This is a genomic window from Flexivirga sp. (assembly GCF_035551235.1).
Classification (GTDB): domain Bacteria; phylum Actinomycetota; class Actinomycetes; order Actinomycetales; family Dermatophilaceae; genus Flexivirga.
Map to the genome: position 1 here is coordinate 1 of NZ_DASZNO010000040.1, position 56,184 is coordinate 56,184.

Annotated in this window: 54 protein-coding genes and 4 tRNA genes (1 of these 58 only partly in view); 40 read left to right on the top strand and 18 right to left on the bottom strand. The window is 68.2% G+C overall.

Going from position 1 to position 56,184, the window contains the following annotated elements; translation table 11 throughout:
• Positions 1–336: 336 nt before the first annotated feature.
• Genes VG502_RS14405 through ilvD form a run of 3 tightly spaced genes read left to right on the top strand, consistent with a single transcriptional unit; the run spans position 337 to position 3,694 of the window.
• Positions 337–1,257: a 2-hydroxyacid dehydrogenase gene (locus tag VG502_RS14405; protein WP_325550765.1), complete on the top strand. Its 921-nt coding sequence runs from the start codon at positions 337–339 to the stop codon at positions 1,255–1,257.
• A gap of 12 nt (positions 1,258–1,269) precedes the next feature.
• Positions 1,270–1,794: a SixA phosphatase family protein gene (locus VG502_RS14410; RefSeq protein ID WP_325550766.1), complete on the top strand. Its 525-nt coding sequence runs from the start codon at positions 1,270–1,272 to the stop codon at positions 1,792–1,794.
• 46 nt (positions 1,795–1,840) lie between these two features.
• Positions 1,841–3,694 carry a dihydroxy-acid dehydratase gene (gene ilvD / locus VG502_RS14415; RefSeq protein ID WP_325550767.1) on the top strand — a complete coding sequence of 618 codons (1,854 nt, stop codon included), beginning with the start codon at positions 1,841–1,843 and terminating at the stop codon, positions 3,692–3,694.
• A gap of 16 nt (positions 3,695–3,710) precedes the next feature.
• On the opposite strand, the gene VG502_RS14420 is transcribed toward ilvD, so the two are convergent.
• Together VG502_RS14420 and VG502_RS14425 are read right to left on the bottom strand one after the other, a co-directional pair.
• Positions 3,711–4,484 carry an SDR family NAD(P)-dependent oxidoreductase gene (locus VG502_RS14420; RefSeq protein WP_325550768.1) on the bottom strand — a complete coding sequence of 258 codons (774 nt, stop codon included), beginning with the start codon at positions 4,482–4,484 and terminating at the stop codon, positions 3,711–3,713.
• A gap of 33 nt (positions 4,485–4,517) precedes the next feature.
• Positions 4,518–4,979, bottom strand: coding sequence for a GNAT family N-acetyltransferase (locus VG502_RS14425; protein WP_325550769.1), 462 nt, complete (start codon positions 4,977–4,979; stop codon positions 4,518–4,520).
• A 325-nt stretch (positions 4,980–5,304) separates the two neighbouring features.
• Between VG502_RS14425 and VG502_RS14430 the strand changes: the two genes are divergently transcribed.
• From VG502_RS14430 to VG502_RS14470, 9 genes are all read left to right on the top strand, one after another.
• Positions 5,305–6,210, top strand: coding sequence for a transporter substrate-binding domain-containing protein (locus VG502_RS14430; RefSeq protein ID WP_325550770.1), 906 nt, complete (start codon positions 5,305–5,307; stop codon positions 6,208–6,210).
• A 28-nt stretch (positions 6,211–6,238) separates the two neighbouring features.
• A complete protein-coding gene (locus tag VG502_RS14435; protein ID WP_325550771.1) occupies positions 6,239–7,000 on the top strand; it encodes an amino acid ABC transporter permease in 762 nt (253 codons plus the stop codon).
• Between the two features lies 1 nt (position 7,001).
• Positions 7,002–7,688, top strand: coding sequence for an amino acid ABC transporter permease (locus tag VG502_RS14440; RefSeq protein WP_325550772.1), 687 nt, complete (start codon positions 7,002–7,004; stop codon positions 7,686–7,688).
• A gap of 109 nt (positions 7,689–7,797) precedes the next feature.
• Complete coding sequence (ehuA, locus tag VG502_RS14445; protein ID WP_325550830.1) at positions 7,798–8,538, top strand: ectoine/hydroxyectoine ABC transporter ATP-binding protein EhuA; 741 nt, start codon at positions 7,798–7,800, stop codon at positions 8,536–8,538.
• A gap of 279 nt (positions 8,539–8,817) precedes the next feature.
• Positions 8,818–10,686, top strand: coding sequence for an acetolactate synthase large subunit (locus tag VG502_RS14450; protein ID WP_414655746.1), 1,869 nt, complete (start codon positions 8,818–8,820; stop codon positions 10,684–10,686).
• On the top strand, positions 10,686–11,198 hold the full coding sequence (gene ilvN / locus VG502_RS14455) for an acetolactate synthase small subunit (protein ID WP_325550773.1): 513 nt from the start codon (positions 10,686–10,688) through the stop codon (positions 11,196–11,198). Before VG502_RS14450 ends, ilvN begins: the two co-directional genes overlap by 1 nt.
• 59 nt (positions 11,199–11,257) lie before the next feature.
• On the top strand, positions 11,258–12,292 hold the full coding sequence (gene ilvC / locus VG502_RS14460) for a ketol-acid reductoisomerase (RefSeq protein WP_325550774.1): 1,035 nt from the start codon (positions 11,258–11,260) through the stop codon (positions 12,290–12,292).
• Between the two features lie 152 nt (positions 12,293–12,444).
• Entirely contained in the window at positions 12,445–13,473 is a 1,029-nt protein-coding gene (locus VG502_RS14465) for an ATP-binding cassette domain-containing protein (RefSeq protein ID WP_325550775.1), read from the top strand.
• Positions 13,470–14,288, top strand: coding sequence for an ABC transporter permease (locus VG502_RS14470; RefSeq protein ID WP_325550776.1), 819 nt, complete (start codon positions 13,470–13,472; stop codon positions 14,286–14,288). The genes VG502_RS14465 and VG502_RS14470 overlap by 4 nt, the downstream gene beginning before the upstream one ends.
• Here the strand turns inward: VG502_RS14470 and VG502_RS14475 are convergent.
• Complete coding sequence (locus VG502_RS14475; RefSeq protein ID WP_325550777.1) at positions 14,279–17,503, bottom strand: ATP-binding protein; 3,225 nt, start codon at positions 17,501–17,503, stop codon at positions 14,279–14,281. The genes VG502_RS14470 and VG502_RS14475 overlap by 10 nt on opposite strands.
• A gap of 576 nt (positions 17,504–18,079) precedes the next feature.
• Here VG502_RS14475 and VG502_RS14480 point away from each other — a divergent pair.
• The gene (locus tag VG502_RS14480; RefSeq protein WP_325550778.1) at positions 18,080–19,135 is read left to right on the top strand and encodes a 3-isopropylmalate dehydrogenase; all 1,056 of its coding nucleotides are present in this window, start codon (positions 18,080–18,082) and stop codon (positions 19,133–19,135) included.
• Positions 19,136–19,263: 128 nt separating this feature from the next.
• The gene (locus tag VG502_RS14485; RefSeq protein ID WP_325550779.1) at positions 19,264–20,364 is read left to right on the top strand and encodes a branched-chain amino acid aminotransferase; all 1,101 of its coding nucleotides are present in this window, start codon (positions 19,264–19,266) and stop codon (positions 20,362–20,364) included.
• Positions 20,365–20,551: 187 nt separating this feature from the next.
• On the opposite strand, the gene VG502_RS14490 is transcribed toward VG502_RS14485, so the two are convergent.
• Positions 20,552–20,809 carry a hypothetical protein gene (locus VG502_RS14490; RefSeq protein ID WP_325550780.1) on the bottom strand — a complete coding sequence of 86 codons (258 nt, stop codon included), beginning with the start codon at positions 20,807–20,809 and terminating at the stop codon, positions 20,552–20,554.
• 184 nt (positions 20,810–20,993) lie between these two features.
• On the opposite strand from VG502_RS14490, the gene VG502_RS14495 reads away from it, so the two are divergent.
• A complete protein-coding gene (locus tag VG502_RS14495; RefSeq protein WP_325550781.1) occupies positions 20,994–22,427 on the top strand; it encodes an RNA polymerase sigma factor in 1,434 nt (477 codons plus the stop codon).
• Positions 22,428–22,771: 344 nt separating this feature from the next.
• Positions 22,772–24,358 (top strand): citramalate synthase, encoded by a 1,587-nt coding sequence (gene cimA / locus VG502_RS14500; protein ID WP_325550782.1) that lies wholly within the window; start codon positions 22,772–22,774, stop codon positions 24,356–24,358.
• Here cimA and VG502_RS14505 read toward each other — a convergent pair.
• Entirely contained in the window at positions 24,348–25,220 is an 873-nt protein-coding gene (locus VG502_RS14505; RefSeq protein ID WP_325550783.1) for a 3-methyladenine DNA glycosylase, read from the bottom strand. The genes cimA and VG502_RS14505 overlap by 11 nt on opposite strands.
• Before the next feature lie 93 nt (positions 25,221–25,313).
• On the opposite strand from VG502_RS14505, the gene VG502_RS14510 reads away from it, so the two are divergent.
• The 4 genes from VG502_RS14510 (at position 25,314) to VG502_RS14525 (ending at position 28,850) form a co-directional block, all read left to right on the top strand.
• The gene (locus tag VG502_RS14510; RefSeq protein ID WP_325550784.1) at positions 25,314–26,198 is read left to right on the top strand and encodes an SGNH/GDSL hydrolase family protein; all 885 of its coding nucleotides are present in this window, start codon (positions 25,314–25,316) and stop codon (positions 26,196–26,198) included.
• A 28-nt stretch (positions 26,199–26,226) separates the two neighbouring features.
• On the top strand, positions 26,227–27,009 hold the full coding sequence (locus tag VG502_RS14515) for a fumarylacetoacetate hydrolase family protein (protein ID WP_325550785.1): 783 nt from the start codon (positions 26,227–26,229) through the stop codon (positions 27,007–27,009).
• Positions 27,010–27,115: 106 nt separating this feature from the next.
• Positions 27,116–27,988, top strand: a complete 873-nt coding sequence (gene murI / locus VG502_RS14520; RefSeq protein WP_325550832.1) for a glutamate racemase — start codon at positions 27,116–27,118, stop codon at positions 27,986–27,988.
• Positions 27,989–28,067: 79 nt separating this feature from the next.
• Entirely contained in the window at positions 28,068–28,850 is a 783-nt protein-coding gene (locus VG502_RS14525; protein ID WP_325550786.1) for an MBL fold metallo-hydrolase, read from the top strand.
• Positions 28,851–28,864: 14 nt separating this feature from the next.
• Here VG502_RS14525 and VG502_RS14530 read toward each other — a convergent pair whose 3' ends face one another.
• The 3 genes from VG502_RS14530 to VG502_RS14540 are packed head-to-tail and all read right to left on the bottom strand — an operon-like array spanning position 28,865 to position 32,511.
• Positions 28,865–30,082, bottom strand: a complete 1,218-nt coding sequence (locus VG502_RS14530; RefSeq protein WP_325550787.1) for a TFIIB-type zinc ribbon-containing protein — start codon at positions 30,080–30,082, stop codon at positions 28,865–28,867.
• Positions 30,083–30,086: 4 nt separating this feature from the next.
• Entirely contained in the window at positions 30,087–31,244 is a 1,158-nt protein-coding gene (locus VG502_RS14535; protein ID WP_325550788.1) for an SPFH domain-containing protein, read from the bottom strand.
• A gap of 10 nt (positions 31,245–31,254) precedes the next feature.
• Complete coding sequence (locus VG502_RS14540; protein WP_325550789.1) at positions 31,255–32,511, bottom strand: MFS transporter; 1,257 nt, start codon at positions 32,509–32,511, stop codon at positions 31,255–31,257.
• A gap of 69 nt (positions 32,512–32,580) precedes the next feature.
• Here VG502_RS14540 and VG502_RS14545 point away from each other — a divergent pair, with 69 nt between their 5' ends.
• The 6 genes from VG502_RS14545 (at position 32,581) to VG502_RS14570 (ending at position 37,414) form a co-directional block, all read left to right on the top strand.
• Positions 32,581–33,084, top strand: coding sequence for a MarR family winged helix-turn-helix transcriptional regulator (locus tag VG502_RS14545; RefSeq protein WP_325550790.1), 504 nt, complete (start codon positions 32,581–32,583; stop codon positions 33,082–33,084).
• Positions 33,085–33,148: 64 nt separating this feature from the next.
• Positions 33,149–33,904: a ribonuclease PH gene (gene rph, locus VG502_RS14550; RefSeq protein WP_325550791.1), complete on the top strand. Its 756-nt coding sequence runs from the start codon at positions 33,149–33,151 to the stop codon at positions 33,902–33,904.
• A complete protein-coding gene (gene rdgB / locus VG502_RS14555; RefSeq protein WP_325550792.1) occupies positions 33,904–34,524 on the top strand; it encodes an RdgB/HAM1 family non-canonical purine NTP pyrophosphatase in 621 nt (206 codons plus the stop codon). The genes rph and rdgB overlap by 1 nt, the downstream gene beginning before the upstream one ends.
• 32 nt (positions 34,525–34,556) lie before the next feature.
• The gene (locus tag VG502_RS14560; protein ID WP_325550793.1) at positions 34,557–36,137 is read left to right on the top strand and encodes a molybdopterin-dependent oxidoreductase; all 1,581 of its coding nucleotides are present in this window, start codon (positions 34,557–34,559) and stop codon (positions 36,135–36,137) included.
• Positions 36,138–36,149: 12 nt separating this feature from the next.
• Positions 36,150–36,668, top strand: a complete 519-nt coding sequence (locus VG502_RS14565; RefSeq protein WP_325550794.1) for a GNAT family N-acetyltransferase — start codon at positions 36,150–36,152, stop codon at positions 36,666–36,668.
• A 50-nt stretch (positions 36,669–36,718) separates the two neighbouring features.
• Entirely contained in the window at positions 36,719–37,414 is a 696-nt protein-coding gene (locus VG502_RS14570) for a VOC family protein (protein WP_325550795.1), read from the top strand.
• Between the two features lie 138 nt (positions 37,415–37,552).
• Here the strand turns inward: VG502_RS14570 and VG502_RS14575 are convergent, their stop codons facing one another.
• Complete coding sequence (locus VG502_RS14575; RefSeq protein WP_325550796.1) at positions 37,553–37,885, bottom strand: antibiotic biosynthesis monooxygenase family protein; 333 nt, start codon at positions 37,883–37,885, stop codon at positions 37,553–37,555.
• A 62-nt stretch (positions 37,886–37,947) separates the two neighbouring features.
• Here VG502_RS14575 and VG502_RS14580 point away from each other — a divergent pair, with 62 nt between their 5' ends.
• Positions 37,948–38,817: an alpha/beta fold hydrolase gene (locus tag VG502_RS14580; RefSeq protein WP_325550797.1), complete on the top strand. Its 870-nt coding sequence runs from the start codon at positions 37,948–37,950 to the stop codon at positions 38,815–38,817.
• A gap of 81 nt (positions 38,818–38,898) precedes the next feature.
• Here VG502_RS14580 and VG502_RS14585 read toward each other — a convergent pair.
• From VG502_RS14585 to bcp, 3 genes are all read right to left on the bottom strand, one after another.
• Positions 38,899–38,980, bottom strand: a tRNA-Leu gene (locus VG502_RS14585).
• Between the two features lie 33 nt (positions 38,981–39,013).
• Positions 39,014–39,625 (bottom strand): class I SAM-dependent methyltransferase, encoded by a 612-nt coding sequence (locus VG502_RS14590; protein WP_325550798.1) that lies wholly within the window; start codon positions 39,623–39,625, stop codon positions 39,014–39,016.
• Positions 39,626–39,633: 8 nt separating this feature from the next.
• Complete coding sequence (gene bcp, locus VG502_RS14595) at positions 39,634–40,101, bottom strand: thioredoxin-dependent thiol peroxidase (protein WP_325550799.1); 468 nt, start codon at positions 40,099–40,101, stop codon at positions 39,634–39,636.
• A gap of 155 nt (positions 40,102–40,256) precedes the next feature.
• Between bcp and VG502_RS14600 the strand changes: the two genes are divergently transcribed.
• Both VG502_RS14600 and VG502_RS14605 read left to right on the top strand, forming a co-directional pair.
• Positions 40,257–40,541, top strand: coding sequence for a DUF3618 domain-containing protein (locus VG502_RS14600; RefSeq protein WP_325550800.1), 285 nt, complete (start codon positions 40,257–40,259; stop codon positions 40,539–40,541).
• Between the two features lie 46 nt (positions 40,542–40,587).
• A complete protein-coding gene (locus VG502_RS14605; protein WP_325550833.1) occupies positions 40,588–40,884 on the top strand; it encodes a GroES family chaperonin in 297 nt (98 codons plus the stop codon).
• Here the strand turns inward: VG502_RS14605 and VG502_RS14610 are convergent.
• Together VG502_RS14610 and tdh are read right to left on the bottom strand one after the other, a co-directional pair.
• Positions 40,881–42,074 (bottom strand): glycine C-acetyltransferase, encoded by a 1,194-nt coding sequence (locus VG502_RS14610; RefSeq protein ID WP_325550834.1) that lies wholly within the window; start codon positions 42,072–42,074, stop codon positions 40,881–40,883. The genes VG502_RS14605 and VG502_RS14610 overlap by 4 nt on opposite strands.
• An 8-nt stretch (positions 42,075–42,082) precedes the next feature.
• Positions 42,083–43,120 (bottom strand): L-threonine 3-dehydrogenase, encoded by a 1,038-nt coding sequence (tdh, locus tag VG502_RS14615; protein WP_325550801.1) that lies wholly within the window; start codon positions 43,118–43,120, stop codon positions 42,083–42,085.
• A gap of 117 nt (positions 43,121–43,237) precedes the next feature.
• Here tdh and VG502_RS14620 point away from each other — a divergent pair, with 117 nt between their 5' ends.
• Complete coding sequence (locus tag VG502_RS14620; protein ID WP_325550802.1) at positions 43,238–43,795, top strand: hypothetical protein; 558 nt, start codon at positions 43,238–43,240, stop codon at positions 43,793–43,795.
• Between the two features lie 85 nt (positions 43,796–43,880).
• On the opposite strand, the gene VG502_RS14625 is transcribed toward VG502_RS14620, so the two are convergent.
• A tRNA-Lys gene (locus VG502_RS14625) sits at positions 43,881–43,956 on the bottom strand.
• A gap of 162 nt (positions 43,957–44,118) precedes the next feature.
• Here VG502_RS14625 and VG502_RS14630 point away from each other — a divergent pair.
• From VG502_RS14630 to VG502_RS14645, 4 genes are all read left to right on the top strand, one after another.
• Complete coding sequence (locus tag VG502_RS14630; RefSeq protein WP_325550803.1) at positions 44,119–45,840, top strand: YihY/virulence factor BrkB family protein; 1,722 nt, start codon at positions 44,119–44,121, stop codon at positions 45,838–45,840.
• Between the two features lie 133 nt (positions 45,841–45,973).
• Positions 45,974–46,312, top strand: a complete 339-nt coding sequence (locus VG502_RS14635) for a hypothetical protein (RefSeq protein WP_325550804.1) — start codon at positions 45,974–45,976, stop codon at positions 46,310–46,312.
• A complete protein-coding gene (locus VG502_RS14640) occupies positions 46,309–47,514 on the top strand; it encodes a cupin domain-containing protein (protein WP_325550805.1) in 1,206 nt (401 codons plus the stop codon). Before VG502_RS14635 ends, VG502_RS14640 begins: the two co-directional genes overlap by 4 nt.
• Positions 47,511–48,422 carry a sucrase ferredoxin gene (locus VG502_RS14645; protein ID WP_325550806.1) on the top strand — a complete coding sequence of 304 codons (912 nt, stop codon included), beginning with the start codon at positions 47,511–47,513 and terminating at the stop codon, positions 48,420–48,422. The genes VG502_RS14640 and VG502_RS14645 overlap by 4 nt, the downstream gene beginning before the upstream one ends.
• Before the next feature lie 19 nt (positions 48,423–48,441).
• Here the strand turns inward: VG502_RS14645 and VG502_RS14650 are convergent, their stop codons facing one another.
• From VG502_RS14650 to orn, 3 genes are all read right to left on the bottom strand, one after another.
• Positions 48,442–49,128: a potassium channel family protein gene (locus VG502_RS14650; RefSeq protein WP_325550807.1), complete on the bottom strand. Its 687-nt coding sequence runs from the start codon at positions 49,126–49,128 to the stop codon at positions 48,442–48,444.
• Between the two features lie 121 nt (positions 49,129–49,249).
• Positions 49,250–49,325 (bottom strand) — tRNA-His (locus VG502_RS14655).
• A 146-nt stretch (positions 49,326–49,471) separates the two neighbouring features.
• The gene (orn, locus tag VG502_RS14660) at positions 49,472–50,089 is read right to left on the bottom strand and encodes an oligoribonuclease (protein WP_325550808.1); all 618 of its coding nucleotides are present in this window, start codon (positions 50,087–50,089) and stop codon (positions 49,472–49,474) included.
• 47 nt (positions 50,090–50,136) lie between these two features.
• Between orn and VG502_RS14665 the strand changes: the two genes are divergently transcribed.
• From VG502_RS14665 to VG502_RS14690, 6 genes are all read left to right on the top strand, one after another.
• Positions 50,137–51,327: a PrsW family intramembrane metalloprotease gene (locus VG502_RS14665; protein ID WP_325550809.1), complete on the top strand. Its 1,191-nt coding sequence runs from the start codon at positions 50,137–50,139 to the stop codon at positions 51,325–51,327.
• A gap of 13 nt (positions 51,328–51,340) precedes the next feature.
• Positions 51,341–52,027: a phosphoribosyltransferase gene (locus tag VG502_RS14670; RefSeq protein ID WP_325550810.1), complete on the top strand. Its 687-nt coding sequence runs from the start codon at positions 51,341–51,343 to the stop codon at positions 52,025–52,027.
• Between the two features lie 56 nt (positions 52,028–52,083).
• A tRNA-Arg gene (locus VG502_RS14675) sits at positions 52,084–52,160 on the top strand.
• A 323-nt stretch (positions 52,161–52,483) separates the two neighbouring features.
• Positions 52,484–54,229: a GTPase family protein gene (locus VG502_RS14680; RefSeq protein WP_325550835.1), complete on the top strand. Its 1,746-nt coding sequence runs from the start codon at positions 52,484–52,486 to the stop codon at positions 54,227–54,229.
• Complete coding sequence (locus VG502_RS14685; protein WP_325550811.1) at positions 54,226–55,845, top strand: YfjP family GTPase; 1,620 nt, start codon at positions 54,226–54,228, stop codon at positions 55,843–55,845. Before VG502_RS14680 ends, VG502_RS14685 begins: the two co-directional genes overlap by 4 nt.
• Positions 55,846–56,005: 160 nt before the next feature.
• Positions 56,006–56,184: the start of a single-stranded DNA-binding protein gene (locus VG502_RS14690; RefSeq protein ID WP_325550812.1), read on the top strand. It continues 364 nt past the right edge of the window; only the first 179 of its 543 coding nucleotides appear in the window; its start codon is at positions 56,006–56,008; its stop codon lies off the right edge, out of view.

Genomic DNA, 56,184 nt, shown 5'->3' on the forward strand with positions numbered 1-56,184 from the left:
AAGACGGACACGAGGATCAACGGGTTCATTCTTCGCCACTGACCCATCCGAGCCGACGAAGTGTCACCACCAACAACCGATCGGACTGTCACCGATGTCCTGATACAGAACCGTCACCGATGTACTGACACATAACACGGCCCTCGAGCCGTCTTTTTCGTGTCCTCTCGATACGTTGCGTGTCCTCTCGGCACAACCGGGGGCGTGTCGGTCACCTCGTGGACCCGAAAGTGGTCGGCGTGGACGGCGGGCTATTTTCGGGGCATGACCAGCACCCCGCGAAGTTCTCCCCCACTTCGTTCCTCCGATACTTCGCGAGGACCCCGCAAGAGGGTCGTGTCTTTGCCGGAGGAACACTGGGTTACCGCGCTCGCGGACGTCGAGGGCATCGAGGCGGTCCTCTGGGACATGAAGGACGCGCCGCCGCGCGATGACATCGCGCTGGTCGTGCCGCCATACATGGGCAACCCGAAGCGGTTGGCGCGGCTTGCGGAGTTGCCGCAGCTGCGGGCGGTGCAGCTGGTGACCGCGGGTTTCGAGCACGCGGTGCCCTACCTTCCGGACGGCGTCGTGCTTGCCAACGGTCGGGGCATCCACGACACGTCGACGGCGGAACTGGCGGTCGGGCTGGCGATCGCCGCGCAGCGCGGCATACCCGAGTCGGTGCGCGCACAAGGTGATGGCGAATGGCTGCGGCTGGCCGGTATGCCCTCGCTCGCCGACCGTGACGCGCTGATCATCGGCTACGGCTCGATCGGTGTCGCGATCGCGAAACGGCTTCTGGCGATGGAGGTTTCGGTCACCGCCGTGGCGTCCACAGCGCGCGACGGCGATGACCTGGTCGAGCGGGTCCACGGGATCGACGAGCTGCCCGAGCTGCTGCCGGACCACGATGTCGTCTTCCTCATCCTGCCGCTCACCGAGACAACACATCACCTCGTCGATGCGAAGTTCTTGGCGCGTATGCCGCGAAACTCCCTGTTGGTCAACGTGGCGCGGGGCGGCATCGTCGACACCGATGCGCTGGTCGAAGCCTGCGCAGCCGGGCAGGTCCGGGCCGCGCTGGACGTGACCGATCCGGAGCCGCTGCCACCGGAACACCCGTTGTGGCGCACCGACGGAGTCCTCATCACGCCGCACGTCGGCGGGGCCACCACGGCGTTCGAGCCGCGCGCCCTGCGCCTGCTGCGCGGGGAGCTCGCACAGTTCGCCGCAGGCGCGCCGTTGCGCAACGTCGTGGCCACCGCATCGAGGTGAAATGCTGCTGACATGACTTCGGCCACCCGTCAGCTGATTCTCGTCCGGCACGCCAAGGCAGCCGATCCCGGCGCCCAGGTCGACCACGATCGGCCGCTCACGGATCGTGGGCACGCCGATGCCAAGGCACTCGGGGAATGGTTCAAGGAGCACCGGTTGCGGCCCGACCTGGTGCTGTGCTCGACGTCGGTGCGTACCCGCGAGACGTGGGCGGACGTCGTCGCCAGCAGCGGTCTCGGTGCGCTGGTGGCGAACGACCAGCGCATCTACAACGCCTCCGTGGACCGGCTTCTCGGCGTCATCGAGGACGAAGGGGCCCCATCGCACTCGATCGCGCTCGTGGGTCACGCCCCCGGCATACCCGGTCTCGCGGCGACGTTGACGGAGGGTGTCGAGGAGGATCCCGACGGGCCGTCGCTCGACGACGGCTGGCCGACCTGCACGGCGGCGGTGCTCGAGATCAGCGTGCCGTGGAAGAAGCTCGCACCGGGCACTGGACGGCTCGTCTCGATGCACACAGCACGCGCGTCCGATTGATGGGACCGCTGTCCCATTCTGTGGACAGCAGTCGTAGTCTGGACCCATGCCAGCTCTGAGGTCTCGGACAACAACGGTCGGTCGCGAAGCGTCGGGCGCTCGCTCGCTGTGGCGTGCGACCGGCATGACGGACAGCGATTTCGGCAAGCCGATCGTCGCGATCGCGAATTCGTACACCCAGTTCGTTCCGGGTCACGTGCACCTGAAGAACATGGGGGAGATCGTCGGGGAGGGCGTGCGCGCGGCCGGCGGAGTGCCGCGCGAGTTCCACACCATCGCGGTCGATGACGGCATCGCGATGGGCCACGGCGGCATGCTCTACTCGCTGCCCAGCCGCGAGATCATCGCCGACTCGGTCGAATACATGGTCAACGCGCACACCGCTGACGCGCTCGTGTGCATCTCCAACTGCGACAAGATCACGCCGGGGATGCTGAATGCCGCGATGCGGCTCAACATCCCGACGGTTTTCGTCTCCGGCGGGCCGATGGAGGCCGGCAAGACGGTCTCGGTCAACGGTGTCGTGCACCCGTCGTCGGACCTGATCACCTCGATCTCCGCCTCGGCCGACGCCAATGTCGACGATGAAGCGCTCGCCGCGATCGAGAACTCCGCCTGCCCGACCTGTGGCAGCTGCTCGGGCATGTTCACCGCCAACTCGATGAACTGCCTGACCGAGGCACTCGGCCTCGCGCTCCCGGGCAACGGCTCGACCCTGGCGACCCACTCGGCACGCCGGGCGTTGTTCGAGCGGGCCGGATCCGTTGTGGTCGACCTGGCCAAGCGCTACTACCACGACGACGACCACTCGGTCCTGCCGCGCAACATCGCGACGTCGGCGGCCTTCCGCAACGCGATGGCACTGGACGTCGCGATGGGCGGCTCGACCAACACGGTGCTGCACATCCTGGCCGCGGCACAGGAGGGCGAGGTCAAGGACTTCGATCTGGCCACCATCGACGAGATCAGCAAGCGGGTGCCGTGCCTGTCCAAGGTCGCGCCCAACTCGTTCTTCCACATGGAGGACGTGCACCGCGCGGGCGGCATACCCGCCATCCTCGGTGAGTTGCGTCGCGCTGGACTGCTCGAGCCCGACGTCAGCACCGTGCACTCGCCGACCATGGAGCAGTGGCTGGACGACTGGGACATCCGCTCCGGCAAGGCCACCGACGAAGCGCTCGAGCTCTTCCACGCGGCGCCCGGGGGAGTGCGCACCGTCGAGCCGTTCTCGACCGACAACCGGTGGGCGGAGCTGGACACCGACGCGGAGAACGGCTGCATCCACGATAAGGAGCACGCCTACACGACCGAGGGTGGCCTGGCGATCCTGCGCGGCAACCTGGCGGTCGACGGTGCCGTCATCAAGACGGCCGGCATCGACGAGGACCTCTGGCACTTCGAGGGTCCGGCGCGGGTCGTCGAGTCGCAGGAGGAGGCGGTCAACGTCATCCTCAACAAGATCATCCAGCCCGGCGAGGTCCTCGTCGTGCGCTACGAAGGCCCGGCCGGCGGCCCCGGCATGCAGGAGATGCTGCACCCGACCGCATTCATGAAGGGCACCGGCATGGGCAAGAAGTGCGCCCTGGTCACCGACGGCCGCTTCTCGGGCGGGTCCAGCGGCCTGTCCATCGGTCACGTCTCACCGGAGGCTGCGGCCGGCGGTGCGATCGGGCTGGTGCAGGACGGCGACCCGATCCTGATCGACGTCGTCAGCCGGACGCTCTCCCTGCAGGTGGACGACGCGGAGTTGCAGCGCCGTCGCGAGCAGATGCAGGCATCCGAGCAGCCGTGGCAGCCCAAGAGCCGCGAGCGGGCCGTCAGCAAGGCGCTCTGGGCGTATGCCGCCATGGCGACCTCGGCTGATCGTGGCGCCGTGCGCGAGCTGCCCAGCCGGGGCTGACAACTGACGGCCGGAGTCACCGGGTGCCGGTGATGCCTCCGTCGACCGGGATGTCGGCTCCATTGATGTAACCGGCGTCGTCACCGACGAGGAATCCGGTGAGTGCCGCGATCTCCTCGGCCCGGCCGAGTCGCCCCTGCGGGTTGGGCGCGTAGTCGGAGACGAGTGACGCCTCGACGTCGGCCCAGGGCAGGCCGGCCGACTCGGGGCGGCTCTGGAACAACTGCTGCATCGCCGGCGTGAGTATGACGCCCGGGCTGACCATGTTGACGGTGACACCCGGCGCGACCGCGGTGCGCGCCAGACTGATCGTCGCGTTGGCGAGCGCGGCTTTGGCGGCCGAATATTCGATCATCGTCGGGATCGGTGTCCGGGTCGCGCGCGTCCCGATGAAGACGACGCGACCGAACCCCTGACGACGCATCGGAGCGAGTGCGGCAGTCGCCAACTGAACCGCCGACACGGTGTTGGTGCGGTATGCCGACTCCCAATCGTCCGGTGTCGCGGTGTCGTGGGTGTGTTCGGCATACGGCCCGGCGCAGTGGACCAGGATGTCGAACTCACCGCGGGCGATCTCATCGGCCAGTGCGCTCACTTCGTCCGGACGGGAGACGTCGCCATGGAGCGCCTGCACGCCGGCGCCGAGCGATCCCGCTGCAGCCGCAGCGGATTCGGGAGTCCGGCCGTGCACCGTGACGGTCGTCCCGCGCTGCAGCAGGTCCTGGGCCACGGCATACCCGATGCCGGACGTGCTTGCGGTGATCAGGGCTCGGTGCGTGCGGTCAACCATGCGTCGACCGTATGACGAGGGTGTGACGCCGGGTCAGAGGTCGAGCTTCATCATGCGGTCAGTGGTGACGAAGCCCAGCGACTCGTAGAGGTTGATGGCGATGTCGTTGCCGCCGAAGACATGCAGCGCGAGAGTGCGAAACCCGTTGTCCCGTGACCACTGTGCGGCCTCCTGCATGAGAGCGCGGCCGTAGCCGTTGCCGCGGGCGGAGGGCTCGACCTGGATCGCATAGATGAATGCGACGTCCTGCCTCTCGGTCCGCGGCGCCATCCAGAGGTCCCCGACCCGCTCGCCGTTGTCATCCTCGGCGATCAGAACCGCGTGCCCGGGGGTCAGCCGGCCGCCCGGGAAGTACAGCTCAGTTTCGCGGGCAGCCTCTGCGTCGGCCTGCTCGCGAGGTATGCCGCCGTTGACATGTTTGTCCTTCGCGTAGCCGCGCATCGACGTCGAGATGTAGTCCGGCAGCTCGTCATCGGTGATCGGTCTTACACGCATGCTCGGCACCCTAGCGGGTATGGCGGGTGTGACGAAGGACACAGTTTGGCCGACGAACGACCGTGAAGGTCTCGAAGTGGTAACGAAAATTCTCGGCTCAAACCGTGCCAGGGCGAGTATCGTCGACATGTCGACAATGTGTTGTCTTGGCAGGTCAGAGGTGTTCTGGAGAGGAGTTCGACCGTCCTTGACCGGCTCATGACGTGCGTCAAACCTGTGATTGAGATGTGCCGAACGGCGACATAGCCTCCAAGAGATCCGATTAGGTCCGATTCTCCGGAGGTGCGTTCGGCGTGGCTCCCCGTGTGTCGAAAGGCCCAGAAACATGAGACTGCGTACACGACGTGCAACCGCCGCCGCTGCTTTTCTGACAGCGGGAGCGCTGGCCCTCTCCGGGTGCGGCGGATCGAGCGGCGGCTCCGGTGGGGGCGGGGACACGCTGTCCTCGCTGAAGAAGGCCGGCAAGGTCACCGTCGGTATCAACGGTGAGAACCCCTACAGCTTCATCAACAAGGACGGGAAGCTGGACGGCGCCACCATCGCGCTCGACCGGGCCGTCTACAAGAAGCTCGGCATCAACAAGCTCGAGGGCAAGAAGGTCGAGTGGGATGCGCTGATCCCCGGCCTGAACTCCGGTCAGTACGACGAGGTCAGCGCCGGTATGTCGATCCTGCCGGACCGTTGCAAGAAGGCGGCCTTCAGCTACCCGGAGATCACCTACGAAACGGCGTTCCTGGTGCCGAAGGGCAACCCGAAGAAGTTGCACACCATGCAGGACCTGAAGGCCAAGAAGGTGAACCTGGTCACCGAGAACGGCGCCATCGAACAGGGTTACGCCAAGACGATGGGCATCTCGACCCAGACTGTCGGCTCCCCGCAGGACGGCTTGCAGGCCGTCGAGAGTGGCCAGGCCGACGTCTTCGCGCTGACCGCCATCTCGCTGCGCACCCTTGTCAAGACGCAGAAGGCGCAGAGCAAGGTGGAGGTCACCAAGGCGTTCACGGCCAGCGTCAACGGCAAGCTGCAGATCGGTGCCGGTGCGGCGGTCTTCCGCAAGAAGGACACGAAGCTCCTCAATGCCTACAACAAGGAGCTGAAGAAGATCATCGACGATCCGAAGCAGTTCAAGGCGATCGTCGGCAAGTACGGTTTCACCGAGGCCGAGCGGCCCAAGGGCAAGACGACCGACACCAAGTACCTCTGCTCCGGCAAGCTGCCGGACGCGAAGTAAGTGATCGGACGATCGGAAGGCGCTGATCGTGCCTGATTTGTCGTCCACCGCGCAGGCCGGCGTCTTCAGCACCGTCCAGGACAACTGGCACCCGCTCCTGGATGGTTTGCGCATCACCCTGGAACTGTCGGTGTTCGGTGGCGCCCTGGCTTTCGTCGTCGCGGTCCTGCTCGGGCTGGCCTCCATCTCCCGGTTCGCCATCGTGCGGGGGGTGTCGCGAGTCATCGTGGAGTTCTTCCGCGGCACCTCGCTGGTGGTGCAGCTGTTCTTCCTCGCCTACGTCACGCCGTTGGCGTTCGGCTGGGGCTCGCACCTGCTGCTCTTCGGCATCGTCGCACTCGGTCTCAACTACGGCGCTTACGGCTCCGAGGTCGTGCGCGGTTCGCTCAACGCGGTCCCCGCTGGCCAGTGGGAGACGACCACCGCGCTGTCGATGTCGTCGTTGACCAAGATCCGCCGGATCATCTGGCCACAGGCCTGGGCGCTGATGCTGCCGGGCCTGAACAACCTGATGGTGATGCTCGTCAAGGGCACCGCGATCGCCTACTTCATCGGCCTCGCGGACCTCACGTTCCAGACCGACGAGCTGCGCAAGCAGGGCGTCGGGACCTGGACGGTCTACAGCATCGCGTTCGTCCTCTATTACCTGGTGGCGCTCGCCTTCTCGGCGTTGTTGCGGCTGCTGGAGAAGCGCGCCCAGCGCAGGCTCGGGATAGTCGACACCAGCCGAAATCTCAAGATCGATCGGGCTGTCGCGCTGGCTCCGGCCGGCGGCGGGGGAGGTGGATGACATGACCTGGGACTGGAACATTGCCCGGGAAGCCTTCCCCGACCTGCTGAAGGCGTTCCTCCAGGTGACGCTGGTCGTCACCGTTGCGGCCTCGATCCTGTCGGCGATCCTCGGACTCGTCTGGGCCATCGCACTGCGCGAGCTTCCCCGACCGTTGAGCAGGTTGCTCGGCTGGCTGCTGGGTGTCATCCGGATGACACCGCTGCCCCTGCAGTTGCTGATCGTGACGTTCGGCATCGTCACCCCTCGCGGGTGGCTGGCGCACCTCGACGGTCCGGACCAGTTGCGGCACCGGTTGATCATCATCGGCATCGCGGTCTTCACGGTGCACTACTCGACCTACATGGCCGAGTCCTACCGGGCCGGCATCGAATCGCTGCCGAAGGGTCAGTGGGAAGCGGCAACCGCACTGTCGTTGCCGCCCAAGCGCACGTGGCGCGCGGTGATCGTCCCGCAGGCCCTGCGCGCGACACTGCCATCGCTCGGCAATTGGGCGATCGCGATGTTCAAGGACACGCCGTATCTGCTCGCGATCAGCGTTGCCGAGATGGTGTCCGAGGCCAGGCGCATCGGTGGCGAGAACTTCAGCTACACCGAGGCGTTCACGATCGCCGGCCTGATCTTCCTGGTGGCGAGCTATCCCACCGCCATCCTCATGCGCCGATTGGAGAAGAAGCTTGTCTACTGACATGACAGACGGTGCGGGCTCCCCGGACCTGTCCAAGCAGCCGGACGGGCAGGCGCAGGGGCGGCCCACGCCATACAGCAAAGGCACGCCGCGCATCGTCTTCGAGGACGTGTCGAAGCAGTTCGGGAAGAACGTCGTCCTGAACGACCTCAACTTCAACGTCGCCAAGGGCGAGCGGGTGACCCTCATCGGGCCGAGTGGATCGGGCAAGACGACGATCCTGCGGCTGCTGATGACGCTGGAGGAACTGTCCGGCGGTTACATCTACGTCGACGGTGACCCGCTGACACACACGAAGAACGACGCGGGCAAGCGAATCGCCATGAAGCCGAAGGAAGTTGCCCGAATCCGCAAGCGGATCGGGATGGTTTTCCAGCAGTTCAACCTCTTCCCGAACATGTCGGTGATCGACAACATCACCGAGGCACCGACCCATGTCCTCGGCCAGTCCAAGGACGAGGCGCGGGAGAAGGCCAAGAAGCTGCTCGATCAGGTCGGCCTCGGCGACAAGGCCGACGAGCACCCGACCCGCCTCTCCGGTGGGCAGCAGCAACGAGTCGCCATCGCTCGCGCCCTGGCGATGGAGCCGGAGATCCTGCTGCTGGACGAAGTCACCTCGGCGCTGGACCCGGAGCTGGTCGGCGACGTGCTGGGCGTGCTGCGGGACATCGCCGAAACAACCGACATCACCATGCTGCTGGTGACCCACGAGATGCAGTTCGCCCGCGATGTCTCGCATCGCGTCATGATGTTCGACTCCGGGCACATCATCGAGGAGGCCAAGCCGGACGCGATGTTCTCCGACCCGCAGCACGAGCGCACCAAGAAGTTCCTCCAGGCGATCCTGTGATTTCTGGCGCGCACTCCTCCTCTGCGTGGACTCGCAGGCTCGTCCGCGCCGCATCGTCGTACGCGCTCCCGACACCGATTGATCGCGACGCCAAGGCGGTTGAGTGGCCCACGTCACGACCACATGTTGAGATCGCAATCTCAGAATATTGACGGTCGTCAGGGGCCGCACGACACTGGAGCGGTGGCACGAATTCTCGTACTTCCAAGGCGCGCAAGCTGATTCACTCGGCTCGCGCGCTGACCCTCACTGCCCGGACTCCGGGATGGGGGTTTTTTTATGCGCGAGCGTGCTTCCGTAAGAGTTAAGGACGACAAGGTGACGACGATCCCGACCCCGGCAGAAGTGGCGCACACGGCGAAACAGCCGTCTGCTCCCCAGAACGTGACAGGTGCGCAGAGCCTGGTGCTCGCGCTCGAGGCTGCCGGGGTAGAGGTCGTCTTCGGGCTACCGGGCGGGGCGATCCTGCCGGCATACGACCCGTTGCTGGACTCGACCAAGGTGCGCCACATCCTGGTCCGCCACGAGCAGGGCGCCGGCCACGCCGCCGAGGGTTACGCGTCGGCCACCAGCCGCGTCGGAGTGTGTATGGCGACCAGCGGCCCCGGCGCGACCAACCTGGTCACCGCCATCGCCGACGCCTACATGGACTCTGTCCCGATGGTCGCCATCACCGGGCAGGTCAGCTCCAAGACCATCGGCACCGATGCCTTCCAGGAAGCCGACATCCGCGGCATCACGATGCCGATCACCAAGCACAGCTACCTGGTGACCGAGCCGGACGGGATCGCGGCCGCGATCAAGGAGGCGTTCCACATCGCGTCGACCGGCCGTCCCGGGCCTGTCCTGGTCGACATCACCAAGGACGCGATGGTCGGCAAGACCGTCTTCGAATGGCCGGCGGATGTCGACCTGCCCGGCTACCGTCCGGTGACCCGCCCGCACCACAAGCAGATTCGCGCGGCGGCGAAGCTGATCCGCGAGGCGAAGCGACCGGTGTTCTACCTGGGCGGCGGCATCGTGCGCTCCGGCGCTTCGGAGGCACTGCGTGAACTGGTCGATATCGCCGGCATCCCACTGGTGACGACGCTGATGGCGCGTGGCGTGGTGCCCGACAATCACCCGCTGCACCTGGGTATGCCGGGCATGCACGGCTCCGTCGCCGCGGTCACGGCACTGCAGAAGTCCGACCTGCTGATCGCGATCGGCACCCGTTTCGACGACCGGGTCACCGGCCACCTGCCGTCCTTCGCGCCGGGCGCCAAAGTGATCCACGCCGACATCGACCCGGCCGAGATCTCCAAGAACCGTGTCGCCGACGTCCCGATCGTCGGTGACGCCAAGGAGGTCATCGAGGACCTCACGGCCGCCCTGCGCGCCGACCGCGACGCCGGGCACGCACCCGACTTCACCTCCTGGCAACAGCGCACCCGCGGCTGGGCCGACACCTACCCCCTGGGCTACAGCCCTGCCGACGATGCGACGGCGATCCCGCCGCAGTACGTCATCGAGCGGATCGGCGCGCTCACCGGACCCGACGCGGTGTATGCCGCCGGCGTCGGCCAGCACCAGATGTGGGCGGCGCAGTTCGTGCACTACGAGCGCCCCAACTCCTGGCTCAACTCCGGAGGCCTGGGCACCATGGGTTACTCGGTGCCCGCCGCGATGGGCGCGAAGGTCGGCGAACCCGACCGCGTCGTCTGGGCGATCGACGGGGATGGCTGCTTCCAGATGACCAATCAGGAACTCGCCACCTGCATGATCAACAAGATCCCAATCAAGGTCGCGATCATCAACAACTCCAGCCTCGGCATGGTGCGCCAGTGGCAGACGCTCTTCTACAACGAGCGCTACTCCAACACGGACCTGCACACGTCGGCCGCTGGGTCGCGCATCCCGGACTTCGTCAAGCTCGCGGAGGCCTACGGGTGTGTCGGACTGCGCTGCGAGAGGACCGAGGACGTCGACGCGACCATCGCAAAAGCGTTGGCGGTCAACGATGTTCCCGTCGTCATCGACTTCGTCGTGGAGCGCGACGCGATGGTGTGGCCGATGGTGCCGGCCGGTGTGAGCAATGATCTGGTCACGACGGCGCGGGCGATGACGCCCGTCTGGGACCGCGACGACGATGCAGAGGGGACTCGCTGATGGCACGTCATACCTTGTCGGTGCTCGTGGAGGACAAGCCCGGTGTGCTCGCGCGCATCTCGGGACTGATCTCTCGACGCGGCTTCAACATCGACTCACTCGCGGTGGGACCGACCGAGAACGACGAGGTCTCCCGTATGACGATCGTCGTCGACGTCGACGAGACGGCGCTGGAGCAGGTCACCAAGCAGCTCAACAAGCTGATCGAGGTGCTCAAGGTCGTCGAACTCGACGTCAGTGCGTCCGTGCAGCGCGAACTCGTGCTGATCAAGGTGCGATGCGACGCCACGACGCGCGCCGAGATCGTCCAGATCACCGAGATGTTCCGCTGCAACGTGGTCGATGTCGGCCTCGACGCGCTGGTCATCGAGGCGACCGGTACGCCGGGCAAGCTTGGGGCGTTGCTCGAGGTGCTCGATCCGTATGGCGTGCGGGAGATCGTGCAGTCCGGTCTCGTCGGAGTCGGCCGGGGTGGCAAGTCCATTACCGACCGGGGACGCCGCAGCGCGTAGCAGTCGCGCCAATCCTTTTACATACCAATTAATTTCAGATATCAACCAAGGAGACTCCAGTGGCCGAAATGTTCTATGACGACGATGCCGACCTGTCGGTGATCCAGGGTCGCAAGGTCGCCGTCATCGGCTACGGCAGCCAGGGCCACGCGCACGCACTCAACCTGCGTGACTCGGGCGCCGACGTCCGGATCGGCCTGCGTGACGGCTCGAAGTCGAAGGAGAAGGCCGAGAACGAAGGGCTGCGCGTGCTGCCCGTCGCCGACGCCGTCAAGGAAGCCGACGTCGTCGTCATCCTCGCTCCCGACCAGGTCCAGCGCACTCTGTATGCCGAGGAGATCGAGCCCAACCTGAACCCCGGCGCGGCGCTCGTCTTCGGGCACGGCTTCAACATCCGCTACGACTACATCAAGCCCAAGGCGGACGCCGACGTGCTGATGGTCGCGCCCAAGGGCCCCGGCCACATCGTGCGTCGCGAGTACGTCGACGGTCGCGGTGTGCCGGTCGTGCTCGCCGTCGAGCAGGACGCGTCGGGCACCGCCTGGGACCTCGCGAAGTCCTACGCCAAGGGCATCGGTGGGCTGCGCGCCGGCGGTATCAAGACGACCTTCACCGAGGAGACCGAGACCGACCTCTTCGGCGAGCAGAGCGTCCTGTGCGGTGGTGCGTCGCAGCTGGTGCAGTACGGCTTCGAGGTGCTGACCGAGGCCGGCTACCAGCCCGAGGTGGCCTACTTCGAGTGCCTGCACGAGCTGAAGCTCATCGTCGATCTGATGGTCGAGGGCGGCATTGCCAAGCAGCGCTGGTCGATCTCGGACACGGCGGAGTTCGGTGACTACGTCTCCGGACCGCGCGTCATCGACCCGCACGTGAAGGAGAACATGAAGGCCGTGCTGGCCGACATCCAGGACGGTTCGTTCGCCAAGCGCTTCATCGACGACCAGGACGCCGGCGCACCGGAGTTCAAGGCCTTCCGTGAGAAGGGCGCCCAGCACCCGATCGAGACCACCGGCAAGAAGCTGCGTGGCCTGATGAGCTGGCTGAAGGACAACGACACCGACAGCGACTACGTGGAGGGCAGCGCCGCGCGCTGACACCCCGAGAAGTCCATCCCGAATGACGGCTTCCTCGGCGACTGACGGTCCAATTGGGCCGTCACTCGGCGAGGAAGCCGTCATTCGGCATTTGTATGGCGCTGAAACCGCACTGAAACCGGGTCGAATCCGGGACCGGCGACGGTGGTGCCATGAAAACAACCAGGAACGAACTCGCAGTCGAGGCAACCGGCCTCGTGAAAGCGTTCGGCACGGTCCGGGCGGTCGACGGCATCGACCTGCAGGTGCGCCCGGGGGAGGTCTTCGGCGTGCTCGGCCCCAACGGCGCCGGCAAGACGACGACGCTGAGCATGCTCGCCACGCTGCTGCGCATCGATGCGGGCTCAGCACACATCTTCGGTATCGATGTCCACCGCGAGCCGCACAAGGTGCGGCAACTGATCGGACTCACCGGCCAGTACGCATCGGTCGACGAAAAGCTCACTGCGCGAGAAAATCTCGTGCTGTTCGCCAGGATCCACGGCCAGCCCCGCGAGCGGGCCCGACGGACCGCCGGAGACCTGCTCGACCGCTTCGGGCTGGCCGACGCCGGCGACCGGCTGCTGGAGAAGTTCTCCGGCGGTATGCGCCGGCGGCTGGATCTTGCGGCGAGCCTGATCTCGTCTCCGCCGTTGATCTTCCTCGACGAGCCGACCACCGGCCTCGACCCGCGCACGCGCGGTCAGATGTGGGACACGATCCGTGACCTCGTGCGGCAGGGCTCGACGATCCTGCTCACGACGCAGTACCTCGACGAGGCCGATCAGCTTGCCGACCGGATCGCCGTGATCGACAAGGGCCGCAAGGTCGCCGAAGGCACCTCGGGGGAGCTGAAAGCGTCGGTCGGGCAGTCGACACTCGCGGTCCGGCTGGCAGATCCGGCGGACATGGACTCCGCCGCGCGGGCGGTGGCCAAGGTGCTCGGTCGCCCCGCATCCCGCACACCGGAGGCGGCGCGTCTCACCGTGCCGATGGAGCGCGCGGACGACGCCGCCGAGGCACTGATCGCGCTCCGTCACGGCGGAATCAGCGTGCAGGAGGTCAAGGTGGAGGAACCCACTCTCGACGAGGTCTTCCTGGCGCTGACCGGAGCACCCGCCAGCGCCGAGCCGGACACCGCCGGCGAGGACACAACCAACGCTCCCAGTGAACAACTCGATCGGATGGAGGTCAGCCGATGACCACGCTCATCGCCCCGGGCGCCGCAGCTGCGCCCGCACTGCACGCACGGGTCAGCCCGCGGGAGACACTGCGGCAGATCCTGCTGATGGCCGGTCGCGCGTTGCAGAAGATGCGCCGCAACCCGGAGCAGTTCTTCGACGTGACGCTCCAACCTCTTTTGTTCACACCGATGTTCGGCTACATCTTCGGTGGCGCCGTCGCCGGGGGAGTGTCGAAGTATCTGCCCCTGCTGATCCCCGGGATCCTCGTGCAGACCGCACTGACGACCTGTATGGCGACCGGCGTGACGCTGCGCGAGGACATGGAGAAGGGCGTCTTCGACCGCTTCAAGTCGTTGCCGATGTCCCGGGTCGCACCGCTTGCCGGCCCGGCAGTCGCCGACACGATCCGGTACACGATCGCCACCGCGCTGACCCTCGGGGTCGGCATCGCGATGGGCTACCGCCCCGGCGGTGGGGTCCTCGGCGTCCTCGGCGCCGGCCTGCTGGTGATCTTCGCGGCCTGGTCACTCTCGTGGGTCTTCACGTTCCTCGGCACGATCATGAAGTCGGCGCAGGGGCTGCAGGGCATCTCGATGATGGTCCTCTTCCCGCTGACGTTCCTGTCCAACGCCTACGTGCCCACCTCGACGCTCCCGGACTGGCTGCAGGCCTTCGTGAAGATCAATCCGGTCTCGCACGTGGTGTCCGCGCTGCGCTCGCTGGCGAACGACGGTGCGGTCAACGGCGAGGTCGGCTGGGCGCTGCTCGCCTGTGCCGCAGTGGTCGCCGTCTTCGTCCCGCTCGCGGTCCGCGGCTACCGCCGTCAGCTCTGAGGCAGCCCGTCGAGCCACTCGGCCAGTTGCTTGAGCAACTCGTCGCGACCGGTGCCGGCATACATCTTCTGACCGGAGGCGTATGCCGGCGCATCGGTCTGTATGGCGAACCGCTCCGCCGGCGCGAACGACATGGCCGGCGGCGTGCGTGACACCCCGAGTGCGTTGGACAACGCGACGCCCTGCGCCGCCTGGGCGCGTTCGGCAGCGGTGGCGGCCGCCGAGGACGCGAGCGCGTAGCTCAGGCCGAGGACCGCACAGCCGCACACCGGCAGGTCCACTCGGATGACCAGGGTCGTGGGCTTCCCGATGTCCCTGGAGACCTCGCGCAACGACTCGGCCAGCTGCTGCGCAAGACCGGCGACCTGCTCGAGTCGCCCGTGGACCGCGTGCGCGGCGAGGCAGCCCGCCCGGGCGATGGTCACCCACGGCGTGACGGTCTCCTCGCCGATGAACGGTGCGAGGTGGGACCTGGTTTCGGCGTGCTCCACTGCCGCCCGGTAACGGTGCAGCCCGGAGTCGACCTGTCCCTTGGCCAGCTCGAGTTCGGCGCGGATCGCCAGTCCCGTCGTGCCCTCGCCGAACGCATCCTCGGCTTCATCGATACTCACGGCCTGCAGCTGGCGGGTGGCCCCGGCGAGGTCACCCCGGTGCAGGCGCAGCGTGGCGAGCAGCCATCGCATGGAGGTGATGTCGCCCTGGGCGCCGAAGCGCTCCAGCAACGGCAGGATGCGTTCGGCCGTCCTCTCGGCCTCCGCGTATTCGCCGATGGCGGAAGACAATTCGGCGACTCGCGACTGGTTCACCAGGGTCCCCCACAGGGTGTCGGCCAGCGCCTCCTGATGCACGGCCCGCCGGGCGATCTGCAGCGCCTCCGCCACCCGGCCGTCGTTCTCCAACACGTGCGAGGCGAGCAGCATGGCGGTGACCCGAAGCATCGAGTCGCCGGATTCGGCCAGCTCGAGCGCGCGCTCGGCGTCCAGCAGGCGGCGGCCGGTCGGGAGACGACCGCCGTCCTCGGCCGTCATGAGCCGGCCGAGCGCCTCGACCATGCCGCGATGAGCTGCGGGGGGCATGCGCTGCAGCAGCACGATCGCACGCAGCCCCGTCGGGTTGCCGACGATGTTGAGATTGACGGCGCCGAGGACGAGTGCCTGGCGGGTGATCTCCACGTCCTGCGGGCCGGGCCGGTAATGACTGATCACCCGCATGGCATCCGCGGCCGGGCCGAAGACCTGCTCGTGGCGTGACTGCACCGACCAGAGCGCGCCGAGAGCGCCGAAGACGGCGGCCGTCGCGACCGGGTCGTCATACTCGATCGCGGTGCGCAGTGCTGCGGTGAGGTTGTCCTCCTCGGCCAGCAGGAAGTGCAGTGCGGCGTCCGGCTCGGGTCCGAAGAGCAGTGGCCCGTAGGTGCGGCTCGTGGTGGCGGCCCAGACGGTCACCGCTCGAAGCGCGGCCTCGGTGCGGTCGGTGCGTGCCAGCTGTTCGGCGCCGAACTCGCGCACCGTCTCCAGCATCCGGAAGCGTGGTCGACCGTCGCGGTCCAGCCTGCGCAGCAACGACTGGTCGACGAGGTGCTCGACGATGTCCACCGGGTCATCCATCGGATCGATGCCGGTGGCCGACGCGGCGTCGGCGAGTACGGCGCCGGCGGCTTCCAGCTCGAAACCGTCCGCGAAGACCGAGAGTATGGCGAGGGCCTCCTGCTCGGCAGCGCCGAGCAGTTGCCAGCTCCAGTCGATGACCGCCTGCAGCGTGCGATGCCGATCCGGCGCATCACGGGCGCCGCGGTTGAGCAGCGCGAAACGGTCGCCGAGGCGCTGCTCGATCTGTTCCACCGACAGCACGTTGGTGCGTGCGGCCGCCAGCTCCAGGGCGAGGGGCAGCCCGTCGAGACGGGCGCAGAGGCGGTGTACGACGTCGTCGGGCAGCTCGATGGCCGGCCGCACGGCACGGGCGCGTTGGGTGAAGAGCTCGGCCGCCGTGTCGGGTTGCAGCTCGGCCAGCGGGTAGGTCGTCTCCGACGAGAGTCCCAACGGTGCGCGCGTCGTGGTGAGGATGCGCAGTTCGGGCAGCATCGCGACGAGGGAACGCACCAGGGCCACGGCGCCGTCGAGCACGTGCTCACAGTTGTCGAGCACCAGCAGCGCGGAGCCGCCGGACAGGTTGCGCGCGATCCCGGTGGTCAGGTCGGTCGGCGCCTCGGTGGTCCGGCCGGCCCGGGTGCTCACGCCGGTGACGCCGAGCGCGGTGGCCACCTCGGTCGCCACATCCGCGGAGTCGGTCACGCCCGCGAGGCCGACGAAGTGCACCGTACGTTGCAACGACCGGCGGCTGACGGCGTGCGCCAGCCTGGTCTTCCCCAGTCCGCCGGGGCCGACGATCGAGGTCACCCGGACGGTGCCGGTCAGCGCGCACAGGGCGTCGATGTCGCGGTCCCGGCCGAGCAGGGGGTTGGGGTCGTGCTCGACCCCGGAGCGGATCTGCGGGCGATCGCTGTCCAGCAGCTCCCGGTGGACCGCTCGGAGCGCCGGACCGGGGTCGGTGCCGAGGTGGTCGCGCAGCGAACGACGGTGTCGTTCATAGCGATCCAGTGCGGCCGAACGTGATCCGGTCGCTGCTTCCGCCCGGATGAGTGCGGCCAGCACCGTCTCGTCCTCCGCGCCACTCTCGGCGCACTGCGCGAGCACGTCCTTGGCCTCGATATGGCGGCCGAGCGCCGCCAGGGCGAGGCCGCGCTCACGACGCAGCACCGTCAGCATCGACAGCGTGTCCCGGCGCAGCTGCTGCACGGGGTCGTCCGGATCGGGGTCGCTGGTGGCAGCCTCGGACCACAGCGCGAGACCGGCGTCCGAGTGTCGAAGTGCGCCCTCCGGGTCGCCCTCGCGGGCGGCCCGTTGCGCGGCGACGGTGCGCAACCGGATCGCCGTGGCGTCGACCTCCTCCTCGGCGAGGGTGAGCCGGTAACCGGCCGGCGTGCTGGCGATGAGGTCGTGGCCGAGGGCCGAGCGCGCTCGCGACACCAGCACCTGCAACGCCTTGCTCGGATGCTCGGGTCGCTGCTTCGGCCACAGCTCGTCGATCAGCCGGGCGCTACTGACGCCGGCGCGCAGGTCGGCGGCCAAGGAGAGGACGAGGCGGCCGATCGCGGTGCTGGTGACAGCCTTGCCGTCGAGCGCGATCTCGGGCAGCACGATCAACCGGACAGTCACTCTGTGAGCCTAGTCGGCGACATCTCTCTCGCGGGGTGCTGCACGCGATAACCACATGGTGAGATTCGGGTATCGGGAAGCGGACAGCTCGGCGTACCTTTGGCTACATGACGCGGAGCCTCATCCTCATCGGCTGCCGCGGCGAGTTCTGAGTCAGCTCCTCGCCGCGGAGACCCTGCGCTGCGCTGACGACTCGCCAAATTTCGAATGACCGCCCGGCCTGGTTCCACACGGGGGAGCACTGTGGCCGCGCACCTCACGTGAAGGACCGCATCATGACCGAAGAACAGCTGGACGCCCGTCGCGCTCTGCAGGAGTCGATGGACCTCCGGGACTGACCTCCCCGCTTCGACTCCTCGCCTGCTGCGAGAGCGGCTCCTAGACGCTGGACTGCGTTGGGCGTCAACGCAGTCCCGCAACGCATCGTGTTCAGCGCTCGGTGCATTCTCCCGCCAGGGCCCCGGTTGTGAACTCAACCGGGGCCCTGGTTTTGCGTTCAGTGCCGGACCGCTCGGCGGGCGTCCGCAATGCAAGATTCGGATATCGAATGACGAGACGTCGTCCTACCCTGAACGCATGACCACAGCTCCCACGCAGAACATCAATCTCGCCGTCATCGGCGGTGACGGCATCGGGCCGGAAGTCGTCGCGGAAGGGCTCAAAGTCCTTGACGCGGTGTCCGCCGTGAAGGTTGAGCGCACCGATTACGACCTCGGTGCCCAGCGGTGGCACGCGACCGGCGAGACCCTCCCGGACACCGTCCTCGAGGAGCTGCGTGGTCACGACGCGATCCTGCTCGGCGCGATCGGCGACCCGTCGGTGCCCAGCGGCGTGCTGGAGCGGAATCTGTTGCTGCGCCTGCGGTTCGAGCTGGACCACTACATCAACCTGCGTCCCTCGAAGCTCTTCCCGGGGACGTCGTCGCCGCTGGATGTGGACCGGGTCGCGCCGGACGGCATCGACTTCGTGGTGGTGCGTGAAGGCACCGAGGGCCCCTACACCGGCAATGGCGGCGCGCTGCGCGTCGGCACCCCGCACGAGTTGGCGACCGAGGTGAGCGTCAACACCCGCTTCGGCGCCGAGCGTGCCGTCCGTGACGCCTTCGCTCGCGCGCAGGCGCGCGAGCGCAAGAAGCTGACTCTCGTGCACAAGCACAACGTGCTCACCCACGCCGGTCACCTGTGGCGTCGCACCGTCGAAGAGGTCGGCGCCGAATTCCCCGACGTACAAACCGATTACGCGCATGTGGACGCCGCCACGATCTACCTGGCGACCGACCCGGGCCGGTTCGATGTCATCGTCACCGACAACCTCTTCGGCGACATCATCACCGACCTGGCGGCTGCGGTGACCGGAGGCATCGGCCTGGCTGCATCGGGCAACATCAACCCCGATCGCACCGCCCCGAGCATGTTCGAGCCCGTGCACGGCTCGGCGCCCGACATCGCCGGCAAGGGGATCGCCGACCCGACGGCCGCGATCCTGTCGGTGGGCCTGCTGCTCGCGCACCTGGGACACGACGCGGAGGCCGTCCGGATCCAGGACGCGGTGGCGGCCGATCTCGCCGAGCGTGGCACCGTCCAGCGCTCGACCAGTGCCGTCGGTGACGCGATCGCAGCTCGCCTCAACTGAGCCGCCTCAACTGAGCCTCACGCAGCGTGTGGCCCACGTCACCCACCGCCCGTAAGCCCGTGGGTGACGTGGGCCTACGCTATTGGTAGGAAGTCCAAGTAAGAACAGATCCATCCCCGGAGGAAGTCATGGCCCTGGAGTTCACGGTCACCGAGCGGTCCGACCGCGCGAGCGAGACCGACCGCGCGAAGGTCCTGGCGGACCCCGGCTTCGGGGATCACTTCACCGACCACATGGTGCGGATCGAGTGGGACTCCGAAGCCGGCTGGCACGACGCGAGCGTCGCGGCATACGGTCCCTTCCAGCTCGACCCGGCAGCGGCGGTCCTGCATTACGCGCAGGAGATCTTCGAGGGGATGAAGGCCTACCATCACGCCGACGGCTCGGTCTGGACCTTCCGCCCCGAGGCCAATGCCGCCCGATTCGCCCGCAGTGCAACGCGTTTGGCGCTTCCGGTGCTCCCGGAGGAAGACTTCATCCAGTCGCTGAAGGAGATCGTCACGATCGACCGGGCCTGGGTGCCCGAGCCCGAGGAGGGCGGCGAGTCCTCGCTGTACCTGCGTCCGTTCATGTTCGCGTCCGAGGCGTTCCTCGGCGTCCGGCCGGCGAAGAAGGTCACCTACTCGGTGATCGCGTCCCCGGCCGGCGCCTACTTCGGCGGCGGTGGCGTGAAGTCGATCAACCTGTGGATCTCGACCGACTACGCGCGCGCCGGTGAGGGCGGCACCGGTGGTGCCAAGTGCGGCGGCAACTACGCGTCCTCACTCGCCGGACAGCTGGAGGGCATCGCGGCCGGCTGCGACCAGGCGGTGTTCCTGGACTCCTCGACGCACACCTACATCGAGGAACTCGGCGGCATGAACCTCTTCCTCGTCTACAAGGATGGGCGCATCGTCACCCCGGAGCTGACCGGCTCGATCCTGGAGGGTGTCACCCGCAGCTCGATCCTCGAGCTGGCCAAGGACCTCGGGCTGTCGCCCGAGGAACGCCGGATCCCGATCCAGGAGTGGAAGGACGCCGCCGACAGCGGTGAGCTCGCCGAGGTCTTCGCTTGCGGTACGGCGGCCGTGGTCACTCCGGTCGGCGAACTGCGCTGGGACGGCGGGTCGTGCGACCACCGCCGCGACGGCCACGTCGACGAGATCGCGGGCAAGATCCGCTCGACGCTGCTGGACATCCAGTACGGCCGGGTCGAGGACACCCACGGCTGGCTCACGCAGCTTGCCTGAAGCAGCCCACGATGTTTCTCCTCCGCTGACCTCCTTCGAGTAGTTCGCGGGGCCCCGATCCCATTGCCGGAGTCGCCGATCCGTCCGAACCGGTCGTCGGCTCCATGGCCGAACTCGCGACCGGACGTGCGAGAGCAACGCGGACGACGGCGTCGCCCGCGTGCTCGAAACGCTCCAGTCCGCGTCGTCAGACGTGTACGGCCGAATGTGCCTTCATCGCGCGCCGGGCGCACCGGGGCCGCGTCTCGACCCACTCGTCATACAGGTCCTGCGCGCGCTCGACTCCGTCGGCGGAGTTGAGGCGACTGATCGCATTCTGCAGCCACCCGATGTATCGGTCGAGATCATCCGGGCGGCCGGGCGTCGAGAGAAGGGCGCGGCTGAGCTCGCGCTGCAGCTGACCGGGGAGGCGTGCTGCGATCTTGTCCGGGCTGGGCTGGTCCATGAGCGTTCTCCTTCTGCGCTGTTCTATAGCCGTCATGAGGGGAGACACCTGACTCGCCGAACCGTGACGCGAGCCGTGGACAACGGCGCCACCGCGCGATCGGCTGTGCGAGAATCTGGCGCGCTGTCGAGGTGTGTGGACACCTCGAATGAACCACCGCGCATCCCGGAAGAAGAGACCCCCGATGACTACTTGGGCCGATACCGACGACACGGATCTGCTGTTGCTGGTCCGTGACGGCCACACCGACGCCATGGCCGAACTCTGGTCGCGGCACTACCCGGCGACGCTGACCGCCGCGCGTCGGATCAGTCGCCAGCCCCAGGACGCCGAGGAATTCGCCTCGGACGCCTTCTCGGGCATGCTGCACGCGATCAGCAACGACGGCGGCCCGTCGGTTTCCGTGCGGGGTTACCTGCTCACCGCGGTCCGGAACCAGGCTGCCAACCGCGCCCGTCGTGCCTCGGCGAACGACGTTCTCACCGATGAGTTGACCGATTTCGAGGACCCCGACCGCACCGGCCACGATCCGGTCGCGCATCACGCCGAGCTGGGCCTCGTGCGGCAGGCGTTCGCCACCTTGCCCGCTTCCTGGCAGATCGTGCTGTGGCGCACGGCCGTCGACCACGACAAGAACACGGTCATCGCGGCCGACCTGGACAGGTCGCCCAATGCTATTGCGGCCCTGGCGAAGCGCGCCAGGCAGGGATTCCGTGTCGCCTATCTGCGGGCCCACGAGTCCACACACGGTGTCGCCGAGGCTTGTGCGCCATACGCCTCGCGGCTGGTGGAGTTGCTGCCCGATGCCGACACCGTGGCGACCGCTGACGTTCGCGAGCACGTCGCCGATTGTCCGAGGTGCGCGCGCCGGCTGGCCGACCTGCGGATCATCGACGCCGATCTCGGGGGCGCCCTGCTGCCGGCCCTGCTGACCCTCGGGCCGGGCATCGCGTGGATCACCGGGGCGCAGGCGACCCACGTTGCCGCAGGTGGCGGGGCCGCGTGGCTCAACTGGTGGCGCGGGCCCGACCGGACGCGCACGCTGACCATCGCCGGTACGGCGGCAGGCGTGATCGTCGCCGGGACCTGCGCGGCATTCGCGTTGACGCACTCCGGATCCACCAAGCCCTACGAAGCGCTCGCGCCGGCGGCGTCGCAGAACGCAGCGGCTGCCGCCCACTCCGGCACCGGATCGGCGAACTCCAGCGCCGCCCCATCCGGCACGCAGAGCAGCAGCGCCGCCTCGAGCGCGGCCAAGCGGTCCAGTGCGGCGAAGTCGGCGAGCAATTCGTCCTCGGCGGCCTCCTCGTCGAGCACGACTTCTACCACCGGCACGACCACCAGCACCACGACGGGCAGCGAGTCATCCACGACCACGACGTCATCGCAGAGCCGGCGGTCGTCCGCAACCCGACCCGGCACCTCGACGACCTCGGTGTCGCGGACCTCGACGGCCACCGGAACCTCGACGGCGCCGGCGACGCACACGACGACGAGCAGGCCGACCTCGACGAGCCCGAGCCCCTCCCACACCCTGCCGCCGAAGCCGTCGCCGACCTCGACGAAGCCGCGGGGCTGCATGCCGATCTTCTGCTGGCCGTGGGACTTCTCGTCGTAACCGGCGCGTGACGCGGGTCGTCAGTCGGGGTGGCAGGCGATGACGATCTCGTCCGGGCTCAGCCTGTCCTCGGCGACGTCCAGCACTGATCTCGTATGGCGAGACGGTGGTGTCATGCCTCGGACTCGCGGTGGCACACTACGCACGTGGCACTTTCAGTGGCCGCGGTTACCACCGCATCGGTCATTATCAGCTAGCGCGTCGGACCCGGTCCGACGCGCAACCTCCCGTTACCCCGGGAGGTTTTTTCGTTTCCGGGCCACCCGCACCCGGGCGCGAGCGAAGGACCGGCCCGGCGTGGCCACCACCAGGGACCACAACAGCTTCGCCTCGAAAGGCGCACCATGACCGACCTCCACGTCTACGACACCACCCTGCGCGACGGTGCGCAGCAGGAGGGGCTCAACCTCTCGGTGACCGACAAGCTGGCGATCGCCGCCTACCTGGACGAGCTCGGCGTGGGATTCATCGAAGGTGGCTGGCCGGGTGCGAACCCGAAGGACACCGAGTTCTTCGCCCGGGCACGCACCGAGTTGCAACTGCAGAACGCCACACTTGCCGCGTTCGGTTCCACCCGGCGCGCCCACGGCGTCGCGGCCGACGACCCGCAGGTCCGTGCGCTGCTCGACGCGCAGACCGATGTGGTGACGCTGGTCGCCAAGTCGCACTCGCGGCACGTCACCGAGGCGCTGCACACCACGCCCGAGGAGAACCTCGCGATGATCCGGGACACGGTGAGTTTCCTGACCCGCGAAGGGCGTTCGGTCTTCCTCGACGCCGAGCACTTCTTCGACGGCTACCGCACCGACCCGGCATACGCACTCGAAGTCGTGCACACCGCCGCGGCCGCCGGCGCCCAGGTGATCGCGCTCTGCGACACCAACGGCGGCATGCTGCCACCGCAGGTCACCGATGTCGTCGGTGCGGTGCTCGAGAGCACGCGAGCCCGGCTCGGCATCCACTGCCACAACGACACCGGCTGCGCCGTCGCGAACTCGCTGGCTGCCGTCGAGGCCGGCGCCAGCCACGTGCAGGGCACCATCAACGGGTATGGCGAACGCACCGGCAACGCCGACCTGGTGACCGTCGTCAGCAACCTGCAGCTCAAGCTCGGTCAGCAGGTGATCGCGCCGGAGCGGCTGGGCCGTGCGCTGCACCTGAGCCACGCGATCAGCGAGGTCACGAATATCGTTCCCTACGGGCGCCAGCCGTATGTAGGGGCGAGCGCGTTCGCGCACAAGGCCGGCCTGCACGCGTCGGCCCTGAAGGTCGACCCCGATCTCTACCAGCACACCGACCCGGCCCTGGTCGGCAACTCGATGCGCACGCTGGTGTCCGACATGGCCGGGCGCGCAAGCATCGAGCTGAAGGCCAAGGAACTCGGCTACGACCTGACCCACGATCCGGAGCTGGCCGCGCGCACCGTCACGCGGGTCAAGGACCTGGAGCAGCAGGGCTGGACCTTCGACGCGGCCGATGCGACCTTCGAGCTGCTGTTGCGCGAGGAGGTCACGGGGGAGTCGCTGACGTACTTCGACACCGAGACCTGGCGAGTCATCATGGACTCGGCCTCGGACAGGGGTCCGTCGCTGTCGGAGGCGACGGTGAAGCTGTCCGCCGCGGGCCGGCGGGTCGTGGCCACGGGCGAGGGCAACGGCCCGGTCAACGCCCTGGACCACGCGCTGCGCGAGGCGCTCGCGGACGCCTACCCGGAGCTCGCGGCATTCGAGCTGACCGACTTCCGGGTGCGGATCCTGGATGCGTCGCACGGCACCGACGCCACCACCCGGGTGCTCATCGAGACCAGCGACGACAACGGCAGCTGGCAGACCATCGGGGTCGCCCCGAACATCGTCCACGCCAGCTGGCTGGCGCTCGTGGACTCCTTCACCTACGGCTTGCTCAAGCGGGGCATCGAACCTAGGAAATAGGCACGTCGGCCTTCAGGATGTCGTCGCACACCTCGATCAGTCGGGCCCGCAGCGCCTGCCCGCGGGCGGCGAATTCCTTTTGCCGGCGCACGTATTCGGCCTTGCCCTCGGGCGTCTCGATGCGCACGGGCTGATAGCCCAGCTCGCTCAGGTCGTATGGCGAGGCCTCCATGTCGAGCACTCGCACGTCGCGGGCCAGCTCGAAGCAGTCGAGCACCAGAGCGCTCGGGACCGCGGGCGACAGCTTGTAGGCCCACTTGTAGAGGTCCATGCCGGCGTGCAGGCAGCCCGGCTGCTCCAACGCGACCTGCTGCTCGCGGGTGGGCTGCACCGTGTTGCGCGGTCGAGCGTCCTCGGTGAAGAAGCGGAACGCGTCGTAGTGCGAGCACCGCACCGTATGACGCTCCACCACCTCGTCGGTGCCGGTGCTGCCCAGGCGCAGCGGCCAGTCCTCGTGGCGGACGTCGCCGGCCCGGTAGACCATCGCCCACTCGTGCAGCCCGAAGCAGCCGAGGGTCGGCGGTCGGTCCGCAGTGGCAGCGAGCAGTGACCGGATGAAACGCACTGTCGGCGCACGCTTTTCGAGGAAGAGGGCCAGATCGACCTCCGCAGCCCCATCGACCGTCCGGTAGAGCGGCCAGCCGGCGTGCTCCGCGGCGTCCTCGAGGCCGACCCCGACGCCGGGATGCCAGCGCCGCAACAGCCGCGGCCGGTGCGAGTAGTAGGTGAAGAGGAAGTCCTCCACCGGATGCGACCTGCCGCCCTTGCGGCGCTGCCGGTGCGCTGCGGTCAGCTCATCGACCCGGCGCTCATGCGCCGCGGCGAGCGGGGCCCAGGCGGCATACGACAGAGGGGAGGACATCGGCGCGAGTCTACTTTCGCGAAGTCGTGTGGGCTGCGTCACTTCCGTCGTTAGAGTGAGCCTGCTCGGGCCGGACCGTCGAAGGAGCGCCTCATGCGCCGTCAGCTCACCCTCGTTGTCGTCGTCGCCGCTGCGGCCGCCACTGTCGCCCTGCCGGCGGAGTCGGCGAACGCCATGCCGGTGGAGTCGGCGACCGCTGCGCCCATCGGCCCGGCACACGGCAACGCGCCGGCCCCGAAGTGGTACCTCGCGCTCGGCGACTCCCTCGCCGCGGGCTACCAGCCGGGCACCGGCGACGACAAGACCGGCGGCTACGTCGGTGGGGCCCTGGCGATGCTCAAGCAGCAGAACAAGAGCGTCAAGCTGACCAACCTCGCGTGTTCCGGCGAGACCACCACGACGTTCACGACCGGGACGCGATGCCCGGCCGAACGCAGCCAGCAGGACCAGGCCCTGCACTTCCTCAAGGGTCACCGCAACCAGGCCGGCGTCATCACGATCGACCTCGGCTCCAACGACATCGACACCTGTGTCAAGGGCGGGGCCATCGACCAGACCTGCATCGCCGGCGGCCTGCAGTCGGTCTCGGCCAATCTGCCGCCCATCCTGCAGAAGCTGCACGCCGCAGCGCCGAACGCCCGGATCGTCGTCCTTAACTACTACAACCCCTTCCTCGCCGCCTACCTGCTCGGCCCGGCCGGCCAGACGGTCGCGCAGCAGTCCGCGTTCCTCGCGACGATCTTCAACGGCGAGATCTCCCAGGCGGCGGCCACGATCAATGCACCGATCGCCGATGTCGCCGCAGCCTTCGAGAGCGACGACTGGGCGCCGGTCAGCACACCGTCGTTCGGGGTGCTGCCCACCAACGTCGCCCGGATCTGCGAGTGGACCTGGATGTGCACGAAGCAGAACATCCACGCCAACGACGCCGGGTACGCCGTGATGGCGTCGGCGCTCGCGCCATACCTGACGTCCTGAGCGGAAGATCCGTCGGTAGGGTGACTCGGTGCGCATCGCGAGATACACCACTGGTGAGGACCCGACGTTCGGGCTGGTCGACGGAGCCGGCGAGAAGATCGCCGAGATCTCCGGGGATCCGCTCTACACCAAGATCCAGCTGACCGGCGTCACGACGACCGTCGACGAGGTGCGCCTGCTGTCGCCGGTGATCCCGCGCTCCAAGGTGATCGGCATCGGTCGCAACTACGCCGAGCACGCCGCCGAGCTGGGCCACGACGTGCCCGAGCAGCCGCTGATGTTCCTGATCCCCAACACCGCCGTCGCCGGCCCCGGCGACCCGGTCGTCATGCCGCCGCAGTCCGAACGCGTCGACTACGAGGGCGAACTCGCGGTCGTCATCGGCCGCATGTGCAAGGACATCGAGCCGGACGAGGCGCGGTCGGTGATCTTCGGTTACACCTGCGCCAACGACGTCACCGCGCGTGATCTGCAGAAGTCCGACGGTCAGTGGTCGCGCGCCAAGGGCTTCGACACCTTCTGCCCGCTCGGCCCGTGGATCGAGACCGACCTGGACCCGACCGAGCAGCACGTGGTCACCAAACTCGACGGCGAGACCGTCCAGGACGGCACGTCGGCCGACATGATCTTCGACGTCGCGACACTGGTCTCGCACGCGTCCAAGGCGTTCACGCTGCTGCCCGGCGACGTCATTCTGACCGGCACCCCCGAGGGCGTCGGTCCGGTGCAGCCCGGCCAGCGCGTGTCGGTCGAGATCGGTGACATCGGCGTCCTCGAGAACCCGTTCGTGCGCCACAACGCCGAGGACTGAACCATCCGCAATGTGACGCGTTCGACGCCCGAACCGGTCGGTGCAACTGCCCGAACGCCTTAGGCTGGAATTCGTGTCCGATACGCCGATTCGTTCCTCATCGTCGATCGGACCTGTCTCCGATCAGGCATCCTTCGGTCGCGAAAGTGCACCGATCGGAATCTTCGACAGCGGGTACGGCGGTCTGACCGTCGCCCGCGCGGTGCTCGACCAGTTGCCCCACGAGTCCATCGTCTATCTCGGTGACACCGCCCGTGCGCCATACGGTCCGCGGCCCATCGGCGAGGTGCGCGCGCTCGCGCTGGAATGCCTCGACCGGCTCGTCGACCATGGCGTCAAGGCGCTGGTGATCGCCTGCAACACCGCATCGGCCGCGGTGCTGCACGATGCGCGTGAGCGGTATGACGTCCCGCTCATCGAGGTCATCCGCCCGGCCGTGCGGCGTGCGGTGCGCGCCACCAACAACGGTCGGGTCGGGGTCATCTCGACCCGTGGCACCCACCAGTCACGCGCCTACCCGGACGCGTTCGCGGCGGCGCCCGACCTGCATGTCGTCAGCGTTCCCTGCCCCCGTTTCGTGGAGTTCGTCGAGGCCGGCACGACCGGCGGCCCGGAGCTGCTGGAGTGCGCCCGGTCCTACCTCGAGCCGCTGAAGCAGGACGAGGTCGACACCCTGGTGCTCGGGTGCACGCACTACCCGTTGCTGACCGGTGTCATCTCCTACGTGATGGGCGACGGCGTCACGCTGGTGTCGTCCGCGGAGGAGACCGCGAAGGATCTCTACCGCGTGCTCGCCGATGCCGACCTGCTGCGCCCGGACACCTCCGGGACGCCCGGCCATTCGTTCACCACCACCGGCGATCCGGACCAATTCCGAAGGCTGGCAAGGCGATTCCTCGGTCTGGGTCCAGAGTTCGATCACGTCTTCGCCGGCAACATACGGCATGGAAGTTACGCACGAGAAAGGCAGGAGGCATGAGAGCCGACGCGTTGCGCGGAGCTTGCGACTCGCAACGCAGACGGATTTCAAGCCTCGGCGTGCAGGAGAAGGAGGTCTCGTGAAGCTGACCATCGTGGGCTGTTCCGGCTCCTTCGCCGGACCCGATTCGCCCGCCTCGTCATACCTCGTCCGGGCCGAGCACGAGGGCCGCACGTGGAACCTGCTGCTCGACCTCGGCAACGGCGCACTCGGCAGCCTGCAGCGGTTCATCGATCCGCTCGACATCGACGCCGTCGTGCTGTCCCACCTGCACCCGGACCACTGCGCCGACCTGTCCGGCCTGCACGTCGTGCTGCGCTATCACCCGGTCAGCCCGCAGTCGGTGACCGTGCCCGTGTGGGGGCCCGCCGGCACCGGACTGCGCATCGCCCGCGGCGCCGGTGTCACCGACGAGGAGGCCACCGACCCGTCGCTGCTGGAGCCGGAGTTCGACTTCCGCGAGCTCGCCGACGGGGTGTCGTTCACGGTCGGGCCGTTCACCGTCACGTCATACCGGGTCAACCACCCGGTGGAGGCGTACGGCCTGCGGGTCGAGGCCGATGGCAAGGTGCTCGCCTACACCGGTGACACCGACAGCACGCCCGCGCTCACGCCGCTGCTCGCCGGTGCCGATCTGGCGCTCGCGGACTCGGCGTTCTGCGACGAGCGCGACGATGCCGAGGGCATCCACCTGTCCGGTCGTCGTGCGGCCGAGGCCGCGGTCGCCGCCGGCGGGGTGCAGCGGTTGATGCTCACCCACATCCCCGCGTGGAACGACCCGGACGTGTGCCGGAAGCAGGCCGCCGCCGTATGGACCGGAGACGTCGAGGTCGCGGAGCCGTTCGCGTCATACGACGTCTGAGGCGTATGCCGCGATCACCTGGTCGACTTCACGACCACCACGACGATCGCGACAATGATTAATGCGAGGAGAATCGCGAAGGCGATCTTCACCTTGCTCCACGGCCGTCGACCTTGGACCTCGCCGGTGACGCCGTTGATGAAGACCTGGAACGGGCGGCCCTCGAAGGTCACCGTCAGCAGCCACACCGGCAACAGCAACTGGGCGAAGGTCAGCGAGTTGTAGCGCGTGCGGATCCCGTCGATCCGTTGCTCGTCGCCGCCGATGTCCCGGCGCACGGTGTCGCGGATCTCCTGATCGATCTGGTTGCGGGCTCCGCTCTCGAAGCGCCGGCCGGCGTCCTCGTCATACGTCCGGGCCAGGTGTCCGGCGACGTACTGCGGTGAGTAGGGGCGCGCGGCGGGGATCGGCCACGGGTCGAGCGCGACGAGCTTCTTGTGGTCCAGCCCGGTGTTGGCCGGCTCCAGGACGTCGTGGAAATCGTTGGCGACACGACCGGACACGGGCCACCAGTTGGTGCGGGTCTCGGTGTGCCGGTTGTCGCCGTCGCCGACCTCCACCGTGTAGTGCTCCCCGCGGTGGCCGGTGTAGTCGGTGACGGTCTGGGCGTCATACGTGAAGTAGCTCAGGTAGATGCTGGTGAAGGAGCCGACCTCGCGGTAGGTCTTGAACTCGCGCGGCGCGAACCAGCGGCTGTTGATCCACGTCTTGACGTTCGCCCGGGCGGTCTGCTCGTCGACCTGGAACGGCAGCACCCCGTCCAGTGGCAACCGCTGCGGGGCGCGCTGCAGGTCGTTGCGCTGGATCGGCGTGGCGCAGTAGGGACACTTGGTCGCGGTCAGCGTGCCGTTGAACGACGTTCTGCCGCCACAGTTCTGGCACACGACCTCGCGAGTCAGCGACTGCGCGGCGTGCTTCTCGTCCTCGGCGATGCGCGCGGCCAGCTCCTGCATCGCTCCCTGCAGATCGCGCTTACGGACCGTTCCCTGCGGTGCCGTGATGACCTCGCCGTGACCGCACGAACGGCACAGCAGCCGGTCGTGGCCGGGGTCGTAGAAGAGGTTCGCGCCGCACTGCGGGCACGGGTAGGTGCGGGTCTGCTCGCTCACTTGCAGTTGCGCGGGGTCGCGCAGCGCTCCGGGGTCGGGGAGCTGCGCCGGCTGGGGAAGGGGTGGCGGCTGCGGCAGCTGGACGGGTTGCGGGAGCGGCGGCGGCGTCTCGTCGTCGGTCATCGCATCATTCGGCCGGCGTCGCGGGCGGTGCCTGCGGCGGGGCGGTCGGAGGCAGCGGCGGCGGAGTCGCGGCGAACAGCGGCGCGAGCTCGGGGACCGACGACGCGGCGGCCCAGGCCGGCATACCGGCGGTCCAGACCAGGGTCTGCGGGGTCACCTGACCGGACGCGCGCAACTGGTCGATCGTGAACGGACCCTGCTGTTGGTTGTTCACCGCGATGTGGAAGGTCTTGCCACCCGGCAGCGGCGGGGGACTGCCGGCGGGTTGTCCGCCCAGCGAGCCGGCGGCCTGGCCGGCCATCTGCGCACCCATGGCCGCACCCATGCCGGCGGCCATCATGTCGCCCATCGCGCCGCCGCCGGGGTTGCCCGCGGCGGTCACCATCGCCTCGGCGGCCGTCGCCTGCTGGTAACGCTGCATGTCACCCACGTTGTTCGCCCAGCCGGACGCCTCGACACCCTTGGCGACGCCGCGGGTCATCGCGTTCGTGATCTCGTCGGGCAGGGAGATGTTCATCGTGATGGAGTCGATGCCCAGGCCGTATTCGTCGTCCACCCGCTCGGCGACGAACGATCGCAGCTTGTCGGACAGCTCGACCTGCTTGCCCTGCAGGTCGATCACGCCGAGCTTGGTCTCCATGATCATGTCGGAGAAGGCGAGCGTGATGACCCGGCGCAACAGCTCACCGATCTCGTCGATGTTGACGCGGCTGTCCGTGCCGATGACCTCGCGCAGGAAGATCGCCGGGTCGACGACGCGCACGATGCACAAGCCGTTGGCCCGCAGCTGCACCATTTTGAAATCGGGGTCGCGCACGGTCACGGGATTGGCTGTGCCCCAACGGAAGTCGGTCACCGGGCGAGTGTTGATGAAGTAGACCTCGCTGCGGAACGGGCTGTTGAAACCGTGCTGCCAGCCCTGCAGCGTCGCCATGATCGGGAGGTTCTCGGTGGTCAGCTCGTAGATGCCCGGCCCGAAGCGGTCGGCGAGCTTGCCGGTGTGGACGAACACCGCTTCCTGGCCCTCGCGGACGATGAGCTTCGCGCCGTTCTTGATCTCGTTGTTGTAGCGCGGAAAGCGCCACGCCAGCGCCGAATGTGAGTCGTCGATCCACTCGATGATGTCGACGAGTTCGCCCCTGAGCTTGTCCATGAGTCCCATGACGGACAGCTTAGGTATGGCGCGCGTCCTCCGTGGCGACGATGCCGGCATCGGGCGCGAGATCGAGCCGTTCCAGATCGCGGCTGCCACGCCAGGCAAGTGGTGCGAGCGCACAGCAGGCGAGGACCACCGCGCAGCCGAGCAGCACCGGCTTGATCCCGAAGCCCGCAGCGAGTGGTCCGGCCATGGCGTTGCCGAGCGGCATACCGACGAACGACACGAGGGAGTCCCACGAACTGACCCGCGCCAGCAGATGATGCGGCACGCCGTCCTGGATCGCGGTCTCCCACATCACGCTGAAGAACATCAGCCCGGCATAGCCGATCAGTCCGGTCACGATGACGGTGTCCAGCCGCCCCGGCCACACATAACCGGCCGCCCAGAGCGGCATCAGCGCACAGGTCAGCCAGCCGATGCGCAACGGGTGGCGCGGCCGGGCGCGCAACGCGATCGCGCTGCCGATCAGTCCGCCCGCACCTTCCGCGGCCGCGATGAAACCGAAGGCGTGCGGACCACCGAGATCGCGCAGCGCGATGACCTGCACCAGCACCAGCAGGACGCCGTTCGCGACGTGGTAGACGCCGGCCGCCATCACTCCGACGAAGAGCCAGTCGCGCTCGCGCATCGCCCGCCAGCCCGCGCCCAGATCGGCGACGAAGCTGTCGCCGCTGCCCGTGCGTATGACGGTCGAGCGCACGCGCCATACGGTGGCGCACGAGACCAGGAACGTGACCGCGTTGATGAAGAAACCCGTTGGTGCGCCTGCGAATCCGACAATGACGCCGGCCACGGCTGGTCCGGCCACCAGGCTGAGTCCCTGCAGCACGCTCAGCACGGCGTTCGCCCGCTGGCGCTGGTCGACACGCACCAGGGTCGGCTTCAGCGACTGCATGGCGGGCTGGAAGAACGCCGATGCACCGCCGGACAGTGCGGTGAACGGCGCGAGTGCCCCGAAGGACGCATGTCCGGTCGCGAAGATCATGCCGATGATGGCCGCGAGGACGGCGCGCGCGAGATCCGACCAGATCATCACGGTGCGCGGTGACAGGCGGTCGCTCCAGACACCGCCGGCGAGCGTGAACACCGTGCGGCTGACCATGAGCACGGCCATCAGCGCACCGAGTTCGGAGACCGACCCGCCGTGCAACAGGATGCCGACGGACAGCGCGATCGGCTGGAAGGCACTGCCGAACCACGAGAGTCCCTGTCCGGTGGCGATCAGCCGGAAGTCGAGGGACAGCGGACTGTCTCCGCGGCGTCGTTCCACGAAAACGACGATAGTTCGGTGACGAATAGTTAGTCAACAAACAATTAATCGGCGTACTACCGTGGGTGTATGGCGAAACCCCAGGACTCGGTCGACCTGCACGTCGCGCGGTGGGCTGCACTGTGGGAGGGCAATCCGGCCTTCGACGGCGAAGTCGAAGGGGCGATGACCCGCATGCAGTTCCTGCTGCGAACCAAGAGCCGGCGCGATGCCGCCGCGTTCGCCGGGCAGGACTTCACCCTGGAGGACTACGGCACCCTGCATGCACTGATGGTGCAGCCGTACCCCACGGAGGCGACGCCGACGCAACTTGCCGAGGCGGTGGGCGTCACCAAGGCATCCATGACGGGCCGGCTCGATCGGCTCGAACGGTCCGGGATGATCACCCGCGAGACCGACAGCAAGAACCGGCGCCGGGTCCTGATCCGGCCAACCCGAGCCGGCCGGGAGGCATGGGACAGCTATGTGCACGCGGGGATGCGTCGCGAGCAGGAGGTCCTGGGCGCACTCAGCCAGAAGGAGCTGGTGCAGCTGAACGCATTGCTGCGGAAGGCAGTTCGCGGTTTGGAGTGACGCTGCGCGTCATACGCCAGGGTCCGCGGGCGAAAGCGGCGGCGGCGCCTCCTACCCTGGCAGCATGACTGACGACGTGACCCGACATGACGGCCGTGCCACTGACCAACTGCGCGAGGTGCGCATCACTCGCAACTGGCTCGACCACGCCGAGGGCAGCGTGCTGGTGGAGTTCGGCAAGACCCGCGTCCTGGTGGCCGCGTCATTCACTCCGGGCGTGCCGCGCTGGCTGGCCGGGCAGGGCACCGGCTGGGTGACGGCGGAGTACGAAATGCTCCCGCGCGCGACCAACACCCGCTCCAGCCGCGAGTCGCGCAAGGGGAAGGTCGGCGGGCGCACGCACGAGATCTCCCGGCTGATCGGCCGCTCCCTGCGTGCCGTGATCGACACCAAGGCACTCGGCGAGAACACCATCGTCCTGGACTGCGATGTCCTGCAGGCCGACGGCGGCACCCGCACCGCGTCCATCACCGGGGCGTATGTCGCCCTGGTCGACGCGATCGCCGACGCCCGTGCGCGCGGCCTGATCGCCGCGAAGGCTCAGCCGTTGACCGGGTCGATCGCCGCGATCAGCGTCGGCATCGTGAAGGGGACCCCGGTGCTCGACCTGGACTACCCCGAGGACTCGACCGCCGAGACGGACATGAACGTCGTGATGACCGGCGCCGGCGGCTTCGTCGAGATCCAGGGCACCGCCGAGGGCAAGCCGTTCGACCGCGCCGAGCTGGACTCGCTGCTGGCGCTGGCGGAGAAGGGCATCGGTGACCTGACCAAGCTGCAGCAGGCCGCCCTCGAGGCGCCCGCCCGGGAGCGCTCCTGATGGCCGATCGGGAACGCACGCTCGTCCTGGCCACGCGCAACGAGGGGAAGCTGCGCGAGTTCCGGCAGCTGGTCGCCGAGGTACCGGAGCTGCACGATGTCGAGGTCGTCTCCGTCGGATCCTTCCCCGACCTGGAGGACGTCGTGGAGACCGGCGTGACCTTCCTGGAGAACTCCTCGCTGAAGGCACACGAGGTCGCGAAGGCAACGGGTCTGCCTGCGATCGCTGATGATTCGGGTCTGGCGGTCGATGTTCTCGGCGGCTGCCCGGGAGTGTTCTCGGCACGCTGGTCCGGCACCCACGGAGCGGACCAGGCCAATATCGACCTGCTGCTCGCACAGACCGCGGATGTGCCGGCCGAGCGGCTCACCGCGCACTTCGTGTGCTGCGTGGTGCTCGCGCTCCCGGACGGCACGCAGCGCTCGCGGCTGGGCCAACTGCACGGTGTGATCAGCCGGGACCAGCGCGGCGACAACGGATTCGGATACGACCCGATCTTCGAGCTGCCGGACGGCCGGTCGCTCGCCGAGCTGGGCGCGGAGGAGAAGAACGCGATCTCCCACCGCGGCAATGCCCTGCGGGCGTTGCGGCAAGACCTTACGGAGTTGTTAGGACAGTAGGCCCACCCAGCTGCCGGTGCGACCATGATGACGTGCTCAAGGATCACGTCGACGCGGCGCAGGAATCACAGTCGGAGCCACCCGGGTGGCTGGGGGCCGCGGGTGGGTTCGTGGCCGGCGTCGTCACGGTCGGCTGCGCGGAGTTCCTCGCGGGTGTCTTCCTGCGGCAGGGCTGGAGCGACGGCACCCCGTCACCGGTGCTCGCGGTCGGCGGGGCCTTCATCGACCGGACCCCGCCCTGGCTGAAGACCTTCGCGGTCGACAACTTCGGCACGAATGACAAGCACGTGCTGCTCGGCGGCATCGCCGTGGTGCTGGTGCTGCTCAGCCTGCTCATCGGCTGGTTGCTGCGCCGCTACTTCACCGCCGCGCTGGCGCTCTTCGTGGTGCTGATCGCCGTCGCAGCGGCCGCGGTCACCTCCCGGCCCCACGCCGGTGTGATAGACCTCGTCCCGTTGCTGGCCGGTGCCGTCGGTGGGTTGGCGACGCTGCACCTGTGGCGCGACAACGTGTTGGCGGACGCGGCCCGACCAACGGGCTTCGCTGCCACCCGCCGTTCCGTGCTGGTCGGCGGGGGAGCCGCCCTGGGGGCTGCACTGCTCGGTGTCCTGGGCAGGGCGTGGAGTGAGAGCGCGCGTGCGGTGCAGTCGGCTCGTGCGGCGTTCGTGATGCCGCGGGTCCCGAAGGCACGCCAGGTCACGGTGCCCGAGGGCGCGTCCGTGGGTGTGTCGGGCGTGACGCCATACATCGTGCCGAACGGGAGCTTCTATCGGATCGACACGGCGCTCGTGGTGCCGCAGGTCGACCCGGCGTCGTGGAAGCTGCGCGTCACGGGAATGGTTGACCACGAGATCGAAATCGACTGGAACACCTTGCTTTCCAAGCCGATGCAGGAAGCGATGGTCACCCTGATGTGCGTCTCGAACGAGGTCGGGGGTCATCTCAACGGCAACGCGATCTGGACCGGTTGGCCGGTGCGCGAGCTGCTCGCCCAAGCCGGCGTCCAGCCGGGTGCCGACATGGTGCTGTCGCGCAGCGTCGACGGGTTCACCGCCGGCACGCCGCTCGGCGCGATGACCGACGATCGCAACGCGCTCATCGCAGTGGCGATGAACGGCGAGGCGTTGCCGGCCGAGCACGGATTCCCGGTGCGCCTGGTGGTGCCGGGTCTGTACGGCTACGTGTCCGCCACGAAATGGCTCACCGAGCTGAAGCTGACGACCTTCGAGAAGGATCAGGGCTACTGGACCCCTCGCGGCTGGTCGCCGCTCGGGCCGGTGAAGACGGCGTCCCGCATCGATGTGCCGCACGGCGGGGCGAAGGTCGATGCCGGCATGGTCGCGGTCGCCGGGGTGGCGTGGCGCCAGCATGTCGGCATCTCCAAGGTGCAGGTGCGGGTCGACGGCGGCGCCTGGCAGGACGCGCAACTCGGTGCCGGTGCGAACGCGGACGTATGGCGCCAGTGGGTCTTCGAGTGGAACGCGAAGCGCGGCCACCACACGCTCACCGTGCGGGCCGTGGACAAGAGGGGCGAGGTCCAGATCGCTGCGTCGGCACCCCCGGCGCCCAACGGCTCGACGGGATACCACTCGATCTCGGTCACTGTGCGGTGAGACCATGCGGCGATGGCTGAACTCGCCGACCGCGCCGACCTGCCCACTCCGATCCTGATCCGTCGCGCAACCGAAGCGGATCGTCCGGTGCTGGAACGACTGTGGCTGCTGTTCCGGCACGACATGTCCGCGGTGACGCCGACCCTGCCGAACCCGGACGGCTCGTTCCGGAGCGAGCGGCTGGAAGCAGCCCTCAGCGAATCCGGTTGGCAGGCTTGGCTGTTGACGTTCGGCGAGCGGCCGGGCGGTTTCGCGATCATTCGTGGACTCGATCAGCCGGTGCGCGTGCTCAACAGCTTCTTCGTCGTCGCCGGCGCTCGTGGGCACGGGGTCGGCTTCGACTTCGCCCGCGCGCTGCTGGGGGAGCACCCCGGGCGCTGGGACATCGCCTACCAGGACGAGAATCCGGCAGCTGTCCGATTGTGGCCGGCGGTCGCCGCGAGTCTGGATGCGTCATACACAGTGGAGCGCCGGGCGGTGCCCGGGGTTCCCGATGCGTCTCCGGATGTGTGGGTGTCCCTGACCGTGTGACGCCGAAATGCGTTGGCGGTGCGCCAGTTGTCGCGGCTAGCGTGCCTCGTATGCCGGTGGACTTCGTCGCAGTGACGTTCGACGTCGATGACGTGCCGGCAACTGCGAGGTTCTGGGGCCGTTTGCTCGATCGCCGGCCGCGGCCGGATCGTGGCGGCATCCTGCTGGCGGGTGACGACACCCAGGTGGGCCTGCGGTTCGCGTCGGCGCGCGGCGGTGCGGCAGGTCAGGACCAGCTGCATCTCCACCTGACCAGTGACGGCGCCCAGGGGCAGGACGAGATCGTCTCCCGAGTCCTGGGACTCGGTGGCGAACTCGCCGACGTCGGCCAACTCCCCGAGGAGGACCACGTCGTGGTGGCCGATCCCGACGGCACGGCCTTCTGCGTCATACCACCCGGAAACAACTTCCTCTCCGGCTGTGGCTTCCTCGGCGAGGTCAGCTGCGACGGCTCCCGCGAGGTCGGGCTCTTCTGGCGCGACGCCCTCGGCTGGGAGCTGGTGTGGGACGAGAACGGGGAGACCGCGATCCAGTCGCCGTACGGCGGCACGAAGCTGGCATGGGGCGGCCCGCCGATCGAGCCGAAGTCGGCGCGGATGCGCCAGCGGTTCGTGTTGTCAGCAGCCGATCCGTCGGCCGAGGCGAAGCGGCTGACCGCGCTCGGCGCAACCGTGCTCGACGATCGGCAGGACGAGATCGAACTCGCCGATCCGGACGGACGCGAGTTCTCGCTCCGACCGCGCTGAGCTGCCTGCCGATCGTGCGGGGACCTTTCCGCACCATGTGCAGTCCCGAAGTCGGAGAACGCGTTTCATCCGTTCACGGGCCAGCAGCAGGTGCGCTCCAGCGCACTTCCTGCTGGCCCTTGAATCGTGGGACCGGTATCAACCGCGGAGCACGTCGGTGAAGTGGTCGACGGTCGGCACCGGGTCGTAGAAGTGGTGCAGCGCCGCACGCCACAGCTGGTAGTCCTCCGACTGGCGGAAGCCGACGGTGTGGTCGGTGAGCTCGTCCCACTGCACCTGCAGCAGGTACTCATTCGGACGCTCGACGCATCGCGCGAGCCGTAGATCGCGAAAGCCCTTCTGTCGGCTGATGATCGGTATGGCGCTCGCGAAGGCTCGCTCGAACGCCGGCTCCTGGCCGGGTCGCACCGGAAGGGTGACGGACTCGAGGATCGGGGAAGCGCTGCCGTTGTCGGCGGCACGTGTGGTCATGCCGACGAAGGTACTTCACGAAGGCCGGCCCGGCCCCGCCGGTCGCGTGGCAGGCTGACGGCATGACTTCGATCTCCCTGCCCGACGGACGTGCTCTCGACATACTCGTGAACGGTGCCGATGACGGCCCGGTCCTGGTCTTCCATCACGGAACGCCGGGATCGCTTCTCCCGCGCAAGGTCATGGTGGAGCAGGCCACCGAGCGGGGCGTTCGCCTGGTCACGTATTCCCGTGCGGGGTATGGCGATTCGGCTCGTCAGGCAGGTCGCAAGGTTGCCGACATCGCAGCCGACGTGACCGCGATCCTGGATCACCTCGGCGTCGAGAAGGCGATGACCGCCGGTTGGTCCGGTGGCGGGCCGCACGCGCTGGCAACGGGCGCGCTGCTGCCCGACCGCATCACCGGCGTGCTGAGCATCGCGGGGGTGGCGCCATACGACGCGGAGGACCTGGACTTCCTCGGCGGGATGGGCGAGGGCAACATCGAGGAGTTCGGTGCGTCCCTCAAGGGCGAGGCCGAGCTGCGCCCGCTGCTCGACGGGATGCGCGAGGAGCTGAAGAACGCCACACCGGAAGCGATCCTCGGCGAGCTCAGCACGCTGCTTCCGGACGTCGACCGCAAGCAGATCACCGACGAGGCCGGGGAGGAGATGGCCGCGAACTTCCGCGAGGCGCTGAAGAACGGTGTCGACGGCTGGGCCGACGACGACCTGGCCTTCACCGTGCCGTGGGGTTTCGACCTCGCCGCGATGCGCGTGCCGACGTTCGTCTGGCAGGGCAGTGCCGACCTGATGGTGCCGTTCGCCCACGGGCAGTGGCTCGCGGCGAACGTGCCGGGTGCGACCGCACACCTGCTGGAGGGCGAGGGGCACCTGTCGATCGGGATCGGTGCAATGCCGCAGATGCTGGACGAGCTCCGCGCAACCTACTGACACGCGTCGGCCGAAGGACGCGCCAGAAAGCACAGGGCACGAGTAGGGACAGGGACGAGGAACGAGTCCCATCCCTATTCGTGCGCGAGGCGGGACTCGAACCCGCACACCCGAAGGCACCAGAACCTAAATCTGGCGCGTCTACCTGTTCCGCCACTCGCGCGCGCCGCAAAGTCTACGACGTGGGTGAGCGACCTCAGACGGCGCGGAAGATCCCCACGAAGAACGTGTCGTCACCCGGCTCCGGTCGCAGGTCGTATGTCGCGAAGCGTGACTCCAGCTGCCAGCCACCGCCCTCCGCGTCGGCGATGAACTCGTCCGCGGGGTAGCTGCGCCGGCCGGTGTCGCCGCCGTCCTGATGGAATCCGACGAGCAGGCGGCCTTCCGGCGTCACCACGGTGCGGAGGGCGGCGAGCACGGCGGGTTCGGAGTCCTCGGCGAGGAAGGTCATGACGTTGCCGACACACACGATCAGGTCGTATGCCGTGGGAAACTCCTGCGCTGCAAGGGATTCCGGGCTGACGTCCTCCAGCCGGAGCTGTGCGACCGGCAACGCCGGATAGGTCTTGCCGGCCTGTGCGAGCAGCTCGGCGTCGAGGTCCACGCCATAGGCGTCGTGACCGGCCTCCTCGAGAGCGGCCGCAATGCGTCCCATCCCGCAACCTGCATCGAGCACGGTGCCGGAGCGGGGCAGCAGCGTGTCGGCGAGTCGTGCTTCGCCGGTGATGTCGACGCCGTCCTTGAGCAGCTGCGCGAAGCGTGCGCCGTAGCCGTGGTGGCCCTGCTCCCAGCGGGACGGATTGCTCATGGATTCGTTCATGCGAGCTTCAACGCCTTCGACAGGGAGGCGACGTGTCCGGTGGCCTTGACGTTGTAACGGGCCAGCTCGACCTTGCCGTCGGGATCCACGACGATGGTCGACCGGATCACGCCGACGACCGTCTTGCCGTAGAGCTTCTTCTCGCCATACGCGCCGTAGGCCTCGAGCACTTCCTTGTCGGGGTCGGCGAGCAGCGGATAGGTCAGCGACTCCTTCTCGACGAACTTGGCGAGCTTCTCCGGCTTGTCGGGGGAGACGCCGATGACTTCGTAGCCGGCGCCCTGCAGGATTGCGAGCGAGTCGCGGAAGTCGCAGGCCTCCTTGGTGCATCCGGGGGTCATCGCGGCGGGGTAGAAGAAGATGACCAACCGCTTCCCGGCGAAGTCGCCGAGCGAGACCTGCTTCCCGGTGTCCGAAGTGAGCGTGAACGCCGGTGCCTTGTCGCCGATCTCGAGCCGAGCCATCGTGATCCTCCTTGAGAGGTGTGTTGTCGCTGCGAACTGGAAGTTTATTCGGGGAGCGGGACAGGACCATCGGCCCCTACTGCGTTATCGTCTCAGGCGAGCCTGACACGCGCGGCGCGACCGTGTGCCCACTGAACTCGAGTCGAGGAGAGACCATGGCTGACAAGGCCCCCGCGAAACCTGCCACCCGTTCCGCCAAGGACATCGAGGCGGATCTGGCGGCGACGCGCGAGCGGCTGGCGGGCACGATCGATGAGCTGGCGTTCCGCGCGCAGCCCAAGGAGCTCGCCAAGCGCCAGGTGGAGGACGTGAAGCTGAAGGTGGGTGGCATCACCCACACGCCGGACGGCGAGCTCAACACCCAGAAGCTGGCCATCGGGCTCGGCGGAGTCTCCGCTGCGCTGCTGACGCTGGGACTGCTTCGTCGCGCACGTGGCTGAAGTCAGCTCGGGCGGTTCGCCCGTTCCGGGCAACCTGCCCATCAAGATGCTGCACGACCGGGTGCTCGTCTCCGCCGACAGTGACGGCGGCGAGCGCAAGTCCGGTGGTGGCATCGTCATACCCGCCACCGCATCGGTCGGCAAACGTCTGGCCTGGGCGCAGGTCGTCGCGGTCGGCCAGCATGTGCGGCAGGTCAAGGTCGGCGATCGCGTGCTCTTCGACCCCGAGGAGCGTGCCGAGGTCGAGCTGCAGAGCCGGACCTACTTGTTGCTGCGCGAGCGTGACCTGCACGCCGTCGCCGCGCAGCGGGTCGAGACCGGTAATACCGGTTTGTATCTCTAGCCCTGCACCTCGGCGCGGGCTTCCTCGAACGCCTTGACGCACGCACGCACGTCGTCCTCGCTGTGCGCGGCCGAGAGCTGCACGCGGATGCGTGCCTTGCCCTGCGGCACCACCGGGTAGGAGAACGCGATCACGTAGACGCCGCGTCGCAGCATCGCGTCGGCGATCTGAGCGGCCTGCCGCGCGCCGTCCTCGCCCTCGAACATCACCGGCGTGATCGGGTGACTGCCGGGCAGCACCTCGAAGCCCGCCTCGGTCATCATCGCCCGGAAGAGGACCGTGTTGGCGACCAGCTTCTCCCGCTGCTCGCGTGAGTTCCCTGCGATCTCAAGGGCTTTCATCGAGCCGGCAACGACTGATGGTGCGACGGCGTTCGAGAAGAGGTAGGGGCGCGACCGCTGGCGCAGCAGGTCGACGATCTCCTGGTGCGCGGCGACATACCCACCGGACGCCCCGCCGAGCGCCTTGCCGAGCGTTGCGGTGACGATGTCGACCCGGTCCATCGTGCCGGTGTATTCCGGAGTCCCGCGGCCGCCCTCACCGACGAAGCCGATGGCGTGCGAGTCGTCCACCATCACCAGCGCGCCGAATTCCTCTGCCAGATCGCAGATCTCGGCAAGCGGTGCGTAGTAGCCATCCATCGAGAAGACACCGTCGGTGACAACCACCGTATGGCGCGCGCCCGCCTCCTTCGCGGCCTCCAGCTGGGCGCGCAGGTCGCTCATGTCGGCGTTCCGGTAGCGGAACCGCTTCGCCTTCGACAGTCGTATGCCGTCGATCAGCGATGCGTGGTTCAGCGCGTCGGAGATGATCGCGTCCTCCGCGCCGAAGAGCACCTCGAAGATGCCGCCGTTGGCGTCGAAGCAGGAGGAGTAGAGGATCGCGTCGTCGGTGCCGACGAAGGCCGCGATCTTGTGTTCGAGCTCGCGGTGCTGGGTCTGCGTGCCGCAGATGAAGCGCACACTCGCCATACCGAAACCCCACTGGTCCAACGCATCCCGCGCCGCTGAGACGACGTCCGGGTGGTCGGCCAGCCCGAGGTAGTTGTTGGCGCAGAAGTTCAGTGCCTCGGCCCCGGCGGTCTGCACCTTCGCAGACTGCGGCGACGACAGCTCACGCTCGTGCTTGGTCAGGCCGGCGTCCTCGATCTCCTGCAGGGTGGCGACGAGGGCTTCCTTGTTGGCGTACATGACCTGTGTCAGCTCCAATCCATGACGACTTTGCCGCACTCGCCGGAGCGCGCGGCGTTGAACGCGTCCTGCCACTTCTCGGCGGGGAAGCGGTGGGTGATGACCGAGTGCACGGCGTTCGCCAGTGCGGGTGACGACTGCAGCATCGCGCTCATGGCGTACCAGGTGTCGTACATCTCGCGGCCGTAGATGCCCTTGATGGTCAGCATGTGGGTGATGACCCGGCCCCAGTCGATCGCGAAGGGATCGCCGGGCAGCCCGAGCATCGCGATGCGACCGCCGTGATTCATATTGTCGATCAATTCGCTGACAGCAGAAGGGTTTCCGGACATCTCCAGGGCGATGTCGAAGCCTTCGCGCATGCCGAGGTCGGCCTGTGCGTCGGAGATGCGTTCCCGGCTCACGTTGACGACCCGGTCGGCGCCGGCCTCCTTGGCCAGCTGCAGGCGGTAGTCGCTGACGTCGGTCACCACGACATACCGCGCCCCGACGTGCTTGGCGATCGCGGCACCCATGACGCCGATGGGCCCGGCGCCGGTGACCAGCACGTCCTCACCCGCGATGGGGAAGGAGAGCGCGGTGTGGGTGGCGTTGCCGAACGGGTCGAAGACGGCGCCGACGTCGGGGTCCATGTCGTCCGGCTGCACCCAGACGTTCGAGGCGGGTATGACGACGTAGTCAGCGAACGCGCCATTGCGGTTGACACCGACCGAGCTGGTGCGGATGCACAGGTGTCGCCGGCCGGCGCGGCAGTTGCGGCATTCGCCGCACACGACGTGGCCTTCGCCGGAGACGCGCTGGCCGACCTGCACGCTCGTGACCCCGGGTCCGATGTCGACGACCTCACCGAAGAATTCGTGGCCGATGATCAGCGGCGGCTTGACGGTCGCGGCGGCCCAGTCGTCCCAGCCCTCCAGGTGCAGGTCGGTGCCGCACAGGCCCGCCCGCCATACCTTGATCTTGACCTCGCCCGGCCCTGCGGTCGGCTCGGGGGCATCGATCAGCTCCAAGCCCGGCTGGGCACCTGTCTTCGCCAGTGCACGCACGGCGGACAGTCTGCTACGTCACGCTGTCCAGCATGTGAGCGGGGTTGTGGACGTGTTGGCGACACGGCTGGCGCTCTGGTTAGGTAAGGCTCGCCTAAATCCCAAACGGAGGTTCAGATGAGCGTAGACACCAGCCAGTCACCCGCATCCTTGTCCCATCCCGCGTCGCCGACACCGGCTCGCCGGCCCGGGGCCGAGCTGCGTCCCGCCGCCCTCGCGGTGGTCCGGATGCTGCTCGGATTCGTCTTCCTGTGGGCGTTCCTCGACAAGGCGTTCGGCCTCGGCCTCGCCACCGCGGGGGAGCAGGCGTGGGTGCGGGGAGGGTCGCCGACGAGCGGGTTCCTGGGCAGCGTCGACGGCACCTTCGCCGGTCCGTTCCACGCGATGGCGGGGCACGCCTGGGTGGACTGGTCATTCATGTCCGGGATGCTGCTGGTTGGCGCGGCGCTCCTGTCGGGCATCGCGCTGCGCCTCGCGGCGGTGGGGGCGACCATGCTGATGGGCTCACTGTGGCTCGCCTCGCTACCGCTCGAGAACAACCCCTTCGTCGACGAGCACATCCTGTATGCCGCGACGGCGATCGCGCTCGCCGCCTGCCGGGCCGGCCACACGTGGGGCCTCGGCGGGAAGTGGTCCGAGGTCGCCGTCCGCTCGGGCCTGCGCTGGCTCGCCTGAGGCCGCTCGGCGCGTGCCGCTGCACAAGCCGGTGCACGCGAGAAACGTTGAAGGCCAGGACACTTCGTGTGTCCTGGCCTTCGGCTGGTGCGCCATCAGGGACTCGAACCCCGAACCCGCTGATTAAGAGTCAGCTGCTCTGCCAATTGAGCTAATGGCGCTCGTTCAACGCCTGAGAAAGATAGCAGGACCGACCGGCAGAAATGAAATCGAGGGTCGCACCCGTCGCCACACCGGTCCCAGCCATGCCCGAACCGGCTTCGCAACTGCAGTAGGTTTCGGAGTCGAGCCAGACTTTGACCCCGATCGAAGGACAACCTCCGATGTCGATGCTGCTGTTGGACGAGGAAGAGATCGAGCGTCCGAAGGAGACGCCGGACACCACTGCCAAGGCCGACTGGAAGGTCGCGCTCAAGCGCGCCGCAGGCAAATTCAGCTCCGACGAGTGCACGGACAAGGCCGCGGCACTGACCTACTTCTCGATGCAATCGCTCTTCCCGGGGCTGATCGGTGTGCTGTCGCTGATCAACGTCTTCGGCAACGGCAAGAGCACCACCAAGAGCATCGTGAAGATCGTCGCGAACATCGCGGGCAAGGATCCGAGTGAGTTCGACTGGCTGACGAAGTTCATCGACCACGTCAACACGCAGGGCGGCGGCGGCATCGCGCTGGCCGTCGGCATCCTGCTCTCGATCTGGTCGGCGTCGGGTTACGTCGGCGGGTTCAGCCGCGCGCTCAACCGGATCTACGAGGTGCCCGAGGGCCGGCCGGTCTGGAAGCTGCGCCCGGCGCTCTATCTGGTGACGATCGTCGAGGTCGTGCTCATCATCGTGGTGATGTTCGCCCTGGTGACGACGGGCAAGGTGGCCAGCTCCATCGCCGGTGAGATCGGCATACCGAGCCAGGCCGTGCAGATCTGGGACATCGCCAAGTGGCCGTTCGTCGTGCTGATCGTGGTCTTCATCATCGGGATGCTCTACTGGGCGACTCCCAACGTGCGCAAGACCAAGCGCGACATCTTCACCTGGGGCGCGCTGATCGGTTTCGTCGTCTGGGTCGTGGCATCGGCCGCGCTGCTGATCTACCTGGGCCTCACGCAGGGCGCCAGCTACCAGAAGACGTATGGCGCGTTCGCCGGCGCGATCATGTTCATGCTGTGGCTGTGGATCACCAACATCGCGATGCTCTTCGGGGCAGAGGTCGACGCCGAACTCATCCGTACCCGCCAGCTGAAGTCCGGGCTGCCGGCGGAGGAGATGATCCTGCTGCCCCCGAAGGACGACTCCAAGTTCGCAGGGATCGAACTCAAGGCGGCCAAGGAATTCGACACGGCTCACGAGCTGCGGCTGAACGCCATGCGTGAGGCAGCGGACGATCCGAATGTCTTCGGGCGGGCGCGGATGGCGGCCGGACACGCGGCCCAGGTTGCGGGCGTTGCGAGCACCTCGTCGCGATCGGGTAAGACTGGTCTTGTCGGGCCACGCGACGCATCGGCGCCGCGGGCCGCAGTGGACACCAACACAGAGGTAGGTGCGATCGCCGTGGGTGCAGAGGAAAGAGCAGTGATCGAGGAGTCGCGACTGCAGCGGCGTGACTCGTGGCTGCTCAAGGCACAGAAGGCGCGACTCGTGCGCGACCGGCTGGATCGGCAGCGGGCCAAGCAGGCGAAGAAGGAGAAGCAGCGCCAGGCCGAGGCCGCCAGGGAGGTCAAGATCGCCGAGTCCTACGTGACCCGGCAGGACCGCTGGGACTCGGTCGAGAAGGTCCGCGCCCAGTTCGTGCCCGCGGACACCGCCGAACGCGAGCAGGTCCGCGCCGAGCGGCGGGCCCGACGTGCGACATACGACATGGAGCAGGCCGAGAAGCAGGCCAAGGCGGCCCAGCGTCCGCCGGAGCCGGAGGAGAAGCCGAAGCCCAAGCACGAGTCCAAGCACAAGTCCAAGCAGCCGCAGGCGCCGGCCGTGCTTCGTGCCGAGATCGAGCAGGAGCAGTTGCAGCGCCGCGAGGAGTGGTTCGCCGGGCACCCGAAGCGTTCAGCGCGCTGAATTCGCTCGCGTTATCCCTTTTGGCCCTCACCTGGTTGGGGTAGACAGGAGGCAGCGACGCCGCATGGTGTCGTCGCGAGCGCGCTCGCAAGCACACGGCCCGACTCGGGCCACGAGATTCGCAGGAGGACGCATGAGTGATTCCACGCAGGATCCGTACCAGGAGGGACCCGCCGACGGCGGTGCCGAAGGTAGGCCGGGTGTGCAGGACGGAGGCGCTGATGGTGGCGCGGGCCAGGAGGGTCCCGCCGACGGTGGAGCTTCGGGCGCCGAAGGTGTGCAGGACGGCGGTGCCGATGGTGGCGCGGGCCAGGAGGGTCCCGCGGACGGTGGTGCCTCGGGCACATCGGGTGTGCAGGACGGAGGCGCTGATGGTGGCGCCGGCCAGGAGGGTCCCGCCGACGGCGGTGCCGGAGGCACCGAGGGCGTGCAGGACAGCGGCGCCGATGGCGGAGCAGGCCCCGCCAATTGAGCACACCCCACACTGCATCTGACGACCCCGGCACCGGCTTCGGTGCCGGGGTCGCTCAGCCGCGACTGCTCGGAGTCACCCCGGAAGAATTCGCCGAAAACTATTGGGGCCGTAAGGCGTTGCTGAGTCGCCAGGTCGCAGACTTCAGCGATCTCTTCTCCGCAGCGGCCGTCGACGAGTTGCTCTCCCGTCGTGGCCTGCGCACCCCCTTCCTGCGTATGGCGAAGGACGGCGCGACCCTGGCCGATCGCAGCTTCACCGCGCCGGCCGGAGTCGGAGCGACCATCGGGGACCAGCTCGACGACACCGCGATCTGGCGGCAGTTCGCCGACGGCGCGACGATCGTGCTGCAGGCGTTGCAGCGCACCTGGGCCCCCATCGGAGAATTCACCTCGCAGCTGGCGACCGAGCTCGGGCACCCCGTGCAGGCCAACGCCTACATCACGCCGCGGCAGAATCGCGGTTTCGACGACCACTACGACGTGCACGATGTCTTCGTGCTGCAGATCGCCGGCAGCAAGCGCTGGGTCATCCACGAGCCGGTCCACCCGGACCCGCTGCGCGACCAGCCGTGGACCGACCATCGGGCCGCCGTAGCCGAAGCCGCGCAGGGCGAGCCGGTGATCGACACGATGTTGCAACCGGGGGACTGCCTCTACCTTCCGCGCGGCTGGCTGCATGCGGCGCAGGCGCAGGACGAGGTGTCGATCCATGTCACGCTCGGCGTACATGCCTGGACCCGCTATGCGATCGCCGAGGAACTCGTCCAGGACGCGCTCACCCGGCTCCGGGACGACCCCGAGGCACGGCAGTCGCTGCCGATCGGAGTCAACGACCCGGCCGACGTGGTCGACACCGTCCGCAAGCAGCTGCTCGCGGTCCTGGGTGAGTCCGACCCGGCGCCCGCGTTCCACCGCGCCCGCAACCGGCAGAGCCGGCCCGGTCCGCTCGGCCCGCTCGCGCAGCAGGCCGCGGTCGACACATTGGACGAGTCGTCGATGGTTCGGCTGCGTGAGAGCCTGGCGCCCAGGCTGGATGCTCCGCGGCTGCACACGCGGGTCGGCTGGCTCGACTTCGAGGCCGACGAGCTGCCCGCCATACAACAGTTGCTGGACGGGCAGCCGCGAGCTGCCGGAGATATCGGACTCGCCCTCACTGCCCGGCTGTTGCGCGCGGGTGTTGCGGTGCCTGCAACGCCGTGACTCGACCGGGCCAGTTCCGTTGCGCTGCAGCCGCATTCGCCCGGGGGGATCGCCAGGCCGGCACCGCGGCGCGGGCGCGCGGCTGGGTCCTCATCGAGCATCCGGGCCCGTGGCCGTTCGGCGGGTTCGCCGAACTCGACCTGGCCCCCGAGGTGCAGCATGTCGTGCGCCACGCGGCGCAGTCCGCCGGGATGCGCATCCTGCTGGTCCGCCGGCACGGTCGCCAGCCGTCCGGGCGGGAGGCCCTCTGGGCCGTCCTGCGGTATGACGCAACGGGCGAGCACCGCCAGGAGTGGGGCAGCTGGTCCGAGGAGGCCGATCTCGCGCAGATCGCGGCGGCCATCGACCGACCCGGTGCCACCGGGTTGCCGCCGGTCCACCTGGTCTGCACGCACGGGGTCCACGACGCCTGCTGCGCGATCCGCGGCCGGCCCGTCGCTCGCGCGCTCAACGAGGAATGGCCCGACGAGACCTGGGAATGCAGCCACGTCGGCGGCGACCGCTATGCGGCCAACGTGCTGGTCGCTCCGGATGGCGTCTACTTCGGTGACGTCACGCCGGACCAGGCGATCGAGGCGGTCGGGCTGCTGCGCAGCGGGCTGGTCGCGGCCGATCACCTGCGCGGCTACACCGACCTCGCGCCGGCCGAGCAGTATGCCGTCGCCGAGGTGCTGGGTCGTTTCGGGCCGGCCGGGCGGCACGCCATACAGGTGCGCTCCGCGACGCGCCGCGGCGACCGGTGGACGGTGTTGCTCGAGTGCGCTGCGCCGTTGCCGGCCGAGGTGGCGGTCGAACTGCGGTTCTATGCGGAGCCGGCCGCCCAACTGACCTGCCTGGCTCCCGCGCCGAGTCGGGCCCTCGCCTATGAAACGGTCGCCGTGAGGGTTCCGCCGGACACGCGGCGCTGAGCCGGACGACGCCGCGGGATCACGAATGCTCGTGCTGGCGCTGCAGTTTCGCGATGTCTCGGCGCAGGCTGCGGATCTCGGCGAGCAGGAGATCGTCGTCGCGTTTGACCTGCTCGGTGATCCACGATGCGAGCGTCGCGGTGACGGTACCGAGCAGGGCGATCCCGGAGATCATCAGCGCCGCGCCGATGAAGTGGCCTTCGGTCGTCACCGGGTAGTGGTCGCCGTAGCCGACCGTCGTCATGGTCGAGATGGTCCACCAGGCGGCGTCACCGAAGGTGTGGATGTTGCTGCCGGGTGCGTTGCGCTCGACGTCCAGGCAGGTCAGTGACGCGGTGAAGCCGACCAGAAAGGACGCACTGACGATGTATGCCGCAACCCGGCCGCGCAGCGACGCGACCGTCATACGGTTCAGGACACGCAGCATCGGCACGACACGCAACAACCGCAGCGGACGCAGCATCGGCAGGATGAGCGCCGCGAAGTCGAGCAGGTGGCGAATCACCCACTTGCGCTTGTTGTTCGACTTGCGGTACTCCACGACGTAGTCGACCGAGAACAACCCCCAGGTTCCCCAGACGACCACGTCGCACAGGTGCCGTTCGGTGCGGCCGAGGCTCGTGTCGAGGATCGAGACGGCGTATGCCGCGAGGAAGACCACCGCGGCCAGCACGAGGGTGATCTCCCACCGGGACCTGGAACGCATGCGGCCATCGTGTGGGGGAGCGCTGGACGCTTCCTGCGCGACGGCCGGTCGTTCCCTGCGAGCCGGCGGCGGCCGGACGTGAAAGAACCCCGGCCTCGCAGGAGGCCGGGGTTCTTCGGTGTGGGGTGAGTGACGGGACTTGAACCCGCGACATTCGCGACCACAACGCGACGCTCTACCAGCTGAGCTACACCCACCATGGCTACTTCCATCGGAGGCAGCGCGGACTATCGTACCTGCTGCCAAGGGGTGGTCGTGACAACCCCCTCGTGCCTCGGGTGCTGTCACTCCGCAGAACCTTTTGGTCGCTCGCTGCGCTCGCTCGTGACCACCCCTTGACAGTTCAGCTCTCAGCGCCGAACTTCGCCGCGATCTGCTTCGCGGCCTTGCTGTCCGGGCCGGGCTGCGGCACGAAAACGGCCTCGCGGTAGTAGCGCAGCTCATCGATGGAGTCGCGGATGTCGGCGAGCGCGCGGTGGCCGCCGTTCTTGGCCGGCGCGTTGAAGTAGGCGCGCGGGTACCAGCGGCGGGACAGCTCCTTCACCGACGACACGTCGATGATCCGGTAGTGCAGGTGGGACTCCAGTTGCGGCATGTCGCGAGCAAGGAATCCGCGGTCGGTGCTGACCGTGTTGCCGCCGAGCGGCCACTTGCCCTCCTCGGGCGCGAACTCGCGGACGTAGTCCAGCACCTGCTGCTGCGCCTCTTCCATGGTCACGCCGCCGGCGAGTTCGTCCAGCAGGCCGCTCCTGGTGTGCATGGCGCGGACGAAGTCGTTCATCTGGTCGAGCGCCTCCTGGGACGGCTTGATGAGGACGTCCACCCCGTCGCCGAGCTGGTTCAGCTCGAAGTCGGTGACCAGCGCTGCCACTTCGATGAGTGCGTCGTCGGTCAGGCTCAATCCGGTCATCTCGCAGTCGATCCAGACGATTCGGTCGGTGCGTGCCTTGTCTTCGCTCACCGGATCACTCTAGGGACCCGTGCTCCGGACCGGTGGGGAAGCCTGTGGTGCGCAGTGCCGGACGCACGTCATACAGTGCCCGGGTGCTGCCGCCACCACGACCAGATCGGCGCCCCACGCTGCGCCGATGGCTGACCGTCTCGCTGATCGCGATCCTCTTCGCGCTCGGCGGACTCGGGATGCTGGTGCTGATCGACGACCAGTCCGGCCTGATCGCCACCGGACTGGGGCTGGTGCTGTCGCTGCTCGTCCTGGGTGTGGTCGTGCCGGTTTTCCTGTGGCTCGACCGATTCGAGCGGGAGCCCACCGGGATGCTGGTCTTCGCCTTGTTGTGGGGAGCGTGCATCGCGACATTCAGCGCCGCAGTCCTCAACAACCTCGGCTCGGTGCTCATCGATCCGATGCTGGCGACCCACCCGTCGGCCGCGACGTGGGTCGCGCCCGTGGTCGAGGAGTCGATGAAGGGCCTCGGTCCGTTGCTGCTGTTGCTCTTTCGCCGCCGCGAGGTCGACGGCGTACTCGACGGCATGGTGTATGCCGGGCTCAGCGCCGCCGGATTCGCAGCCGTCGAGGATGTCGTCTATCTCGCGTCCGGGTTCGCACACTCGGGGGAACAGGGGTTGCTCAGCACCTTCATCGTGCGGGTCGTGATGAGTCCCTTCGCGCACCCGATGTTCACCGTCTGCACCGGCATCGGGATCGGCATTGCCGCCACGACACCACACCGGCAGTTGCGATTCGTGGCGCCGTTCGCCGGCTGGTGCTGCGCCGTCACGCTGCACGGCATCTGGAATCTCGGCGCGCTGCTGCCGCAGCACGGTTGGCTCGTCTTCTATGTGCTGTTGCAGCTGCCGCTCTTCGTCGCCTTCATGACGCTGATCGTGCTGGCCCGCAGGCATGAGGCGACCCTCATCGCCCGGGAGCTCGGTGAGTACGTCGACGTCGGGCGGCTCTCCGTGCCGGAAGTGCTCATGCTGTCCTCGGTCAAGGAGCGTCGCTATGCCATGGCGTGGGCAGAGCACCACGGAGGTGTCGAGGCACAGGGAGAAATGCGCGAACTGCAAGACGCGGCAAGCGAATTGGCGATGGTGCGGGCACGGATCGATCGCGGCGACCGCAGCGCGCCGGTGATCGAGGCGGAGGAACATCTGCTGGAGATCGTGGCGCACCTGCGGGTGCGTTTCCTCGACACGGCGCTCTACCGTTATTACGACGACCGGGGGATGACGGCCCGGTAGCGAGGGAGCGGTGATGGCCAGCGTGAGAAGGCATCGGCTGTATGCCGATCGCGCCGGGGCCGGTGCAGCGCTCGCGTCCCGGTTGCGGGCGTATGACGGTCGCTCCGACGTTGTCGTGCTGGGTCTGCCCCGCGGTGGAGTGCCGGTCGCGGCAGCCGTTGCGCGACACCTGGGGGCGCCGCTCGACGTGCTGGTGGTTCGCAAGCTCGGCCTGCCGCGTCATCCGGAGGTCGCGATGGGAGCCGTCGCGGGTGCGGCGGGCGCACTGGAGGTTGTGCGCAATCCGGAGGTGTTGCAGCACGCGCACGTGACCGATGACGAGTTCGACCGCGTCCTGGCCGCCGAGGTCGACGAATTGCGCCGCCGCGAGAGCATCTACCGCGGCAGCCGGCGGTCCGTGTCCTTGCAGGGTCGCGTGGTCCTCGTCGTCGACGACGGACTGGCCACGGGCGCGACGATGCGGGTCGCGGCGCACGTCATACAACGGCGGGAACCGGCACGGATCGTGCTCGCGGCCCCGGTCGGTCCACCGGACGTGTGCGCGGCGCTGGCCGGCGAGGCGGACGAACTGGTCTGCCCCTGGCAACCCCCGGACTTCTCGGCGGTCGGTGCGGCATACCGGGTGTTCGGCCAGACCTCGAACGACGAGGTGCGGCGGTTGCTGAGTGCGGCGAACCCGACCGATCGACCGGAGCCGTGACGTGGCCGTCCGGTAATCTGCCCGAGCCCCGAAGATTATTCTGAAGGGGCCGGTTTGCCCCCGTAGCTCAGCTGGATAGAGCAAGAGCCTTCTAATCTCTAGGTCGCAGGTTCGAGTCCTGCCGGGGGTGCCAAAAATGCCGCAGCTTGCTGCGGCCTTTTTGGCACCCAGGACAGAAGTAACAGGTGCGTCGGACGACCGAGGAACGAGGTCGGACGAGGCACCGACGGGGGTGCAAAACGCCAGCAGCTTGCTGCTGGCTTTTTTGCACGCCCGGCAGAAGTAACAGGCGTATCGGACGACCGAGGAACGAGGTCGGACGAGGCGCCGACGGGGGTGCCCGTCAGCAGCTTGCTGCGGCTTGCGGTAGCAACAAGCCGTCGTGGCGTATCTAACAGTGGCCGATTCGGCGGGTAACGGCGGGCCAAGTTGAGTCGCGGCCCTCGCCACGAAATGATGTGCGACGTGTCGGACGACGTCGAAGGTGCGCGATTGCTGGCCGCGTTGCAATCACTGCGCCGCGGTGTCGACGCGACGGCATACCCCTTGGAACTGTCGGACGTCGAGCACGCCCGGCGCGAGCGCGCGGAACTGCTCGCCCAGCTGGACGACTACATCCTTCCGCGGGCGGCTGCGCTGGACGCGCCGTTGCTCGCCGTCGTCGGCGGCTCCACCGGGGCCGGCAAGTCGACACTGGTCAACTCGCTGGTCGGTGAGGCCGTCACCAAGAGCGGTGTGCTGCGGCCGACCACACGCGCCTCGACCCTGATCCACAACCCGGCCGACGCGAAATGGTTCACGAGCACTCGGGTGCTGCCCGGCCTGGCCCGCCTCACCGGAGCCGAGGCCGAGGCCGGTGACCCGGGCACGCTGCGGTTGGTTGCCGGCGACGTGCCACAGGGGCTGGCGTTGCTCGATGCGCCCGACATCGACTCGGTCGTGTCGGCCAACCGGGACCTCGCGCGGCAGCTGCTCTCGGCGGCCGATCTGTGGATCTTCGTCACCACAGCGATGCGGTATGCCGACGCGGTGCCGTGGAACCTCCTGCAGCAGGCCATCGAGCGCGGGACCTCCGTGGCAGTGGTGCTCGACCGGGTGCCGCTGGATGCGATGGAGGAAGTGCGCGCCGACTTCGCGACGATGCTGATGGAGCAGGGACTCGGCCAGTCGCCGGTATTCGCGATCGCCGAGTCCGAGCTCGGCCCCGACGGGCTGCTGCCCGGCGTCGAGGTTGCCCGCATCAATGGCTGGCTGGCGTCACTCGCGGCCGACCAGCACGCACGAAGCATCGTCATCCGACGCACTCTGCAGGGTGCGCTCGACTCGCTCGATGGACGCGCATCCGGGCTGGAAAGTGCGCTCCGGCAACAAGGTTCGGCCCGGCAGGAACTCAGCAAGATCGCCGCCGACGGGTATGCCGCAGCCCTCTCCGGGGTGTCCGACGGCATGCAGGACGGCACGTTGCTGCGTGGTGAGGTGCTGGCGCGATGGCAGGAGTTCGTCGGCACCGGTGAGGTCTTCCGGCAGCTCGAGGCCGGCGTCAGCCGCATGCGCGACCGGATCAGTTCCGCCCTGCGCTCGCACACCCGTCGGCCTGCCGACGATCTCGGCGCCGCACTGCAGACCGGCGTCGCCGCGCTGTTGCAGGCACATGGCGAGACGGCCACGATCTCGGTGACCCGGCAATGGCGCCATACACCAGGAGGAGCGGAGTTGGTCACCGCACACCCCGAACTCTCCTCTGTTTCCAGCGGATTCGCCGCCGATACCGAGAAGCTGGTCCGTGCCTGGCAGGATGACGTCCTGGCCATGGTGCGCGAGGAAGCCGGTGGCAAGCGCACGACCGCGCGCTTCCTGGCGTTCGGTGTCAACGGCATCTCCGTGCTGCTGATGCTCGTCGTCTTCTCCGCGACCGCCGGACTCACCGGCGCCGAGGTCGGCATCGCGGGCGGATCCGCGATCCTGGCGCAGCGCCTGCTCGAAGCCGTCTTCGGCGACCAGGCCGTGCGCACCCTGGCGAACAAAGCCCGCACCCAGCTATTGGCCCGCACCGAGGAGCTGTATGACGCACAACGCACCCGTTTCGACGACGTGCTGACCGAGACCACCGGCAGCGGTTCGTCCGCCGAGCAGCTCAGGGCGGCCATCGACGAGGTGCGGTCGGCGCAGCGCCGGCCGAGCCAGGGCACGTCGAAGCGATGACGGAACAGAAGATCAGCTGGCAGGACGTCGCCACGCACGCCGACGCCCTCGGTGACGCACTGCGCACCGGCGAGGAGCAGCTTCCCGCGGACGGCGTGGCACACGCGAAGCAGATCCTGCGCAAGGTGCCGACCCGGCAGGGCATGGTCGGTGGCCGCACCGTCGTCGTGCTCGCCGGAGCGACTGGCAGCGGGAAGTCGAGTCTTTTCAATGCCCTTGTGGCAGAGCCGGTTTCGCGGATCGGCGCTCGCCGTCCGACGACGTCGGTGCCGACCGCCGCCATCTGGGGTGACGAGCCGAGCGGCGAACTGCTCGACTGGCTGGGCGTCGGCACCCGTCACCAGGTGCCGCGCAACACCAGGCGCGCCGACACACTCGATGGCCTCGTGCTGCTCGACCTGCCCGACTTCGATTCCAAGGTCGCGCAACACCGCGCGGAGGCCGACCGCGTGATCGAGCTCGCGGACGTCTTCATCTGGGTCACCGATCCGCAGAAGTATGCCGATGCCGTGCTGCACGACGACTACGTGAAGCGGCTGGCCGGCCACGACGCCGTCTCGCTGGTCGTGCTCAACCAGATCGACCGGCTCGACCGCGCGCAGATCTCCGAGTGTGCCGACGATCTGCACCGGTTGCTGACCGCCGATGGGCTCGCCGGCGTGCCGATCCTGCCGACGTCCGCGGTGCGCGGGTTCGGCGTCGACGACCTGGCCGGAACCATCGGGACGGTCGTGCAGGAACGCAACGCTGCCGAGCAGCGACTGCTGGCCGACGTGCGTGGCGCGGCCCGAACCCTGACGACCGGCGTCGCGCCCGCCGAGGTGGATCTGGCCGGGCAGGACGACTCCGAGCTCACCGACGCGCTCTGCCGAGCGGCCGGTGTCCCCGCCGTGGTCGACGCGGTGCGTCATGACTACCGGCGGCAGGCCGAGCACCACACCGGCTGGCCGTTCACCCGGTGGGTGCACCGCCTGCGTCCCGAGCCGTTGCGACGGCTGCGCCTGGACGAGGCGCACACGATGAACCGTTCGGGCGCCAAGCTGGCGCTCGGTCGTTCCTCGCTGCCTCCGGCCGGGCCGGCTGCCCGGGCGGCCGTCGACGTCGCGACCCACAAGCTCGGCCGGCATGCGGCGCAGGGCCTGCCCGCGCCGTGGGCGGAGGCCGCCCAGAACGCCGCGACACCGGGTGACGAGCACCTGCACGACAACCTCGACCAAGCGGTCATCGGCACGGAGCTGCACGACAAGCGTCCGGCGTGGTGGTCGGTCGCTTCGGTACTCCAGTGGGTCTTCGCCGCCGTCGCCCTGGTCGGCCTGGTGTGGCTCGGACTGCTGGTCGCGCTCGGGTTTGCGCACGTCGATGCCTCGTCGCCGAAATGGATCGGCCTGCCGATCCCGCTGCTGATGCTGGTTTTCGGGCTCCTCGCCGGTGTGTTGCTCGCGCTCGTCTCGCGATGGGCCGCGGCGCGCGGTGCTCAGCGCCGCGCCGATCAGGTGCACGCGCGGTTGCGCGCCGCCATTGCGGCGGTCGGCATCGAGCAGATCGTCAACCCGGTCGCGCGGGTGCTCCAGGCCCACCGCAGCACCCGGGAGTCGCTGGCTGTAGCGGCCCGCTGACGCCTGTCCACATCCCACTGTCGGTGCCGGCGTCGTCCACAACGGCGACACGATGCACTCGCCCTGTGCTGCCCACGGCTCCAGCCTGAAGGTCCACTCCGACGCACGTGAAGCGCGTGCGCCGGACAGACCAGGCAATCAGGCCAGACAGGGGCTCGACATGAACGAGACACACGTGACACTCCGCGGCAACGTCGTCGCCGATCCGGACCGCATCACCAGCGCCAAGGGCGACTTCACCACCTTCCGCATCGCGGTCAACGAGTTCTACCGCGATCAGGCCGGCGGTGGGTATGTCGACGGCCGCAGTTCCTTCTACAAGGTGGTGGCGTTTCGGGA

Coding starts and splice junctions, on each gene's coding strand:
- VG502_RS14600 (WP_325550800.1), top strand. CDS start 40,257: ATGGCTGACAAGGCCCCCGCGAAACCTGCCACCCGTTCCGCCAAGGAC.
- VG502_RS14490 (WP_325550780.1), bottom strand. CDS start 20,809: ATGGACCAGCCCAGCCCGGACAAGATCGCAGCACGCCTCCCCGGTCAG.
- VG502_RS14610 (WP_325550834.1), bottom strand. CDS start 42,074: ATGTACGCCAACAAGGAAGCCCTCGTCGCCACCCTGCAGGAGATCGAG.
- VG502_RS14545 (WP_325550790.1), top strand. CDS start 32,581: ATGGCGAAACCCCAGGACTCGGTCGACCTGCACGTCGCGCGGTGGGCT.
- VG502_RS14420 (WP_325550768.1), bottom strand. CDS start 4,484: ATGGTTGACCGCACGCACCGAGCCCTGATCACCGCAAGCACGTCCGGC.
- VG502_RS14620 (WP_325550802.1), top strand. CDS start 43,238: ATGAGCGTAGACACCAGCCAGTCACCCGCATCCTTGTCCCATCCCGCG.
- VG502_RS14565 (WP_325550794.1), top strand. CDS start 36,150: ATGGCTGAACTCGCCGACCGCGCCGACCTGCCCACTCCGATCCTGATC.
- VG502_RS14510 (WP_325550784.1), top strand. CDS start 25,314: ATGCGCCGTCAGCTCACCCTCGTTGTCGTCGTCGCCGCTGCGGCCGCC.
- bcp (WP_325550799.1), bottom strand. CDS start 40,101: ATGGCTCGGCTCGAGATCGGCGACAAGGCACCGGCGTTCACGCTCACT.
- VG502_RS14430 (WP_325550770.1), top strand. CDS start 5,305: ATGAGACTGCGTACACGACGTGCAACCGCCGCCGCTGCTTTTCTGACA.
- rph (WP_325550791.1), top strand. CDS start 33,149: ATGACTGACGACGTGACCCGACATGACGGCCGTGCCACTGACCAACTG.
- VG502_RS14670 (WP_325550810.1), top strand. CDS start 51,341: ATGGCCAGCGTGAGAAGGCATCGGCTGTATGCCGATCGCGCCGGGGCC.
- VG502_RS14635 (WP_325550804.1), top strand. CDS start 45,974: ATGAGTGATTCCACGCAGGATCCGTACCAGGAGGGACCCGCCGACGGC.
- VG502_RS14425 (WP_325550769.1), bottom strand. CDS start 4,979: ATGCGTGTAAGACCGATCACCGATGACGAGCTGCCGGACTACATCTCG.
- VG502_RS14590 (WP_325550798.1), bottom strand. CDS start 39,625: ATGAGCAATCCGTCCCGCTGGGAGCAGGGCCACCACGGCTACGGCGCA.
- VG502_RS14465 (WP_325550775.1), top strand. CDS start 12,445: ATGAAAACAACCAGGAACGAACTCGCAGTCGAGGCAACCGGCCTCGTG.
- VG502_RS14450 (WP_414655746.1), top strand. CDS start 8,818: ATGCGCGAGCGTGCTTCCGTAAGAGTTAAGGACGACAAGGTGACGACG.
- VG502_RS14680 (WP_325550835.1), top strand. CDS start 52,484: ATGTGCGACGTGTCGGACGACGTCGAAGGTGCGCGATTGCTGGCCGCG.
- ilvD (WP_325550767.1), top strand. CDS start 1,841: ATGCCAGCTCTGAGGTCTCGGACAACAACGGTCGGTCGCGAAGCGTCG.
- VG502_RS14480 (WP_325550778.1), top strand. CDS start 18,080: ATGACCACAGCTCCCACGCAGAACATCAATCTCGCCGTCATCGGCGGT.
- VG502_RS14630 (WP_325550803.1), top strand. CDS start 44,119: ATGTCGATGCTGCTGTTGGACGAGGAAGAGATCGAGCGTCCGAAGGAG.
- VG502_RS14485 (WP_325550779.1), top strand. CDS start 19,264: ATGGCCCTGGAGTTCACGGTCACCGAGCGGTCCGACCGCGCGAGCGAG.
- VG502_RS14580 (WP_325550797.1), top strand. CDS start 37,948: ATGACTTCGATCTCCCTGCCCGACGGACGTGCTCTCGACATACTCGTG.
- cimA (WP_325550782.1), top strand. CDS start 22,772: ATGACCGACCTCCACGTCTACGACACCACCCTGCGCGACGGTGCGCAG.
- VG502_RS14605 (WP_325550833.1), top strand. CDS start 40,588: ATGCTGCACGACCGGGTGCTCGTCTCCGCCGACAGTGACGGCGGCGAG.
- VG502_RS14570 (WP_325550795.1), top strand. CDS start 36,719: ATGCCGGTGGACTTCGTCGCAGTGACGTTCGACGTCGATGACGTGCCG.
- VG502_RS14650 (WP_325550807.1), bottom strand. CDS start 49,128: ATGCGTTCCAGGTCCCGGTGGGAGATCACCCTCGTGCTGGCCGCGGTG.
- rdgB (WP_325550792.1), top strand. CDS start 33,904: ATGGCCGATCGGGAACGCACGCTCGTCCTGGCCACGCGCAACGAGGGG.
- VG502_RS14495 (WP_325550781.1), top strand. CDS start 20,994: ATGACTACTTGGGCCGATACCGACGACACGGATCTGCTGTTGCTGGTC.
- VG502_RS14530 (WP_325550787.1), bottom strand. CDS start 30,082: ATGACCGACGACGAGACGCCGCCGCCGCTCCCGCAACCCGTCCAGCTG.
- VG502_RS14470 (WP_325550776.1), top strand. CDS start 13,470: ATGACCACGCTCATCGCCCCGGGCGCCGCAGCTGCGCCCGCACTGCAC.
- VG502_RS14505 (WP_325550783.1), bottom strand. CDS start 25,220: ATGTCCTCCCCTCTGTCGTATGCCGCCTGGGCCCCGCTCGCCGCGGCG.
- VG502_RS14685 (WP_325550811.1), top strand. CDS start 54,226: ATGACGGAACAGAAGATCAGCTGGCAGGACGTCGCCACGCACGCCGAC.
- VG502_RS14440 (WP_325550772.1), top strand. CDS start 7,002: ATGACCTGGGACTGGAACATTGCCCGGGAAGCCTTCCCCGACCTGCTG.
- ilvN (WP_325550773.1), top strand. CDS start 10,686: ATGGCACGTCATACCTTGTCGGTGCTCGTGGAGGACAAGCCCGGTGTG.
- VG502_RS14575 (WP_325550796.1), bottom strand. CDS start 37,885: ATGACCACACGTGCCGCCGACAACGGCAGCGCTTCCCCGATCCTCGAG.
- VG502_RS14535 (WP_325550788.1), bottom strand. CDS start 31,244: ATGGGACTCATGGACAAGCTCAGGGGCGAACTCGTCGACATCATCGAG.
- VG502_RS14410 (WP_325550766.1), top strand. CDS start 1,270: ATGACTTCGGCCACCCGTCAGCTGATTCTCGTCCGGCACGCCAAGGCA.